The organism is Micromonospora sp. ATLC20, from assembly GCF_057196585.1.
On the sequence record NZ_JBXUOV010000008.1, the window covers coordinates 1 to 54,665 of the forward strand.

Annotated in this window: 57 protein-coding genes and 2 tRNA genes (1 of these 59 running past the window's edge); 22 read left to right on the forward strand and 37 right to left on the reverse strand. The window is 72.7% G+C overall.

Annotated features, from left to right (window positions below; all coding sequences use genetic code 11):
• The 9 genes from AC2CHG_RS03500 to AC2CHG_RS03540 all read right to left on the reverse strand — a co-directional run.
• Positions 1-728 (reverse strand): helix-turn-helix domain-containing protein (locus tag AC2CHG_RS03500; RefSeq protein ID WP_484524138.1); only part of this gene is annotated, 728 nt, incomplete at its 3' end.
• Positions 729-830: 102 nt separating this feature from the next.
• Positions 831-1,979 (reverse strand): acyl-CoA dehydrogenase family protein, encoded by a 1,149-nt coding sequence (locus AC2CHG_RS03505; RefSeq protein WP_013283288.1) that lies wholly within the window; start codon positions 1,977-1,979, stop codon positions 831-833.
• Positions 1,980-2,096: 117 nt separating this feature from the next.
• Positions 2,097-3,629, reverse strand: a complete 1,533-nt coding sequence (locus tag AC2CHG_RS03510) for an acyl-CoA carboxylase subunit beta (protein ID WP_269703242.1) — start codon at positions 3,627-3,629, stop codon at positions 2,097-2,099.
• Between the two features lie 110 nt (positions 3,630-3,739).
• Positions 3,740-4,660 (reverse strand): hydroxymethylglutaryl-CoA lyase, encoded by a 921-nt coding sequence (locus AC2CHG_RS03515; protein ID WP_262012865.1) that lies wholly within the window; start codon positions 4,658-4,660, stop codon positions 3,740-3,742.
• 25 nt (positions 4,661-4,685) lie between these two features.
• Positions 4,686-6,023 (reverse strand): acetyl-CoA carboxylase biotin carboxylase subunit, encoded by a 1,338-nt coding sequence (locus AC2CHG_RS03520; RefSeq protein ID WP_262013021.1) that lies wholly within the window; start codon positions 6,021-6,023, stop codon positions 4,686-4,688.
• Positions 6,024-6,100: 77 nt separating this feature from the next.
• Positions 6,101-6,715 carry a TetR/AcrR family transcriptional regulator gene (locus AC2CHG_RS03525; RefSeq protein ID WP_135242640.1) on the reverse strand — a complete coding sequence of 205 codons (615 nt, stop codon included), beginning with the start codon at positions 6,713-6,715 and terminating at the stop codon, positions 6,101-6,103.
• 71 nt (positions 6,716-6,786) lie between these two features.
• Positions 6,787-9,630, reverse strand: a complete 2,844-nt coding sequence (locus tag AC2CHG_RS03530) for a hypothetical protein (RefSeq protein ID WP_484524139.1) — start codon at positions 9,628-9,630, stop codon at positions 6,787-6,789.
• Complete coding sequence (locus AC2CHG_RS03535; RefSeq protein ID WP_366618851.1) at positions 9,623-11,416, reverse strand: HSP90 family protein; 1,794 nt, start codon at positions 11,414-11,416, stop codon at positions 9,623-9,625. The genes AC2CHG_RS03530 and AC2CHG_RS03535 overlap by 8 nt, the downstream gene beginning before the upstream one ends.
• Before the next feature lie 155 nt (positions 11,417-11,571).
• Positions 11,572-12,711 (reverse strand): FAD-dependent monooxygenase, encoded by a 1,140-nt coding sequence (locus AC2CHG_RS03540; protein WP_366618853.1) that lies wholly within the window; start codon positions 12,709-12,711, stop codon positions 11,572-11,574.
• Positions 12,712-12,802: 91 nt separating this feature from the next.
• Here AC2CHG_RS03540 and AC2CHG_RS03545 point away from each other — a divergent pair, with 91 nt between their 5' ends.
• Genes AC2CHG_RS03545 through AC2CHG_RS03555 form a run of 3 tightly spaced genes read left to right on the forward strand, consistent with a single transcriptional unit; the run spans position 12,803 to position 15,139 of the window.
• On the forward strand, positions 12,803-13,402 hold the full coding sequence (locus AC2CHG_RS03545; RefSeq protein ID WP_484524140.1) for a TetR/AcrR family transcriptional regulator: 600 nt from the start codon (positions 12,803-12,805) through the stop codon (positions 13,400-13,402).
• Positions 13,403-13,418: 16 nt separating this feature from the next.
• Complete coding sequence (locus tag AC2CHG_RS03550; RefSeq protein WP_484524141.1) at positions 13,419-13,949, forward strand: SigE family RNA polymerase sigma factor; 531 nt, start codon at positions 13,419-13,421, stop codon at positions 13,947-13,949.
• Positions 13,946-15,139 (forward strand): hypothetical protein, encoded by a 1,194-nt coding sequence (locus AC2CHG_RS03555; RefSeq protein WP_484524142.1) that lies wholly within the window; start codon positions 13,946-13,948, stop codon positions 15,137-15,139. The genes AC2CHG_RS03550 and AC2CHG_RS03555 overlap by 4 nt, the downstream gene beginning before the upstream one ends.
• Before the next feature lie 55 nt (positions 15,140-15,194).
• Here AC2CHG_RS03555 and AC2CHG_RS03560 read toward each other — a convergent pair whose 3' ends face one another.
• The 3 genes from AC2CHG_RS03560 to AC2CHG_RS03570 are packed head-to-tail and all read right to left on the reverse strand — an operon-like array spanning position 15,195 to position 17,357.
• Positions 15,195-16,097, reverse strand: coding sequence for a sulfurtransferase (locus tag AC2CHG_RS03560; RefSeq protein ID WP_194800252.1), 903 nt, complete (start codon positions 16,095-16,097; stop codon positions 15,195-15,197).
• A 40-nt stretch (positions 16,098-16,137) separates the two neighbouring features.
• Positions 16,138-16,584, reverse strand: a complete 447-nt coding sequence (locus tag AC2CHG_RS03565) for a hypothetical protein (RefSeq protein WP_366618861.1) — start codon at positions 16,582-16,584, stop codon at positions 16,138-16,140.
• Between the two features lie 2 nt (positions 16,585-16,586).
• Positions 16,587-17,357 (reverse strand): SGNH/GDSL hydrolase family protein, encoded by a 771-nt coding sequence (locus tag AC2CHG_RS03570; RefSeq protein WP_262012874.1) that lies wholly within the window; start codon positions 17,355-17,357, stop codon positions 16,587-16,589.
• Positions 17,358-17,611: 254 nt separating this feature from the next.
• On the opposite strand from AC2CHG_RS03570, the gene AC2CHG_RS03575 reads away from it, so the two are divergent.
• Positions 17,612-19,087, forward strand: a complete 1,476-nt coding sequence (locus AC2CHG_RS03575) for a hypothetical protein (RefSeq protein ID WP_484524143.1) — start codon at positions 17,612-17,614, stop codon at positions 19,085-19,087.
• An 18-nt stretch (positions 19,088-19,105) separates the two neighbouring features.
• A complete protein-coding gene (locus AC2CHG_RS03580; RefSeq protein ID WP_484524144.1) occupies positions 19,106-20,506 on the forward strand; it encodes a PQQ-binding-like beta-propeller repeat protein in 1,401 nt (466 codons plus the stop codon).
• Between the two features lie 14 nt (positions 20,507-20,520).
• Here AC2CHG_RS03580 and AC2CHG_RS03585 read toward each other — a convergent pair whose 3' ends face one another.
• From AC2CHG_RS03585 to AC2CHG_RS03595, 3 genes are read right to left on the reverse strand one after another with little or no spacing between them, the layout of a single operon-like run.
• Complete coding sequence (locus AC2CHG_RS03585; protein ID WP_484524145.1) at positions 20,521-21,036, reverse strand: putative immunity protein; 516 nt, start codon at positions 21,034-21,036, stop codon at positions 20,521-20,523.
• Positions 21,033-21,590, reverse strand: a complete 558-nt coding sequence (locus tag AC2CHG_RS03590) for a putative immunity protein (protein WP_484524146.1) — start codon at positions 21,588-21,590, stop codon at positions 21,033-21,035. Before AC2CHG_RS03590 ends, AC2CHG_RS03585 begins: the two co-directional genes overlap by 4 nt.
• A complete protein-coding gene (locus AC2CHG_RS03595; protein WP_484524147.1) occupies positions 21,587-21,922 on the reverse strand; it encodes a hypothetical protein in 336 nt (111 codons plus the stop codon). The genes AC2CHG_RS03590 and AC2CHG_RS03595 overlap by 4 nt, the downstream gene beginning before the upstream one ends.
• A 95-nt stretch (positions 21,923-22,017) precedes the next feature.
• Here AC2CHG_RS03595 and AC2CHG_RS03600 point away from each other — a divergent pair, with 95 nt between their 5' ends.
• Both AC2CHG_RS03600 and AC2CHG_RS03605 read left to right on the forward strand, forming a co-directional pair.
• Positions 22,018-22,821 (forward strand): helix-turn-helix domain-containing protein, encoded by an 804-nt coding sequence (locus AC2CHG_RS03600; protein WP_262012882.1) that lies wholly within the window; start codon positions 22,018-22,020, stop codon positions 22,819-22,821.
• Positions 22,812-23,006 (forward strand): DUF397 domain-containing protein, encoded by a 195-nt coding sequence (locus AC2CHG_RS03605; protein WP_262012883.1) that lies wholly within the window; start codon positions 22,812-22,814, stop codon positions 23,004-23,006. The genes AC2CHG_RS03600 and AC2CHG_RS03605 overlap by 10 nt, the downstream gene beginning before the upstream one ends.
• On the opposite strand, the gene AC2CHG_RS03610 is transcribed toward AC2CHG_RS03605, so the two are convergent.
• Positions 22,981-23,544 (reverse strand): class I SAM-dependent methyltransferase, encoded by a 564-nt coding sequence (locus AC2CHG_RS03610; RefSeq protein WP_484524148.1) that lies wholly within the window; start codon positions 23,542-23,544, stop codon positions 22,981-22,983. The genes AC2CHG_RS03605 and AC2CHG_RS03610 overlap by 26 nt on opposite strands.
• A gap of 123 nt (positions 23,545-23,667) precedes the next feature.
• On the opposite strand from AC2CHG_RS03610, the gene AC2CHG_RS03615 reads away from it, so the two are divergent.
• Genes AC2CHG_RS03615 through AC2CHG_RS03630 form a run of 4 tightly spaced genes read left to right on the forward strand, consistent with a single transcriptional unit; the run spans position 23,668 to position 25,965 of the window.
• Entirely contained in the window at positions 23,668-24,015 is a 348-nt protein-coding gene (locus AC2CHG_RS03615) for a PadR family transcriptional regulator (RefSeq protein ID WP_262012885.1), read from the forward strand.
• Positions 24,016-24,017: 2 nt separating this feature from the next.
• Positions 24,018-24,395, forward strand: a complete 378-nt coding sequence (locus tag AC2CHG_RS03620) for a DUF1048 domain-containing protein (RefSeq protein ID WP_013283261.1) — start codon at positions 24,018-24,020, stop codon at positions 24,393-24,395.
• Complete coding sequence (locus AC2CHG_RS03625; RefSeq protein ID WP_484524149.1) at positions 24,392-25,204, forward strand: ABC transporter ATP-binding protein; 813 nt, start codon at positions 24,392-24,394, stop codon at positions 25,202-25,204. Before AC2CHG_RS03620 ends, AC2CHG_RS03625 begins: the two co-directional genes overlap by 4 nt.
• Positions 25,201-25,965 carry an ABC transporter permease gene (locus AC2CHG_RS03630; RefSeq protein ID WP_013283259.1) on the forward strand — a complete coding sequence of 255 codons (765 nt, stop codon included), beginning with the start codon at positions 25,201-25,203 and terminating at the stop codon, positions 25,963-25,965. The genes AC2CHG_RS03625 and AC2CHG_RS03630 overlap by 4 nt, the downstream gene beginning before the upstream one ends.
• A gap of 24 nt (positions 25,966-25,989) precedes the next feature.
• Here the strand turns inward: AC2CHG_RS03630 and AC2CHG_RS03635 are convergent, their stop codons facing one another.
• Positions 25,990-26,364, reverse strand: coding sequence for a VOC family protein (locus AC2CHG_RS03635; RefSeq protein WP_484524150.1), 375 nt, complete (start codon positions 26,362-26,364; stop codon positions 25,990-25,992).
• A gap of 94 nt (positions 26,365-26,458) precedes the next feature.
• Between AC2CHG_RS03635 and AC2CHG_RS03640 the strand changes: the two genes are divergently transcribed.
• From AC2CHG_RS03640 to AC2CHG_RS03655, 4 genes are all read left to right on the forward strand, one after another.
• A complete protein-coding gene (locus AC2CHG_RS03640) occupies positions 26,459-28,228 on the forward strand; it encodes a proline--tRNA ligase (protein WP_484524151.1) in 1,770 nt (589 codons plus the stop codon).
• 54 nt (positions 28,229-28,282) lie between these two features.
• Positions 28,283-28,702 carry a CBS domain-containing protein gene (locus AC2CHG_RS03645; RefSeq protein WP_262012889.1) on the forward strand — a complete coding sequence of 140 codons (420 nt, stop codon included), beginning with the start codon at positions 28,283-28,285 and terminating at the stop codon, positions 28,700-28,702.
• Positions 28,703-28,783: 81 nt separating this feature from the next.
• Entirely contained in the window at positions 28,784-29,209 is a 426-nt protein-coding gene (locus tag AC2CHG_RS03650) for a SufE family protein (protein ID WP_013283255.1), read from the forward strand.
• A 20-nt stretch (positions 29,210-29,229) separates the two neighbouring features.
• The gene (locus tag AC2CHG_RS03655; protein ID WP_355509532.1) at positions 29,230-29,862 is read left to right on the forward strand and encodes a DsbA family oxidoreductase; all 633 of its coding nucleotides are present in this window, start codon (positions 29,230-29,232) and stop codon (positions 29,860-29,862) included.
• Between the two features lie 36 nt (positions 29,863-29,898).
• On the opposite strand, the gene AC2CHG_RS03660 is transcribed toward AC2CHG_RS03655, so the two are convergent.
• The 4 genes from AC2CHG_RS03660 to AC2CHG_RS03675 form a co-directional block, all read right to left on the reverse strand.
• Positions 29,899-30,447, reverse strand: coding sequence for a YbaK/EbsC family protein (locus AC2CHG_RS03660; protein ID WP_262013022.1), 549 nt, complete (start codon positions 30,445-30,447; stop codon positions 29,899-29,901).
• 59 nt (positions 30,448-30,506) lie between these two features.
• Positions 30,507-30,704 (reverse strand): hypothetical protein, encoded by a 198-nt coding sequence (locus tag AC2CHG_RS03665; RefSeq protein ID WP_013283252.1) that lies wholly within the window; start codon positions 30,702-30,704, stop codon positions 30,507-30,509.
• A gap of 36 nt (positions 30,705-30,740) precedes the next feature.
• On the reverse strand, positions 30,741-31,520 hold the full coding sequence (locus tag AC2CHG_RS03670) for an SDR family oxidoreductase (protein ID WP_357209549.1): 780 nt from the start codon (positions 31,518-31,520) through the stop codon (positions 30,741-30,743).
• 223 nt (positions 31,521-31,743) lie between these two features.
• Complete coding sequence (locus AC2CHG_RS03675) at positions 31,744-33,120, reverse strand: MFS transporter (protein ID WP_030269581.1); 1,377 nt, start codon at positions 33,118-33,120, stop codon at positions 31,744-31,746.
• A 160-nt stretch (positions 33,121-33,280) separates the two neighbouring features.
• On the opposite strand from AC2CHG_RS03675, the gene AC2CHG_RS03680 reads away from it, so the two are divergent.
• On the forward strand, positions 33,281-37,750 hold the full coding sequence (locus tag AC2CHG_RS03680; protein WP_484524152.1) for a cation-translocating P-type ATPase: 4,470 nt from the start codon (positions 33,281-33,283) through the stop codon (positions 37,748-37,750).
• On the opposite strand, the gene AC2CHG_RS03685 is transcribed toward AC2CHG_RS03680, so the two are convergent.
• On the reverse strand, positions 37,747-38,694 hold the full coding sequence (locus AC2CHG_RS03685; protein ID WP_262013023.1) for an L-threonylcarbamoyladenylate synthase: 948 nt from the start codon (positions 38,692-38,694) through the stop codon (positions 37,747-37,749). The genes AC2CHG_RS03680 and AC2CHG_RS03685 overlap by 4 nt on opposite strands.
• A gap of 89 nt (positions 38,695-38,783) precedes the next feature.
• A complete protein-coding gene (locus AC2CHG_RS03690; RefSeq protein ID WP_047893154.1) occupies positions 38,784-39,374 on the reverse strand; it encodes a winged helix-turn-helix domain-containing protein in 591 nt (196 codons plus the stop codon).
• Positions 39,375-39,439: 65 nt separating this feature from the next.
• On the opposite strand from AC2CHG_RS03690, the gene AC2CHG_RS03695 reads away from it, so the two are divergent.
• Positions 39,440-40,030 carry a dienelactone hydrolase family protein gene (locus AC2CHG_RS03695; protein WP_355509523.1) on the forward strand — a complete coding sequence of 197 codons (591 nt, stop codon included), beginning with the start codon at positions 39,440-39,442 and terminating at the stop codon, positions 40,028-40,030.
• Between the two features lie 3 nt (positions 40,031-40,033).
• On the opposite strand, the gene AC2CHG_RS03700 is transcribed toward AC2CHG_RS03695, so the two are convergent.
• The 3 genes from AC2CHG_RS03700 to AC2CHG_RS03710 are packed head-to-tail and all read right to left on the reverse strand — an operon-like array spanning position 40,034 to position 41,465.
• The gene (locus AC2CHG_RS03700; RefSeq protein WP_463840810.1) at positions 40,034-40,723 is read right to left on the reverse strand and encodes a PH domain-containing protein; all 690 of its coding nucleotides are present in this window, start codon (positions 40,721-40,723) and stop codon (positions 40,034-40,036) included.
• Positions 40,724-40,776: 53 nt separating this feature from the next.
• Positions 40,777-41,163, reverse strand: coding sequence for a VOC family protein (locus tag AC2CHG_RS03705; RefSeq protein WP_484524153.1), 387 nt, complete (start codon positions 41,161-41,163; stop codon positions 40,777-40,779).
• A complete protein-coding gene (locus tag AC2CHG_RS03710; protein ID WP_091413576.1) occupies positions 41,160-41,465 on the reverse strand; it encodes an ArsR/SmtB family transcription factor in 306 nt (101 codons plus the stop codon). The genes AC2CHG_RS03705 and AC2CHG_RS03710 overlap by 4 nt, the downstream gene beginning before the upstream one ends.
• Before the next feature lie 51 nt (positions 41,466-41,516).
• Here AC2CHG_RS03710 and AC2CHG_RS03715 point away from each other — a divergent pair, with 51 nt between their 5' ends.
• The 3 genes from AC2CHG_RS03715 (at position 41,517) to AC2CHG_RS03725 (ending at position 43,864) form a co-directional block, all read left to right on the forward strand.
• The gene (locus tag AC2CHG_RS03715; protein WP_262012897.1) at positions 41,517-42,068 is read left to right on the forward strand and encodes an AAA family ATPase; all 552 of its coding nucleotides are present in this window, start codon (positions 41,517-41,519) and stop codon (positions 42,066-42,068) included.
• A 124-nt stretch (positions 42,069-42,192) separates the two neighbouring features.
• Positions 42,193-43,185 carry a DMT family transporter gene (locus tag AC2CHG_RS03720; RefSeq protein ID WP_262012898.1) on the forward strand — a complete coding sequence of 331 codons (993 nt, stop codon included), beginning with the start codon at positions 42,193-42,195 and terminating at the stop codon, positions 43,183-43,185.
• 331 nt (positions 43,186-43,516) lie between these two features.
• The gene (locus AC2CHG_RS03725) at positions 43,517-43,864 is read left to right on the forward strand and encodes an ImmA/IrrE family metallo-endopeptidase (RefSeq protein WP_262012899.1); all 348 of its coding nucleotides are present in this window, start codon (positions 43,517-43,519) and stop codon (positions 43,862-43,864) included.
• A gap of 2 nt (positions 43,865-43,866) precedes the next feature.
• Here the strand turns inward: AC2CHG_RS03725 and AC2CHG_RS03730 are convergent.
• The 6 genes from AC2CHG_RS03730 to gyrB form a co-directional block, all read right to left on the reverse strand.
• Positions 43,867-43,942 (reverse strand) — tRNA-Ala (locus AC2CHG_RS03730).
• 9 nt (positions 43,943-43,951) lie between these two features.
• Positions 43,952-44,080, reverse strand: a complete 129-nt coding sequence (locus AC2CHG_RS03735; protein WP_013283222.1) for a DLW-39 family protein — start codon at positions 44,078-44,080, stop codon at positions 43,952-43,954.
• A 43-nt stretch (positions 44,081-44,123) separates the two neighbouring features.
• Positions 44,124-44,197, reverse strand: a tRNA-Ile gene (locus AC2CHG_RS03740).
• Positions 44,198-44,340: 143 nt separating this feature from the next.
• The gene (locus AC2CHG_RS03745) at positions 44,341-45,267 is read right to left on the reverse strand and encodes a DUF3566 domain-containing protein (protein ID WP_262012900.1); all 927 of its coding nucleotides are present in this window, start codon (positions 45,265-45,267) and stop codon (positions 44,341-44,343) included.
• 3 nt (positions 45,268-45,270) lie between these two features.
• The gene (gyrA, locus tag AC2CHG_RS03750) at positions 45,271-47,790 is read right to left on the reverse strand and encodes a DNA gyrase subunit A (protein WP_262012901.1); all 2,520 of its coding nucleotides are present in this window, start codon (positions 47,788-47,790) and stop codon (positions 45,271-45,273) included.
• Between the two features lie 131 nt (positions 47,791-47,921).
• Entirely contained in the window at positions 47,922-49,868 is a 1,947-nt protein-coding gene (gene gyrB / locus AC2CHG_RS03755; protein WP_135242602.1) for a DNA topoisomerase (ATP-hydrolyzing) subunit B, read from the reverse strand.
• 548 nt (positions 49,869-50,416) lie between these two features.
• On the opposite strand from gyrB, the gene AC2CHG_RS03760 reads away from it, so the two are divergent.
• Positions 50,417-50,971, forward strand: a complete 555-nt coding sequence (locus AC2CHG_RS03760; protein ID WP_484524154.1) for a hypothetical protein — start codon at positions 50,417-50,419, stop codon at positions 50,969-50,971.
• On the opposite strand, the gene AC2CHG_RS03765 is transcribed toward AC2CHG_RS03760, so the two are convergent.
• Entirely contained in the window at positions 50,956-51,444 is a 489-nt protein-coding gene (locus AC2CHG_RS03765; RefSeq protein ID WP_262012903.1) for a MarR family winged helix-turn-helix transcriptional regulator, read from the reverse strand. The two genes, AC2CHG_RS03760 and AC2CHG_RS03765, sit on opposite strands and share 16 nt — an antisense overlap.
• Positions 51,445-51,525: 81 nt before the next feature.
• Between AC2CHG_RS03765 and AC2CHG_RS03770 the strand changes: the two genes are divergently transcribed.
• Positions 51,526-51,765 (forward strand): hypothetical protein, encoded by a 240-nt coding sequence (locus tag AC2CHG_RS03770; protein ID WP_013283216.1) that lies wholly within the window; start codon positions 51,526-51,528, stop codon positions 51,763-51,765.
• Here the strand turns inward: AC2CHG_RS03770 and AC2CHG_RS03775 are convergent.
• The 4 genes in view from AC2CHG_RS03775 to dnaN are tightly spaced (at most 39 nt apart) and all read right to left on the reverse strand, a layout consistent with a single transcriptional unit that may run on beyond the window.
• The gene (locus AC2CHG_RS03775; RefSeq protein ID WP_484524155.1) at positions 51,756-52,361 is read right to left on the reverse strand and encodes a DciA family protein; all 606 of its coding nucleotides are present in this window, start codon (positions 52,359-52,361) and stop codon (positions 51,756-51,758) included. The genes AC2CHG_RS03770 and AC2CHG_RS03775 overlap by 10 nt on opposite strands.
• On the reverse strand, positions 52,354-53,484 hold the full coding sequence (gene recF / locus AC2CHG_RS03780) for a DNA replication/repair protein RecF (RefSeq protein WP_013473313.1): 1,131 nt from the start codon (positions 53,482-53,484) through the stop codon (positions 52,354-52,356). The genes AC2CHG_RS03775 and recF overlap by 8 nt, the downstream gene beginning before the upstream one ends.
• Positions 53,485-53,500: 16 nt before the next feature.
• On the reverse strand, positions 53,501-54,373 hold the full coding sequence (gnd, locus tag AC2CHG_RS03785; RefSeq protein ID WP_484524156.1) for a phosphogluconate dehydrogenase (NAD(+)-dependent, decarboxylating): 873 nt from the start codon (positions 54,371-54,373) through the stop codon (positions 53,501-53,503).
• Positions 54,374-54,412: 39 nt separating this feature from the next.
• Positions 54,413-54,665: the final stretch of a DNA polymerase III subunit beta gene (gene dnaN, locus AC2CHG_RS03790; RefSeq protein ID WP_262012905.1), read on the reverse strand. It continues 881 nt past the right edge of the window; 253 of the gene's 1,134 nt are visible here — the last part of the coding sequence; its start codon lies beyond the right edge, outside the window; it ends in the stop codon at positions 54,413-54,415.

Sequence of the window (54,665 nt, forward strand, 5' to 3'; positions counted from 1 at the left end):
GGCCGGACCAGTTCGCCGGGCAGGCCGACCGGCCGGCGGCCGGTGACAAGCACCCGCAGCGTCGGCACGGCGGCGGTCAGGACGCGCAGCGCCTCGGCCACCGCCTCCGGCGCCCGGTCGACGGCGTCGACGAGCAGCAGCGCCCGCCGATCGCCGATCCGGCAGGACAGGTCGGCCAGCCGGTTCACGCCGAACATCGACGCCGACGCGGCGAGCACGTCCGGGGTGTCCGAGCCCTCGCCCACGAGCACCCCGGCCACGCCCGCCGGGTGCCGGGCCGCCACCGCGTGCGCGACGGTGACGGCGAGCGCGGTCTTCCCCACGCCCGCGAGTCCCACCAGGCTGACCACCGGGTACGCGTCGAGCAGGCCGGACACCTCCGCCACGTCCCGCTCGCGGCCGAGCAGCGGTACGGGCTGCGGCAGCGCCACCGGCGGATCGTCGGTGCCGGGGCCGGAAGGGCGGTACGCCGCCGGCCGGGCGGTGTCGACGAACTCCCGCCGCTCGTCCCCGCTCAGGCCGAGCGCGTCGGCCAGCAGGTCGACAGTGGTGCGCTGGGGCCGTACGGCCCGTCCTCGTTCCAGATCGCGGACCGTCCGTACGCCAACGCCGGCCCGGCCCGCCAGCTCGGCCTGGGTCAGACCGACGGCGAGCCGGTGCCCGCGCAGCAGATCGGACAGACCGGTACGACCGTCTGTGCCCCGCGCACGGTCATGATCCGGAGTCATGGGCACGAAGATTACGGATGGACTCCGACGCTCCACAGCCCATCGTCAACCACCCGACCGTCCACTGCCGATATCCGACAGGGCACGGTGTGGGTGCCGTCCTCACATGCCGAGGTCGCGCGCGATGATCATGCGCTGCACCTCGCTGGTGCCCTCGCCGATCTCCAGGATCTTGGAGTCCCGCCAGAAGCGGGCCACCGGGTACTCGTTCATGAAGCCGTACCCGCCGTGGATCTGCGTCGCCTCGCGGGCGTTGTCCACGGCGACGGTGGAGGCGTGCAGCTTGGCGATCGCCGCCTGACGCTTGAACGGCTCACCGGCGAGCATCCGGGCGGCCGCGTCGTAGTAGGCCAGGCGGGCCGTGTGCGCCTTCATCTCCATGTCCGCGATCTTGAACTGGATGGCCTGGTAGTTGCCGATCGGCTGACCGAACGCCTGGCGCTCCTTGGCGTACTTGATCGACTCGTCCACGCAGCCCTGGGCCAGGCCGACGGCGAGCGCCGCGATGGCGATCCGGCCCTCGTCCAGGATGCGCAGGAACTGGGCGAAGCCCCGGCCGCGCTCGCCGAGCAGGTTGGCCGCCGGCACCCGGCAGTCGTCGAACGTCAGCTCGTGGGTGTCCGAGGCGTTCCAGCCCACCTTCGAGTAGCCGGGCGCCACGGTGAAGCCGGGCGTACCCGACGGCACAATGATCGTGGACAGCTCCTTGCCGCCGTCCGGCCGCGTACCGGTGACGGCGGTGACGGTGACCAGCGCGGTGATGTCGGTGCCGGAGTTGGTGATGAACGCCTTCGAGCCGTTTATGACCCACTCGTCGCCGTCCAGGACCGCGCGCGTCCGGGTGCCGCCCGCGTCCGAGCCGGTGCCCGGCTCGGTGAGCCCGAACCCGGCCAGAGCCTCACCGCTGAGCAGCTTCGGCAGCCACTGCGCCTTCTGCTCCTCGGTGCCGAACCGGTAGATCGGCATCGCGCCGAGCGACACCGCCGCCTCCAGCGTGATGGCCACGCTGGAGTCCACCCGGGCCAGTTCCTCCAACGCGAGGCAGAGCGCGAAGTAGTCGCCGCCCATTCCGCCGTGCTCCTCCGCGAACGGCAGCCCGAACAGGCCCATCTTGCCCATCTGACGGACGATCTCGTACGGGAAGGTGTGCTGCTCGTAGTGCTCGGCGATGGTGGGCGCCACCACCTCGCGGGCGAATTCCCGGACGCTCTCCCGCAGCGCCTGCTGTTCCTCGTCGAGCCGGAAGTCCATGTCGATCCTCCTGGAAAGGGCGGGCCGCCGGGCGCTCGTGACGCCGAGAGCGGCTGAAGCGTTAGGAGGGGCCCCTTTACATGCACCAGGCGTTAAGAGGGGGCCCTTCCTTACCGGTCAGACCGGGGTGACGCCGTGCCGGCGCCGGGAGAAGTGCCGCTCCTTGCCGCGCGCGGCGGCGAACCGGCGGACCAGCTCGGCACGCAGCTCGTGCGGCTCGACGATCGCGTCCACCACCAGCTCGCTGGCGAGCCGGACGACGTCGATGTCGCGCTCGTACTCCTCGCGCTTCGCGGCCACGAACGCGGCCCGCTCGGCCTCGTCGGAGATGGCGGCGATCTTGTTCGCGTAGACCGCGTTGACGGCGGCCTCCGCGCCCATCACCGCGATCTTCGCGGTGGGCAGCGCGATCGTGGCGTCCGGCTCGAAGCCGGGACCGGCCATCGCGTAGAGACCCGCGCCGTACGCCTTGCGGACCACCACACAGATCTTGGGTACGGTCGCCTCGGAGATCGCCGTGATCATTTTGGCGCCGTGCCTAATGATCCCCTGCCTTTCCACCGCGCTGCCGACCATGAACCCGGGCACGTCACTGAGGAACAGCAGCGGCACGTTGAACGCGTCGCAGAGCTGCACGAACCGGGTCGCCTTGTCGGCCGAGTCGACGAAGAGCACGCCGCCCTTGAACATCGAGTTGTTGCCGACCACGCCGACGACCTCGCCGTTGAGCCGGCCGAACCCGATGGTCAACTCCTTGGCCCACAGCGCCTGGATCTCGAAGAAGCTGCCGGAGTCGAGCAGGCCCTTGACGTACCGGCGCATGTCGAACGCCTGCCGCTCACTGGCCGGGACCAGCGCGGCCAGGTCGGCCTTCTCCGGCGCGGCCACCGCCTCGGCGGCGGGCGGGTCCTGCTTCCAGTTCGACGGCAGGTACGACAGGTACGTCCGCACCACGTCGAGCGCGTCGTTCTCGGTCTTGCAGAGGAAGTGCCCCACGCCGGACTCGGCGCAGTGCACCTTGGCGCCGCCCATCGCCTCCAGCGTGGTCTTCTCGCCGGTGACCATCTCGACCATGCGGTCGGAGCCGAGGTACATGCTGGCGTTGCCGTCCACCATGGCGACCACGTCGCAGAACGCCGGGATGTACGCCCCGCCCGCCGCGCTCGGCCCGAACAGCGCGCAGACCTGCGGGATCGAGCCGGAGGCGCGGACCTGGTTCCAGAAGATCTTGCCGGCGCCGCGCCGGCCCGGGAACAGGTCGACCTGGTCGGTGATCCGGGCGCCGGCCGAGTCGACCAAATAGACCATCGGGACGCCGGTCGCGTACGCCCGCTCGATGATCCGGATGATCTTCTCGACGGTACGCGCACCCCAGCTGCCGGCCTTGACCGTGGAGTCGTTCGCCATCAGGCAGACCTGGCGGCCGTCGATGGTGGCGGTGCCGGTGACCACGCCGTCGGCGGGCAGCCCGTCGGCCATGGCGTTGGCGTAGAGCCCGTCCTCGACGAAGGAGCCCTCGTCGACCAGGTAGGCCACGCGCTCGCGGGCGAACAGCTTCCCCTTCGCGGCGTTCGCCGCGTGGTACTTGTCCGCACCGCCGGCGCGGGCGCGCTTGCGTAGCTGCTCCAGAGCCTCACCGTCGAGCGTCACGCCGACTCCCGTTGCCACGGCCCCCGCACAGGGCGCCCACCGACCTGAACGATCGTTAGGCTACCCCACCCGCACCGTCCCCGGCACCCCACCACGCCCACTCCCGCCGGTCAGGCGGGGCGGGGGGTCAGGCGGGTTCGAGGGCCGGCCCGGAGGACTCCGGACGGGAGCTTCTTGCCCACCAGGGATTCGGCCAGTTCGGCGGCAGCGATCAGGGCGTCCAGGTCGATGCCGGTGTCGATGCCCATGTCGTGCAACATGTGCACCGCCTCCTCGGTGGCCAGGTTGCCGCTGGCACCCGGCGCGTACGGGCAGCCACCGAGGCCGCCGACGCTCGCGTCGAACTCGGTGATGCCCAGTTCCATCGCGGTGAGCATGTTCGCCAGCGCGGTACCCCGGGTGTTGTGGAAGTGCAGCAGCACCGGCAGCTGGGCGTTACGGTCCCGGACCGCCGTGACCAGTTCGCGGACGCGCCGGGGCGTACCCATGCCTGTGGTGTCGCCGAAGGCGACGCGGTCCGCGCCGTCACGGGCGACGCGGTCGACGATCGCGGCGACCCGGCGGGGGTCCACGTCGCCCTCGTAGGGGCAGCCGAAGCTGGTCGCCACGATCACCTCGGCGGTCGCGCCCGCGCCGTGCAGCAGGTCGATCAGCTCGGCGATGTCGTCCAGCGACTCGTCGGTGGAGCGGTTGACGTTGCGGCGGTTGTGCGTGTCGCTGGCCGAGACCACCACCTCGATCTCGGTGAAGCCCGCAGCCAGCGCCCGCTGCGCGCCACGGGTGTTCGGCACCAGGGCGGAGTAGCGCACGCCGTCGACCTTCTCCGCCCGCTGCCACACCTCGTCGGCGTCGGCCATCTGCGGGATCGCCTTCGGGTGGACGAAGGAGACGGCCTCGATGCGCCGTACCCCGGTGCGGGACAACGCGTCGAGCAGCCGCACCTTCGCGTCGGTGGGGATGGGCTCCTCGTTCTGGAGGCCGTCGCGGGGACCGACCTCACGGATGCTCACGGAGCCTGGAAGTTCTGCCATCAGATTCACCTCACTGGGTCGAAGGTCAGCGCATCCGGGAGACGATGCCGGTGTCGTAGTCGCCGGAGAGGAACTCCGGGTTCTCCAGCAGCTCGGCGAAGAACGGCAGGTTGCACTTCGGGCCGACGATCTCGAACTGGGCGACCGCCGCCCGCGCCCGCTCGACCGCCTCCTCGCGGGTCGCCCCGGTGAGGATCAGCTTGGCCATCAGACTGTCGTAGAACGGCGTGACGGTGTTGCCGGCGACGTAGCCGGAGTCGACCCGGACGCCGGTGCCGGACGGCTCGTTCCAGGTGGTGATCGCGCCCGGCCCGGGCATGAAGCGCTTCGGGTCCTCGGCGTTGATCCGCAGCTCGATGGCGTGACCGCGCGGGGTGAGCGCGTCCGGGTCGAACGTCGGCGCCAGGCCGGACGCCACCCGCAACTGCTCCTCGACCAGGTCGACGCCGTAGACGTACTCGGTGACCGGGTGCTCGACCTGCAGCCGCGTGTTCATCTCCAGGAAGAAGAACTCCTGCGTCGAAGGATCGAGCAGACATTCCACGGTGCCCGCGTTGCGGTAGTTCACCGCCTCGCCGGCCCGTACCGCGGCGGCCAGGAACCGCTCGCGCAGCTCGGGCGACACCGCCGGGGACGGCGACTCCTCGACCAGCTTCTGGTTGCGCCGCTGCACCGAGCACTCCCGCTCGCCGAGCGCCACCACCCGGCCGTCGGCCAGGCCGAGGATCTGCACCTCGACGTGGCGCACCCGGGGGAAGTACCGCTCGATCAGCACCGACCCGTCGCCGAACATCCGCTCGGCGAACGCACGGACCTTGTCGTACTCGGTGCGCAGCGCCGCCTCGTCGGCGGCGACGCCCATGCCCATGCCGCCGCCACCGGCCGCGGCCTTGACCATCACCGGGTAGCCGATCTCCGCGGCGGCGGCGACCGCAGCGTCCAGGTCGCTCGCCGGTTCGGTGGTGCCGGGAGCGACCGGCACCCCAGCGGCCGCCATCAGGTTCCGGGCGTTGATCTTGTCGCCCATCGCGCTGATCGCGTCGGCGCCGGGCCCGACCCAGATCAGGCCGGCCCCTTCGACGGTACGGGCGAAGTCCGCGTTCTCGGACAGGAAGCCGTAGCCGGGGTGGATCGCCTGCGCGCCGGTGCTCCGGGCGGCGTCGAGGATCGCCTCGACGTTCCGGTAGCTCTGGGCCGGGTTCGCCGGGCCGACGCAGACCGCCTCGTCGGCCTCGGTCACGAACGGCAGCGCGGCGTCGGCCTCCGAGTGCACCGCGATCGTCCGGATCCCGAGCCGCCTACCGGTGCGGATGATCCGCCGCGCGATCTCCCCCCGATTCGCGACCAACAACGATTCGATCATCTTCTGCACGGACGTGACCCCTTCTCGACGCAAAGCCGGGGTCTCTTCTTAACACGCGTTAAGGTGCGCGCGGCGTGTCAGGTCGGGTCGGTGGGCGCGAGCAGGGCCGCGAGGGTCGCGCCGCGCAGCAGTTCGGCACGGCGCCGGCGGTCCACCTCGCCGCCGAGGAACGGCGTCGAGTTCATCAGGCCGAACGCCGCGTGGGCGAGCACCCGGGCCGCGCCGTCGGGCAGGCCGGGGTGCAGGGCGGTCAGCACGGTGACCCATTCCTCGACGTACATCCGCTGGAGCCGGCGGATCCGGCGGCGCGGCTCGTCCGGAAGGCGGTCCAGCTCGTGCAGGTGCAACGCGATCACCGCCGGATTGGCGAGCGCGAAGTCGACGTGGAAGTCGATCAGCGACTCCAGCGCCGCACGCGGGTCACCCGGATGGCCGGCGGCGCGGTCCCGCCCGCCCGCGAGCAAACCCTCGCTCACCGGGATCAATGCGGCGGCGAGCATCGCCTCCTTGCCGGCGAAGTGGTGGTAGAGCGCCGGACCGGTGACACCGGCCGCCGCGCCGATGTCATCCATCGACACACCGTGGTAGCCGCGCGCCGCGAAGAGGCCGACCGCGATCTCCAGGATCTCGTCCCGCCGGGACCGGCGCCGGGCCGCACCCGCCGCACCCCGTGCCTGCTGTTCCACCGCCACCGGACCAGCCTAGACCTCGCGTTCGAGCTGGGGCAGCCGCGGTTACCCAACGGTTGCCCCAGCCCGTCGTGTCAGTCCTCCTCGATGCCGTGGTCGGCGCGCACCTTCGCCGCCTCGGCCTCCCGGCCCTGCTCGTCGAGCGCGCGGGCCAGCAGCCAGGCGGCCTGCGTGGCCGGGCGGGAACCGGTGGGCAGCCCGGCGAGAACCGGCCGCAGCAGCCCTTCGGCCTGCTCCGGCCGCCCGTCGCGCAGCAGCAGCTCGCCGGTCAGCACCTCGACCTGCGCCGCCTCGCCGAACGCCTCGATCGACCGCAGGCGCTCCGGTACGCCGTCCACCCGGTCCAGCGCGGCGGTCAGCCGGTCCTCGCCGATCAGCACCCGGGCCACCGCGTCGGCGGCCATCGCCCGCTCGTACGTCACCACCGGCGCCTCGTCTGCCTCGGCCGGGAGCACGGCTGCCGCCTCGTCCACCCGCTCGATCGCCGCGACCGCGGCCGGCAGGTCGCCGGACCAGTGCAGGGCGAGCAGTTCCCGCCGCCGGGCCCGCAGCTCGTCCACCTGGAAACCGGCCAGCCGCCAGGCGGTCGCCGCCGCCGCGAACCGCTGCGCGGCCAGGGCGTCCCGGTCGGCGTCGTAGAGCAGGCCACCGGACTCCTCCAGCACCTGCGCCCGGTGCGGGAGGTTGTCCGGCCCGTCCAGGTTCTCGGCCAGCGTGTCGAGCACCGTGAGCGCCAGATCCGTCTCGCCGAGACCGGCGTAGATGCCCGCCAGCATGTGCCGGCAGCGGTCCGCCTCGGCCTGCGCGCCCGCCCGGTCGAGCCCGAGCACCGCCTCCTCGGCCACCTCGGCGGCCTCGGCCAGCCGCCCGGCCACCCGGTACGCCTCGGCCAGCTCCCAGCGCAGCAGCGCGTCGCCGTCCAGCCCCTGTTCGACGCAGAGGGTGACCGCCTCGGCCAGATCCTCCACCGCCTCGCCGGCCCGGTCGGCGGCCATCAGCGCCCGGCCCCGGGTCACCCGCAGCGGCAGGTACGCGCCCGCCGGTGCGACAGACAGCGCCTCGTCGCAGGCGGCCACCGCGTCGGCCGGGTCGTCGGTGGAGCGGGCGTACGCCAGGCAGGCGCCGGTGAGCATCTCGGCGTCGCCCAGCTCACTCGCCAGCCGACGGGACCGCACCGCCGCGTCCCGGAACTCCTCGGCCCGCTCCAACTGCTCCAGCACGTGCGTGCGGTGCAGCGCGACCCGTCCGGCCAGCCACGGATCGGCGTCCGCCTCCGCCTCGGCCCGGTCGAGCGCGTCGAGCGCCTCCGCCCACTGCTCGCGGTGCACGTGGGCCAGGGCGAGCCGGTCCCAGCCGGCGGCCCGGTCACGCGGCTCACCGTGCTCGGTCAGGTACCCGGCCGACTCGCGGGCCAGGGTCATCCCCTCGTCCGCGCTCTCCTCGACCATGCTGAGCAGCACACCGAGCCGCCCGGCCACGACCTGGGCGCGCAGCGGATCCGGCACCTCCCGCCAGGCGGCCAGCGCCTCCCGGTTGACAGCGATCGCCGCCGGTACGCCGTCGTCGTCCTGGGACAGCTCACCGGCCCGCAGCTCCAGCCGCCAGGCCCGGGTGGTCGCCGGCACGTCGGCGTCGCCGAACCGCTCGTCGTACGCGCGCAACGTGGCGACCAGGCCGTCCCGGCGGTTGGTGCGCCAGCACTCCTCGGCCAGCGCGAGCAGCTCGTCGGCACCGGCGTCGGCGGGCACCGTCACCGGCTGCGGAGAGGCCACCGGCGCGTCCGAGCCGGTACGCGGCGCGGGCACCGCCGGGCGGCGCAGGCTCGCCGACAGCGGCAGGTGCTCACCGACCGGCCCGGCCGCCAGCTTGCGGGCGATCAACCCGGACTGGTGCGTGGTGCCGTTGCGCGCGTCGAAGCGCTCGGCCAGCGCGGTCGCCGTACCGGCCAGCTCGTCGGCGAGCGCGCCCACCGGTACGTCGGCGGCCGGCCGCTCGCCGGAGGCGCGGCGGTGCACAGTCAGCTCGGCCGGCACCTGGCGCAGCGCCGCCGAGGCGGCGGCCGCGAAGTGCATCGCGGCTGCCGGGGTGGGTGCCCGGTCCAGCCAGTCCAGGTGCCGCTCGACCAGTTCCAGCGCCCGCGCCTCGTTGCCGGTCACGGTGCAGAACTCGACGTGGTCGGCGATGTCCCACAGGTCGGCGAGGTGTCCGCGCACCCGCCGGTAGGCCTCCCGGTGCGCGTCCCGCGCCGCGTCGGTCCGGCCGGTCTCGCGGTAGGGCGTGAGCAGCGCGGTGAGGATCCCCTGCGGCTGCTCGCTACAGGTCAGCCGACCGGCGAGCACCGGCTCGGCGAGTGCCACCGCCTCCTCGTGCCGGCCGTGCCGCACCAGGTGCGCGACCTGCGTGGTCGGGTCGCAGCCGGCGCAGTCGGAGAGCGTGTCGCGCGGGGTGGTCATCCACTTGCGGTACCACTGCTCGGCCGCCTCCTCGTCGCCCAGGTGCGCGGCCACCAGGTAGCGGTGCTTGTAGACGGCCTGGAGCGAGTGCCCGGAGTCGCGGTAGCGCCGTTCCATGTCGTCGAGGACCGCGTACGTCCGGTCCAGCGGCAGCTCCGGGAACTTCACCATCGCGTTGACCATGTACTTGAAGAACCAGAGCAGCTGGTGCGTGTAGCGCTGGTGGTAGGGCTGCGGGTCCTTGTCGTACTCGGCCAGGCACCAGGAGAACGTGACGAAGGACTTCGCCGGTTCGCCGCCGTAGACGTACGCGGTGGTGCCGGTGACCCGGGCGGCGAAGGCGAGGTGCCTGTCGTCGCCCGCGTCGGCGCGGCGCAGCAGTTGTTCCAGCGCGGCGATCTGCCCCGGGCCGTACGGCATGGATTCGATCTCGTGGTGCATCCGCCAGAGGTCGTCGTCAGTCACGGATCTCTCCCGGTACGGCCCGGCCGAGCAGGCCGAGGAAGGAACTGTTCAGCAGTGCGGCGTCGGCCGCCCGGATCGGGTGGTGCCCGAGCAGCAGGGCCTGCCCGTAGAGCGCCTCGACCGCCAGCCCGACCAGCTCCGGGTCGGCGAGCGTGGTGACCCGACGGACCAGCGGGTTGCGGTGGTTGAGCACGAGTTGCGGGCGGTCCGGCGGGGCGGAGGCGGCGAGCGCGTCGAGCACGCCGCCCCACAGCTCGTCGGCCTTGTCCCGGCTGGCGGCGAGCTGGTCGTGGAACGCGGCCGACCGGGACACCAGATAGAGCGCCGGCAGCGAGACCGGGTCGTACGCGCGGATCACGACCTCGCAGCCGAGCCGTTCCAGGGCCCGCTGCGCGGCGGTGAGGAACGGCCGCAGGGCCAGTTCGGTCGCCGGGTCGAGGATCTCGAACCGGGTGGTCAGGTCGCTCGGCTCCAGCCGCTCGATCAGCACCGACCGATCCACTGTGGGCAGCCGCTCGATCAGCTCGGTGTCGTACGTGTAGCCGCCGTTCACCACTGCCAGTTCCTGCGCGGCGGCCACGGCGGCGAGCTGACGGAACTCGTCCAGGCTGGCGGCGTACCGGAGCACGCCGTGCCGCTGCCGGAACTCGGCGAGCGTCATCGTGCCGACGTTGGTGTCCATCGGCCACCACTGGTCGACCAGCCGCAGCATCTCGTCGTCGTGCATCGCGAGCGCCTTGACGCCGAGGTGGTGCACCTGGAGGAACTCGCCGAGCCGGCGCGGATCGTGCTTGGCGAGCCGGACCAGCCAGCCGCGGATCTGGTCGCCGAGCGCGTCCCGGACGGAGGTGAGAAGCGCGTCCTCGTAGAGCGCCTCGCGGCTGGCGGTCGGGCGCAGCTCACTGGCGTCGACCACGCAGTGGGCGAAGAAGGCCCACTCGGGCAGCAGCCCGTCGGCGTGCTCGCTGAGCAGCATCCGCTTGAGGTAGACCCGGTGCCCGGCCCGGGCCGCCGGGTTCACCGCGGCGGGCAGGATGAACGCCACGCCGGTCAGGCCGGCCTCGGGCACCGACAGCGGCACCACGTCGAACGGGGCGAAGCCGAGCAGTTCCTGCGCGTACCGCTGGAGGGCGGCCCGGTCGACCGGCGCCCCGGGCGTGGTCGGCCACGGCGGCGGGCCGGACGTGGTCGGCGTGTCACCGACCCGGACGTCGACCGGCAGCAGGCTGCCGTAGAGGCGGGCCAGTTCGGTGACAGTGGGTACGCCGAGCCACTGGTCGGCGTCGCGCCGGGGCACCAGCGTGACTGTGGTGCCGGGCTCGTCGCGGGCCTGGTCCGGCTCGGCGAGCCGGACCGCGTACCGCCCGTCGGACCAGCCCGTCCAGAGCACTGTGGGCTCGTCGGCGTGCCGGGTGACCACCCGGATCTCGTCCGCGACCAGGAAGCAGGAGAGCAGGCCGATGCCGAACTGGCCGAGGAACTCGTGCCGGGAGAAGCCCAGCTCGTCGCGCTTGGAGCTGCGGCCGATGGTGGCGAGCAGCTCGTGCACCTGCGCCTCGGTCAGGCCGATGCCGGTGTCGTGTACGCGGAGCGTCCCGTCGCCGGTCAGCTCCGGCGGCTCGATGCGGACCCGCGCCGGGGCCTTCGGGTCGGCGGACCGCCGCGCGGTGATCGCGTCGACGGCGTTCTGGAGCAGCTCGCGCACGTAGACCCGCGGGCTGCCGTAGAGGTGATGACTGAGCAGGTCGACCACGCCACGGAGGTCCACCTGGAAGGTGCGGTCCAATCGCGCTCCCGGTTCGGATTTTCGGCGCTCACCGTACCGGTCAGCGCCGACAGTGTCCGTCCCGTTTCACCCTCGCCCCCACTCCCCGCGATCTTGCACTTTCCGCCCGGACGAAGACGTCCAAACGGGACTGACAAGGGGCTCTAACTGCAAGATCAGCGGGGTGGGGGTTCGAAGCCGGCCAGGCGAACGGCGATCCGGTGGCGGACCGGCGGGAGCGTGGAGACCGCCCGGAGCAGCAGATTCCGCAGCGGTCGCACGGCCGGCGGTGCGGCGGCCAGGCGGGTCAGGCCGGCGGCGAACCCGAGCACCTCCTCGGCGCGGGGGCGGCGGTCGGCGGCGTACCCGTCGAGGGCCTGCGGACCGGCGGCGAGCGCGTCGCCGAGCGCGACCGCGTCCCGCAGGCCGAGGTTCATCCCCTGCCCACCGGCCGGGCTGTGCACGTGCGCGGCGTCCCCGGCGAGCAGCACCGGCCCGGAACGGTAGGTGCTCGCGATCCGGTGGTGGATCCGGAACCGGGACGACCACGCCATGCCGGTGACCCGGTCCGGCCGGCGCGCCGGGCCGCGCTCGTCGAGCAGCGCCTGGAAGTGGTGCGCCTGCGGGTCGCGCGGCGCGTCGTCCACGGTGGCGACCAGCCGGACCGTGCCGTCGGGCAGCGGTGCCCAGACCAGCGGGCCCCGGCGGGACAGGAAGAGGCTCACCTGGTCGCGCGGGAGCGCGCTGTCCACGCGGACGTCGGCGAGCAGGAACGACTCACCGGGGTCGGCCGGGCCGCCGAAGCCGATGCCGGCCAGCTCGCGGACCCGGCTGTGCATCCCGTCCGCGCCGACGACCCAGCGCGCCCGGACCGCGCGGCCGCCGTCGAAGCGGGCGACGGCGCCGTCGCCGTCGAGGTCCAGGCCGGTCATCTCGTACGGCCGCAGCACGCGCCCGCCGAGCGCGGCGAGCCGGTCGGTGAGCACCGCCTCGGTGTCGGCCTGGGAGATCAGCAGCGCGTACGGATAGCGCGACGGCAACCTGTCGAAGGGGACGGTGACCAGCACCCGGTCTCGGTCGCGGACGCTGAACCGGGCCGAGTGCAGCCCCCGGGCGACCAGCGGCGCGGCGACCCCGATCCGGTCGAGCACCTCCAGGGTGCCGGCGTGCACGACTGCGGCGCGCGAGGTGACGGGCGGCTCGGCGAGCCGGTCGACGACTGTCGCGGTCACCCCGTGCCCGGCGAGCGTGACCGCCACGGCCAGGCCGGTCGGCCCGGCTCCCACCACGAGGACGTCGGTGCGTTCGGGCAGCATCGCTTCCACCTCCAGGCTCGGTCAACAACTGTTTGCCAACACGTGTTGACTTCACTGTAGAGCGGATGTCAACACGTGTTGGCCTACAGTCGTGGACGTGACCGAACCCGCCATCCGCACCCGCCGCTCGGACGCCACCCGGGCGGCCATCCTGCGCGCCGCCCGGGAACGCTTCGCCGCCGACGGCTACGACCGGGCCACCATCCGGGCCATCGCCGCCGACGCCCGCATCGACCCGTCGATGGTGATGCGCTACTACGGCAGCAAGGAGGGGCTGTTCGCCGCGGCGGCCGAGTTCGACCTGCGCCTGCCCGACCTGGCCGAGGTGCCGCCGGACCGGCTCGGCGAGACCCTGACCCGGCACTTCGTACGCCGCTGGGAGGCGGACGGGACACTCGTCGCCCTGCTCCGGGCGGCCGCCACCAACCCCGGCGCGGCCGAACGGATGCGCGGGATCTTCGCCGGCCAGCTCGCCGTCGCGGTGGCCCGGTCCGGTGCCGACCCGGCGACCGCCGACCGCCGGGCCGGTCTGGTGGCCAGTCAGATCCTCGGGCTCGCGCTCACCCGGTACGTCGTCCGGCTGCCACCCGTGGCAGACCTCGACCCCGAGGAACTGGCCGACTGGGTCGGCCCGACGATTCAGCGCTACCTGACCCAACCTTTACCCCCGTCCCGCGCGTCTGGCCGGTAACGGGAGGAGGAGCCGGATGGGGCGTGACGCGGACGACGGGCGGGCGGACTACCTCGCCTTCGTCGAGTCGCACCAGCACCGGCTGCTGCGCGCCGCGTACCTGATCTGCGGGAACCGGCACCAGGCCGAGGATCTGCTCCAGGACGCGCTGCTCAAGCTGGCGCTGCGCTGGTCGTCGGTGCGCGACGGCGACCCGGCCGCGTACGTGCGCGCCATCCTCTACCGCGACGCCGTCTCCTGGTGGCGGCGCCGGCGGCGGGAGTGGCTCAGCGCGTACCCGCCGGACCGGCCGGGCAGTGACGCCGACGCCGCGCTGCGGCTCACCGTGCGCGCGGCGCTGGACCGGCTGCCGCCACGCCAGCGGGCCGTGGTGGTGCTGCGCTACTTCGAGGACCTCACCGAGGTCGCCACCGCCGAGGCGCTCGGCGTCACAGTCGGCACCGTCAAGAGCCAGTGCCACGACGCGCTGCGCAAGCTGCGCGACGTCGTACCCGCCCCCGGCACGTCCGGAGACGGCCTGGTGACCGGGATGGAGGCGAACCCGTGAGCGAGCCCGAGCTGACCCGGCTGCTGACCCGGGCCGCCGAGGAGATCCGGCCGGCCCGGCCGGCCGAGGCCAGTTGGGACCGGGCCGGACGGGTCCGCCGCGCCCGCCGGGCCGCCGGTGCGGCGGCCATCGCAGTGGTCCTGCTCGGCGGCGGTACGACCGCACTCCTGCACCGCTCCGGCCCGCCACCTGCGGCACCGCCCCGCCCGACTGTGACAGCGGCACCGAGCGCGCCGGTGGTGCAGCGGCCCCCGGACCGGCTCGGCGAGGCGGGCGACCCGCTGGGCCGGCTCGGCGACCGGGTGGCCTACCGCCTCTCCGACCGGCCGGTGAACCGGGCGCTGGCGCTGTACCAGCCGGTCGACCCGGAGACCGGCGACGCCGGCCCGGTCCGGGTGCTGGGTGACGACGGCATGGTCCGGGAACTCGACGTGGTGACGCTCGCGCCCACCCGCGACGCCGAGGGCAACGAGGCCACTCCGCTCAAGCCGGGCAGCCTGTCGCCGGACGGCCGGACCGCCGCCTTCGCGCAGACAGGCGAGGTGGTCGTGGTGGGCCTGACCGACGGCGCGGTCCGCCGCTATCCGCTCACCGGCTATCTGGAACACGTGCTCTGGGCCGGGGACCGGCTGCTGGTCGGGGACAACGACACCACGTACGAGCTGGACCGGCGCACCGGTTCGGCGCGGAAGCTCCCGGTCGACCCGTGGATGCTCGTCGTGCCCGAGCCGGCCCGGTCCGGTGACCTGTTCACACTGGGCGGCTGGTCCGGGGACGGCGGTCTGGCCGTACGCCGGTTCCCCGCCTCCGGTGGCGCGCCGGAGCGGCGGCCGGTGACCGCCGGGGCGCTTCCCTCCGGTTACCAGGTGAACGAGGTCTACGGGCGGGGCTGGCAGCGCGGCGACCGGATCGGCCAGGCCGGGTGGACCACCACCGCGGGCGCCGCCGGCACGATGATCGGCGCCGAGGGCGTGGCGGTGCTGGACGCCCGCACCGGGGCGGTGACCCGCCTGCTCGACCTGGGCCGCGAGGGCCGGGCCAAGGGGTGCTGCGAGGTGTACGGCTGGACCGCCGACGGCGCGGTGCTGTTCCGCTACGACGCCGGGCTGGCCCGGTGGCGGCCGGAGACCGGCGCCGTCGACTGGGTGGCGAGCAACGTCCCCGGCCGGCTGTCGATAGCCGCCCGCTGACCGGCCTGGAACGCGGCCGGCCCCGCCGCGGTGACGGCGGGACCGGCCGGGACGTTCAGCGGGTCAGGCCGCCGGGCTGGTCGCCCTTCACGACGGGAGCCCGGACCAGGTTGCCCCACTCGGTCCACGAGCCGTCGTAGTTGCGCACCTGCGGGAACCCGAGCAGGTGGTGCAGCACGAACCAGGTGTGGCTGGACCGCTCGCCGATCCGGCAGTACGCCACCACGTCGTCGGACGGGCTCAGCCCGAGCTGGTCGGCGTAGATGGCGCGCAGCTCGTCGGCGGACTTGAACGTGCCGTCGTCGTTCGCGGCGGACTTCCACGGCTTGCTCACCGCGCCCGGGATGTGCCCGCCGCGCAGCGCGCCCTCCTGCGGGTAGTCCGGCATGTGCAGCATCTCGCCGGTGTACTCACCCGGCGACCGCACGTCCACCAGCGGACGGCCGGCCGCCACGTGCGCCATGACCTGCTCCCGGTACGCCCGGATCGGCGCGTCGTTGCGCTCCGGCACCGGGTACGAGGCGCGGGGCCGGCTCACCTTGTCCCGGGTCAGCTCCCGCCCCTCGGCGATCCACTTCTGCCGGCCGCCGTCGAGCAGCCGTACGTCCTGGTGACCGAAGAGGGAGAAGACCCAGAGGGCGTACGCGGCCCACCAGTTGAAGTTGTCGCCGTAGAAGACGACCGTGTCGTCCCGCCCGATGCCCTTGGCCGCGCACAGCTCGGCGAAGCTCGCGGCGTCCAGGTAGTCGCGGGTGACCTGGTCGTTGAGCTCGGTGTGCCAGTCGACCTTGACGGCGCCGGGGATGTGGCCGGTGTCGTAGAGGAGCACGTCCTCGTCGGACTCGACCACCACGAGCCCTTCGTCGCCCAGGTGCTCGGCCAGCCACTCGGTGGTGACCAGGCGCTGCGGGTCGGCGTACGACTGGAGGCGGGGATGCGGATCGCTCGGCACAGGCATGATCCCCAAGGTACGCCGGATCCGCGGAGCGCGGTGCCGGTCAGGCGCGGCGGTGCACCAGGCGGCCGGCGACCACTGTCGCAAGGCACGAGCCGTCCGCGTCGAACACGGCGAGGTCGGCGCGCCCGCCGGTCACCAGCGCGGGCGGCCGGGCGGCGGGCAGCACCGCCACCTCGTTGCGGGCCGCTGCGGAGCGCAGCGCCGGGTCGGTCACGTGTTCGTCGAGCACGGCGGCCACGCCGAGCCGGAACAGCGCGTGCACCCGCTCGCGCGGCGTGGGCGCCGCAGGTAGCGGTCCGTCGTGCACGAGTGCCGGCCCGAGCGTGCCGGCCCACCGCCGCACCCGCACCCCGGGGTACGCGCCGGGCAGCTCGGCCGCCGGCACGATCGCCTCGACCCGGTCACCGGCGATGACGACGGCGAGCCCGGCGCGGGGTGGGTCGTCGGGTGTCAGCCGCAGCAGGTCGGCGGTGTGGACGGTACGCACGCTCAGTCGCGCTCGACCGGCCCGAGCACCGGCCGTTTCGCCGTGACGAAGTCGCCGGAGGACCGCCCGGTCAGCCGGCGCCTGATCCACGGCGCCAGGTGCTTGCCGGCCCAGCGCAGGTCGGCGGCGCGCGCGGCGAGCCACGGGCTGGGTGCCGGGTGCGGCGGCACCAGCAGCCACTCCTCGTCGCAGCCGACACCGAGCGCGGTGAGCACCTGCGCGGCGACCCGGCGGTGTCCCTCCGCCGACAGGTGGATCCGGTCGGTGCTCCAGAGCAGCGGGTTGAGGTAGGTGTCGTCGGCGTACAGGTCGACCAGGATCGCGCCGTGCCGCTCGGCCACCTCGCCGACGACCCGGTTGAGCAGCGTCACGCGCGGGGCCATCAGCCGCTGGCCGGGCAGCCGGGACATCACGTCGGCGAACCGGAACAGGATCACGTCGCTGCCGCCGGACCGCAGCCGTTGCACGACCGAGTCGAAGCGGGGGACGAACGCGTCCGGGTCGAAGCTGCGGCGCAGCACGTCGTTGCCACCGGCCGCGAAGCTGATCAGGTCGGGCTTCATGGCCAGCGCGGACGGCACCTGCTCGGCCACCACGTTGGGGAACAGCCGGCCGCGGATCGCCAGGTTGGCGTAGCCGAAGTCGGGCCCGGCCTCGACGGCGAGCCGGGTGGCGACCAGATCGGCCCAGCCCCGGTAGCTGCCGTCCGGATACGCGTCGTCCATGCCCTCGGTGAAGCTGTCGCCCACCGCCACGTAGCTGCGCCAGCGCACGGCGCCTCCCTCAGACGTTCCGGCAGAAGTGCGTCGCACAGTCTGTCACCGTGCGGACCGGTCCCGCTGGCCCTGAACCCCGGACGTGGCGGATGTCTCGACGTCCTGTTCACGACAGCCACCCGAGGGGACAAATCCGCCGGACACGACCGGCGGGGCAGAATCCGTCGCCCGGACCGGGGATGATGTCTGCCGTCATCCGGCCGGGGCGAACCGTCCGGCCGGTCCCGCACACGGCACGAGCGAGGAACCACATGACGCATGGGCACCCACCGCCCGGCCACGCCGACCCCCGGTACGGCGTGGCGCCGCCCGCGCAGCCGGTGCCGTGGGCGCCACCGCCACCGCCACCGCCCCCGGCGCCGAAGTCCCGCCGTGGGCTCTGGATCGGGCTCGCGGCGGGGGCGCTCGCGCTGGCGGTCTGCGCCGGCACGGCGGTCGGCGTCGGGCTGGGCCTGCGCGGCGACGACGAGGACGGCCCCGCGCCGAAGGCGGCAGCCGGCGCGAACGGCGTCACCGTCACGAACGCCGAGCTGACCGCCCTGCTCGACCGGCACAGCAAGGCGCTCGCGGCCAAGGACCTGGACGGCTACCTGGCCGCGTTCGACCCGGCCCGCAAGGAGCTGGTCACCGGGCAGACCCAGCTGTTCCGCAACCTGGCGAAGCTGCCGCTGTCGGTGGCCCGCTACGAGACGGTCGAGAAGCAGGGCCGCGTGAGCGACGCCTTCGGGCAGGGCGTCACGTTCCAGCTCGACGTCTCCTTCGTGCACCAGTTGGACGGCTTCGACCGGGCGCCGGTCGCCGAGTGGTACCGCTGGACGATCGTCCGCGCCGGAAAGGACGCGCCGATCCGGGTCACCGCTGTGACCGGCGCGCCGGCCGGCGGCAACGGCGACTCGAAGACCGTCTACTACCCCGGGCCGTGGGACAAGTGGCGGGACATCCACGTCGAGCGGACCCCGTTCGCCCTGATCATCACCGACGCGGCCCGGGCCGGCCTGGCGAGGCGGCACGCCCCGGCCGTCGACAAGGCGGTGACGAGCAACCTGGCCGTGTGGCGGGCCGGCGCGCCGCCCGGCCCGGTGTCGGACAGGTTCGTCGTCACGCTCGCCGACGGCAAGGACGAGATGACCTCGCTCTACCGGATCGGCACCGAGAAGGCCACCGAGGCGGGCATCTCGCTGGGCATGGTCGCGGCCGAGCGGAAGGACGGCAAGGCCACGATCGGCGGCACCCGCATCGTGGTGGACACCAGCGACAGTTACTTCACCCGCTCCGGCGGCGACAACGACGCCCGCATGGTGTTGCGGCACGAGATCGCGCACTCGATGATGACGCCCCGCACCGACCTGGCCGCTGTGGACGAGTTCAGCAAGCTCGACGAGTGGGTGGTCGAGGGCTTCGCCGAGTACCTCGCCTTCCACGGCCGCCCGCTCGGTGCCAGCGAACGCACCGCGCAGGCCCGGAAGCTGGTCCGCGACGGGTGGAACGGCACGCTGCCCGGCAACGGCGACTGGGACGACCCAGGCCGGCTTAGCTTCCACTACTGGCTCGGGCACACCGCGATGAACCACCTCGCCGAGAAGCACGGTGAGCCGAAGCTGTTCCGCTTCGTCGAGGCCGTCTACGCCGGCACCCCGACCGACCGCGCCGCCCGGGACGTGCTGGGCGTGTCGCTCGACGAGTTCCAGGCCGGCTGGGCCGACTACGTCCGCGCGCAGGCGCGCTGACGGGAACGGAGACGACCGATGACGTACCAGCATCAGCACCAGCAGCCGCCCGCGTACCCACCGGCGGGCCGGCCGGGTGCGGCCGGTGCGCCGCCGGCGGCGCCGAAGCGGCGCGGACGCGTGGCGTTGCTCGTTGCCGGTGGCCTGGTGGCGGTGCTCGCGGTCGCGGCCGGCACCGCCTACGGCGTGTCCCGGCTGGTCGGCGGCGGTGACGACGGGAAGAAGCTACGCACCGCGTGGGTGCTCGACTTCCCGGAACTCCAGCGCAACGGGCTGAAGACGTACGACGGGCAGGACATGTTCGGCGCCTGGCTGATCGGCGACGCGGTGGTGCGGGCCCAGCCGGACGGCGTCATCGCCTACCGGCTCGACGACGGCGCCCAGGCGTGGGGCGTGCCCGCGCCGCAGGCGACCTCGCTGTGCACGGCCGCGCAGACGATGGCCGAGGGACGCGGCGTGGTGGCGCTCGGCTCCGCCGACTCCTGCGACACGCTCGTCGGGTTCGACGCGGCCGCCGGCACGCAGACGTGGCGGGCGACGTTCCCCGTCGAACGCCGGACGGGCCGCTCCGAGATCGTCGCCCCGGACCTGTCGGTGACCGCCGGGCAGGTGGTCGTCCGCAGTGGCGAGAGCGTGCTCGGCTACGCGCTGGCCGACGGCAAGCGGCTGTGGCAGACCGACGCGGACCGCCTGCTGCCCGGCCGGGACTGCCGTCTGACCCAGGCGCAGGCCGCCGGGGGCCAGGCGGTGCTCACCGCGCGTTGCGACGGCGACCAGGGCGCGCTGCTCGGCCTGGACCCGTCCACCGGCAAGCCGCGCTGGCAGCAGAAACTGCCCGCCGCGCAGCAGAGCGCCGGGGTGCTGAGCGTCGACCCGCTGGTCAGCCTGCCCGGCCTCGTCAGCGAGACGTTCGTCGCGCGCGACGCCGCCGGCAAGGCGCGGGCCACGTTCGGCAACCCCGTCGACGGTACGCGGTTCAGCGACCTTCCGATCAACCGCTCCAACACGGTCAGCGGGCCGGAGATCCGGCCGTACCTGGCCGACGCGGACACGCTCTACCTGCCGACCGAGGCGACGAACGTCGGCGGCAAGATGCGCCAGGCCAACCAGGTGGTGGCGATCGACCTGGCCACCGGCAAGCGGCGCTGGGTGTCGGCCGGGCACACCGACAGCGAGGTGGAACTCGTCCGCCTCGACGAGCAGGGCCTGCTGGCATGGGAGGTGGGCGACCGGCGTGACCTCGCCCCGCGGCTGGTCCGGATCGATTCGGCCACCGGCGAGGTCACAGTGGTGGCCGAGGCGCCGCTGTCGGCCGGCACCGAGGGCAGCGACGCGAAGGTGCTGGAACGCGACGGCACTGTGGTGCTGGTGCCGTGGAAGCAGGTAACGGCGGACGCGGCGATCACCGTGCTGCGCTGACCGGCGCAGCGGCGTCAGCAGTCGAAGACCGACCAGCAGATGTCGTTGCGCAGCCGCTGGTCGTCCAGGACCAGCTCGCGGATCTCGGCCGGGAGCTGGTCGCGCTGCCACCGGCACTCGTCCCGCCCGGCCGCCTCGGCGAGACCGGCGGGCGCCGCCGCGCGTACCGCCTTGATCGCGTACGCGGCGGCACCGAGTTCGTGGGCGGCGACGTGGGCCACGACGGCGGCCTGACCAGCTGCGTACGCGGCGTTGCGGGCCGCACCGTGAAGATCCCGGGCCGCGCCCATGGCGTGCCCGCCGGCCGCACGCGCCTCCATCATCCTGACCTCGCCCCGCACCCAGGCGCGGGCGTGCTCGATGGCCTCACGTGGGCGGCTGTCGTCCGGCCGGACCGCCTCGAAGAGGCCGAGGACGTGCTCCGCGCAGGTGGCGGCCCAGAGCGCCAGCAGGTGGTGATGCTCGTCGGTGAGCGTGCCGCCCCGGCGGATCGTGGTGAACCGGGGATCGCGGACCTTCGGCAGGATCACGACGCGGCCTCCGGCCCGGCGGCGCCCTGGCGCAGGTCGTGGTCCAGTGTGCTCATCAGCCGGGCGACCCGGCTGCCGCCGCCGGTCAGCGGCGGATAGCGGCGCAGCACGTCGACCAGTACGGGCGTGGCGAGCCGCCGGTACCCGTCCAGCACCGCCGTGCCCACGGTCTCGTCGCCGCCGGCCTCAAGTTCGGCGACGCGCGCGGCGTTGGCGGCGGCCCGCAGGATGTGGCCGACCTGGGTGGCCTTCGCGATCGGGTGCAGGTACGCGGCAGCGGCGGCGTCACCGGCGGCCCGGGCGGCCAGGCGCGCGGCCTCGGTGGGCGCTGACCGGGCGGCCCGGTGCGCGTCGAGGGACGTGACCCGCTGGAGTCTCGTCCGGGCGGCTCCGCGCACGAACGTCCGGGCCGCCTCGACAGCCGCACGGGGACGTGGGTCACCGGGAACCGCCCGCTCGTAGACCGGGAGGACGTCCTCCGCGTGGCGGACCGCGTACCGCGCCACCTCGCGCAGCTCGTCCATGGTCAGCTCGAAGTCCCCGGTCGCTGTCATGTCGCGGGCATCGTATCGGTGATGCCCCGCCGGTACGGGCCCCAGCCGACGAACCGCTCGAACAGCTCGCGCGGGGTCGGCCCGTCCTGCGGGTTGAGGCGGAACAGGTCGTGGGTGGCCTCGTGGTACAGCCCGGACAGGTAGACGGCCAGGTCGACGGGGTGGTCCGCGTACTCGGCCTTGAGCAGCAGGCGGGCCTGCGCACAGGGCCACGGTCCGCCGCAGGCGCGGCAGAGCCAGAGCGGCCGGATCGGCAGGTGGGCCGGGTGGTCCGGCGGGTAGGGGCGGGGCCGATCGGGGTACGGCCCGAGCCGCGGTACGGGAAGGTTCATGCGTGACAGTCTGCTGAGCCGACCACTACTCTCGGAAGTCGTCGTGGCCGGTCCGGGGAGAGGCCGGGAGACCGGCGGCCGACTGGGGAGGGCGTGTGGAGAACGAGCCGACCGCCGAGCTGATCCGCGCGCAACTGCGGCGGCTGCGGGTGCGGGCCGAGCTGAGCCAGGAGGAGTTCGGGAGGCTCGTGCACTTCTCCGGCTCCCAGGTGTCGGCGGTCGAGCTGGGCCACCGGCCGCTCGACCGGTTCTTCCTCGCCCGGGCCGACGAGGTGCTCGGCACCGGCGGGCTGTTGATGTCGCTGCTCAAGCTCGCCGAGCGCGACGGCCAGCCGAGCTGGTTCCGCCCCTGGCTCGAAGCCGAACGCCAGGCGCAGCAGTTGCGCACCTACCAGCCGACCCTGGTGCCCGGACTGCTCCAGACCGAGAACTACGCCCGCGCGATGATCCGCACGGATGACCTGATCACCGATGACGAGGTGGAACGGCGCCTCGGAGTGCGGCTGGACCGGCAGTCGATCCTCTCCGACCCGGGCCGCCCGAAGTACATCGCCGTCATCGAGGAGTCCGTCCTGCGGCGCGCCGACGAGGGCTACCGCGGACTCATGGCCGAGCAGATCGCGCACCTCGTCGAGTGCGCCGAGCGCCCGCACGTCGACATCCACATCGTGCCGACCTCGGTCACCGTGCACGTCGGCCTGGTCGGACCGTTCGCGCTGGCCCGGGGCACAGACGGCGGCTGGGTCGGTCATCTGGAGAACCAACTCGGCGGCGTCGTGGTCGACAAGGACGAGGACGTGGCTATCCTGCTGTCCAGATGGGAGAGTGTCCGCAGCGAGGCACTACCGCGCCGGCAGTCGGTCGAGCTGATGAAGGACGTGATGACCTCGTGGAGCTGACCGGAGCGATCTGGCGGAAGTCCACACGCAGCGGCACCCAGGGCGACTGTGTCGAGGTGGCGGACAACCTGGCCGCTGTGGTCGGGGTGCGGGACAGCAAGGACCCGGCCGGGCCGGTACTCACCTTCACGCCCGACGCCTGGCGTGCCTTCGTCCGGGTCAGCGGGAGCCGCGCGCCGCGCTGATCAGCACCGTGTGCTTGCGGACCCGGAAGGCGCCTTCGGCGTCGATGCGGGCCTGGATCGCGGCGCGGGCGGCCGCCTCCTGCGCGGCGGTGAGCGGCCCGATCATGCTGGCGACGTAGGCGAGGATCGGCTCTGCGGCGGGCACGACCAGCTCGTCCGGGTAGCGCTCGACCGTCACGTCGTCGAGGTGGGCGGCGACCCGTGCCGGTGTCGCCTCGGCGGTGACGTCGTTCCCGTCGTGGAACCGGACGGCCAGGTCGGGACGCCCGATCACCGGGCCGAACTCGCGCAGCCGCGCGCACATGGCGGGTGAGAAGTCGGTGAGGGTGAGCCGGCCGCGACGGCCGACCCGGCGCCACAGCTCGCCGGTGCCGGCGCCGACCTCCAGCACGTCCCCGGTCAGCGGCAGCCGCCCGCCCAGCCAGGCGAACCAGTCCTGCGGGTTCGTGCCGTACGAGTGCAGGGCCATGCGGGCGGTCAGGTTGCCGGTGGTCGTCGCGTACTGGCTCGCGGCACGAGCCGACGGAATGGTGGTCATCCGCCGAACGTAGAGGAAGCGGTTCTCCCTCCGAGACCCCGGTATTAAGCGTTGCTAGCTACCGGTACCTAGTGTTACTTTCTACTGGTATTCAGCGACGCTTAATAGCAAGGGAACGAGGACATGGCCAACCAGATGACGGAGATGCTGAAGGGCACTCTCGAAGGCATCGTCCTGGCGATCCTGGCCCGCCGATCCGCGTACGGCTACGAGATCACCGCCTGGCTGCGCGACCGCGGATTCTCGGACATCGCGGAAGGCACCATCTACGCGCTGCTCGTCCGCGTCGAGCAACGCGGTTTCGTGGACGTGGAGAAGGTTCCCTCCGAGAAGGGGCCCCCGCGAAAGGTGTATTCGATCAATGCAAAGGGGCGGGAGCAGCTCGCCGAGTTCTGGCGGACGTGGAGCGTCCTCGCGGAACGCATCGACCACCTCCGTGACAACGACGACCGGCACGACGAAGGAGCATGAGCATGGCCGCGAAGTGGATCGAGACGCTCGTCGGATCGCTCGACCAGAAGAAGCAGTACAAGCGGCACATGGCCCGCATGGAGGCCCTGCCGGAACCCCATCGCAGCGCGGCCAAGGCGCTCCAGCGGTACTTCATGTACCAGGGAGGGATCGTCGACGGGAACACACTCGTCGCGATGCTCGGCGACTCCGTGGACCTCTGGGAGCGCGCGGTCGCCGACAACACGCCCGTCCGCGCGATCGTCGGCGACGACCCGGTCGAGTTCGCCGAGACGTTCGTGTCTGCGTACTCCGGGAGGCAGTGGATGGACAAGGAGCGCGAGCGCCTCCGGAAGGCGATCGACGCCGCCGCCGGCAACAGCGGGGAGGAACACTCATGACCACCGCGACGCGCGAACCCGCCGTCCGGGTGCGCGGCATCACCAAGTCCTACAAGGACCTGCACGTGCTGCGGGGCGTCGACTTCGAAGTGACGGCCGGGAGCATCTTCGCTCTGCTCGGCTCGAACGGCGCCGGAAAGACCACGCTCGTGCGGATCCTGTCGACGCTGCTGAAGGCGGACACCGGCACCGCGACCGTCCACGGCTTCGACGTCGCTTCGGCTCCCGCCGAGGTACGCGAGTCGATCAGCCTGACCGGTCAGTTCGCCGCCGTCGACGAAGTGCTCACCGGCCGGGAGAACCTGGTCCTGGTCGCGAAGCTCCGCCACCTGAAGAGTCCGGGTGCGATCGCCGACGACATGCTGGCCCGGTTCTCGCTCACCGACGCGGGGAACCGCCGGGCGGGGACGTACTCGGGCGGCATGCGCCGGCGGCTGGACATCGCGATGAGTCTCGTCGGCAACCCGCCGGTCGTGTTCCTCGACGAGCCGACCACCGGCCTCGACCCGCAGGCCCGCATCGAGGTCTGGCGGACCGTGCGGCAGCTCGCCGAGGACGGCACCACCATCCTGCTCACCACCCAGTACCTCGACGAGGCCGAGCAACTCGCCGACCGGATCGCGATCCTGCACCAGGGAACGATCATCCAGAACGGCACTCTCGCCGAGCTGAAGCAGCTTCTCCCGACCGCGAAGGTCGAGTACGTCGAGAAGCAGCCGACCCTTGAGGACGTCTTCCTCGCCCTCGTGGGCCGCACCGCCAGTACCGCCGACAAGGCAGCCGTGCCCGCAGGGGAGGAATCCCGATGACCATCCACGTCCTCAGCGACACCGGAACCCTAACCGGCCGCTCCCTGCGGCACATCCTCCGCAGCCCGGACACCATCATCACCACGGCGGTCACCCCCGTCGCGCTGATGCTGCTCTTCGTGTACGTGCTCGGTGGAGCCATCAACACCGGATCCGGCGAGTCGTACATCAACTACATGCTCCCGGGCATCCTCCTCATCACGATCGCGTCCGGCATCGCCTACACGGCGTACCGCCTGTTCCTCGACATGCAGGGCGGCATCTTCGAGCGCTTCCAGTCGATGCCGATCCCGCGGCCCTCGGTGCTCTGGGCGCATGTCCTGACCTCACTCGTCGCCAACCTGGCCTCGCTCGTGATCGTCACGGGCGTCGCCCTGATCATGGGATTCCGGACGGGCGCATCGGTGGTCGGCTGGCTCGCCGCCGCCGGCATCCTGATCCTGTTCACCCTCGCCCTGACCTGGGTCGCCGTGATCGCGGGCCTGTCCGCCAAGACCGTCGACGGCGCGAGCGCCTTCAGTTACCCGCTGATCTTCCTGCCCTTCATCAGCTCGGCGTTCGTCCCCACCGACTCGATGCCCGGCCCGGTCGCCTGGTTCGCCGACAACCAGCCGGTGACGTCGATCGTGAACACCCTCCGCGCGCTCTTCGCTCAGCAACCCGTCGGCAACGACGTCTGGATCGCGCTCGCCTGGTGCGCCGGCCTGCTTCTGGCCGCCTACGCCGCCGCGACGGCGATCTACCGCACCAAGGTCAGCTGACCGGTCGTGGGAGCCGGTCACCCGTCACAGGTAGAGGCAGAACGGGTGACCGGCCGGGTCGAGGTGCACCCGGACGTCGTCCTGCGGCTGGAAGTCGGCCACCGTCGCGCCCACCGACACCGCGTACGCCGAGGCGGCCTCCAGGTCGTCGACCTTGATGTCCAGGTGGGTCATCATCGGCGGGTCGCCGGGACCGGCGGGCCACACCGGGCGCACGTAGGCCGGCTCGTCCTGGAAGGCCAGCCAGGTGCCGCCGTCCGGCGGAGCCAGCACCACCCAGTCCGGCTCGTCCTCCCGCCGGTGCCAGCCGAGCAGCCGCTCGTAGAACGCGGCGAGATCCTGTGCGGACGGTGCGTCGAGCACGAAACTGCTCAGCTCCAACGTCGGTCGATCCACCATGCCACCCTTCCTACCCCGCCCCCGCGACAACCTCACCCGACACGGGCGCGGAAAGGGATCGCCCCGTCGTCCGCTCGCGCCATAAGCTGCGGCAATGCTGCTGCGCATGTCGACCCTGCTGCTCCGGACCCTGCGTGAGGACCCGGCGGACGCGGAGGTGCCGAGCCACCGGCTGCTGCTCCGCGCCGGTTACGTCCGCCGGGCCGCTCCGGGCGGCTACACCTGGCTACCGCTGGGCAAGCTCGTGCTGGACCGGATCACCGCGATCGTGCGGGACGAGATGACCGCGATCGGCGACCAGGAGGTGCACTTCCCGGCGCTGCTCCCGGCCGAGCCGTACCGGACCAGCGGGCGGTGGACCGAGTACGGGGACGACATCTTCACGCTCGCCGACCGCAAGGGCGCCGACCACCTGCTCGCGCCGACCCACGAGGAACTGGCCGCGCTGCTGGTGAAGGACCTGTTCACCTCGTACCGGGACTTCCCGGTGACGCTGTTCCAGATCCAGACCAAGTTCCGCGACGAGGCCCGGCCCCGGGCCGGTCTGCTGCGCGGGCGCGAGTTCCTGATGAAGGACGCCTACTCGTTCGACCTGGACGAGGCCGGGCTCCAGGCGGCGTACGACCGGCACCGGGCCGCCTACGAGCGCGTCTTCACCCGGCTCGGGCTTGACTTCGCCACCGTCCACGCGATGTCCGGCGCGATGGGCGGGTCCGCGTCGGAGGAGTTCCTGGCCGCCACGCCCGTCGGCGAGGACACGTTCGTCGGCTGCACCGCCTGCGACTACGCGGCGAACACCGAGGCGGTGGTCACCCGCGCCCCGGCCGCCGGTGACCCCGACGCGCACCCGCCCACCGAGGTGCACGACACCCCGGAGACGCCGACCATCGCGGCCCTGGTCGAGCTGGCCGAGGCCCGGAAGCTGGGCGGGCGGACCGGCTGGACCGCCGCCGACACGTTGAAGAACTTGGTCCTCACCGTCCGCCGGCCCGGCGCCGAACAGGCCGAGCCGCTGGTGATCGGCCTGCCCGGCGACCGCGAGGTGGACCTCAAGCGGGTGGAGGCGGTGCTCGCCCCGGCCACAGTGGCGGTCTTCGAGGACTGGGACGCCCACCCCGAGCTGGTCCGCGGCTACATCGGGCCGCAGATCCTCGCCAAGCACGGCATCCGCTACCTGGTCGACCCCCGCGTGGTGCCCGGCACCACGTGGCTGACCGGCGCGAACGAGCCGGGCCGGCACGCCACCGACGTGGTGTGCGGGCGCGACTTCGTACCGGACGGCACGATCGAGGCGGCCGAGGTGCGGCCCGGCGACAGCTGCCCGGCCTGCGCCGACGGCGAGGTGACAATCCGGCGGGGCATCGAGGTCGGGCACATCTTCCAGCTCGGACGCCGGTACACCGACGCGTTCGCGGTCGACGTGCTCGGCCCCCAGGGCAAGCCGGTCCGGCCCACGATGGGCTGCTACGGCATCGGCGTGTCCCGGGCGGTCGCCGCGGTGGCCGAACAGCACCACGACGACCGAGGGCTGGTCTGGCCCGCGGCGGTCGCGCCGTGCGACGTACACCTGATCGCCGCCGGGAAGGGGCCGCAGCTCGACGCGGCGCTCGACCTCGGCGGGCGTCTCGCCGCCGCCGGCCTGCGGGTGCTTGTCGACGACCGCACGCACGTGTCCGCCGGGGTGAAGTTCACCGACGCCGAGCTGATCGGCATCCCGCGCGCCGTCGTGGTCGGCCGCCGCCTGGCCGACGGGTACGTGGAACTGCGCGACCGGGCCACCGGCGAGCGCACCGAACTGCCGGTGGAGGCCATCGTGGAGCGCCTGCGCGACGAGGTGGGCGCGACGCGCCGCGACGGGGTGTAGCGATCGCGCCACCGGGTACCGCAGACGGATCGACCGAAGCGTTCGGAGGCTCTCATGTTCCGCGTCAGTGACGTGATGACCAGGCAGGTGGTCTACCTCCCGGCGGAGACCCCGTTGGACGAGGCGGCCCGGGTGATGAAGGAGTCGGACATCGGCGACGTGGTGGTGACCGACGGCGCCACGCTCGCCGGCATGCTGACCGACCGCGACATCGTGGTCCGGGCGGTGGCCGAGCGCGCCGACCCCGGCGCCACCACCATCGGTTCGATCATCACCCGCGAGGTGGTGATGATCGAGCAGCACTGCACGGCCAACGAGGCGGCGGCGCTGATGCGCGAACGCAACATCCGCCGGGTGCTCGTGTGCGACAACGAGCGCAAGCTCGTCGGCATCGTCTCCCTCGGTGACCTCGCCATGCAGCTCGACCCCCAGTCGGCGCTCAGCGACATCAGCGAGGCCGCACCGAACGTGTGACGGGCGGGCCCCGCTCGCGTGACGCGGGGCCCCGCCCGGCACCGCCGGGTGGCGGTGCTCGGCGGCGGATAGCCTCGACCCATGCCCGAGATGCCGACCAAGCTGGCCGAGATCGTCGACGAGTTCGCCGCCGCGCCCCGCGACGTCGTCCTGGAGATGCTGCTGGAGTTCGCCGACGTGATCCCGCCCCTGCCCGAGGGTGTCAACCGGGAGGAGCTGGAGCAGGTCCCCGAGTGCCAGACCGCGTTCTTCCTGCGCGCCGAGGTGAACGCCGACAAGACGGTGAGCACTGTCTTCGACTGCCCGCCGGAGGCGCCCACGACCCGGGCGTTCGCCGGCATCCTCGCCGAAGGGCTGGCCGGGGCGAGCGCCGAGGAGGTGCTCGCCGTACCGGACGACCTCTACCAGCGGATGGGCCTGGCGCAGGCGATCAGCCCGCTGCGCGTTCGCGGCGGCACCGCCATCCTGGCCCGGCTCAAGCGCCAGGTCCGGGAACAGATCTCCTGACCCGCGGGTTGTCGCTGGTCATGGACATCGAGATCTACGCCGACGTGGTCTGCCCCTGGTGCTGGATCGGCAAGCGCCGGCTGGAACAGGCTCTGGAGTCGTACGACGGCGAGGTGAACGTCCGGTTCCGGCCGTTCCAGCTGGACCCGACGCCGGTCACCGAGCCGAAGCCGCTGCTGGAGGCGCTCGGCGACAAGTTCGGCGGGCGGGACAAGGCCGAGGGCATGGCCGCGCACGTCACCGGCGTCGCCGCGGGCGCGGGCCTCGAACTGCGGTTCGACCGGGCGGTGGCCGCGAACACGTTCGACGCGCACCGCCTGGTGCGCTTCGCCACCGAGCACGGGCGTTCCGCCGAGATGGTCGAGCGGCTCTACCGGGCGCACTTCCACGACGGCGTCGACGTCGGCTCGATCGACGCGCTCGTCACGCTGGCCGGCGAGGCCGGGCTGGACGAGACCGAGGCGCGGCAGTACCTGGAGTCGAACCTGGGACGCCGGGAGGTCGCCGCCGACCTGAGCACCGCCCACCAGCTCGGCGTCTCCAGCGTGCCGACGTTCGTGCTGGCCGGGAAGTACGCGGTCACCGGCGCGCAGGAGCCGGAGACGCTGCTCGCCGCGCTGCGCGAGGTGGCGCAGCGCGAAGCGGCAGCCTGATGTTTCACGTGGAACAAGATCGATGCGGATGAGGACCTAGGCCGGCCGGGCCAGGTCCTCCACCACCCTCGCCCCGGGCAGCGCGCCGAGCGCCGGCCCGGGCAGGGCGATCTTGCTGTGCCGTACACCCGACCCGATGATGACGTGCGGCGTGGCGATCACCCGAGAGTCGACGAGGATCGGCCAGTCCGCCGGCAGGCCGATCGGCGTGATGCCGCCGTATTCCATGCCGCTCAGCTCGACCGCCTCGGCCATCGGCGCGAAGCTCGCCTTGCGCACGTCGAGCAGCTTGCGGACCACGCCGTTCACGTCGGCGCGGGTGGTGGCGAGCACGACACAGGCCGCGTACCGGGTCTCGCCGCCGCGCTTGCCGGCGACCACCACGCAGTTCGCCGACTCCTCCAGCCCCACCTCGTACGCCTCGCAGAAGGCAGCGGTGTCGGCCAGGTCGGCGTCGATCGGGGCGACCAGCACGTCGTCCACGTCCACCGGGGCCTCGGCCGGCCACACCTGCACCGCGGCGGCGACCGGCGGGGCGAGCAGGTCGAGCCGCGTCCGGGCCGGCTCCGTCTTCAGCGTCCCCATCATGGCGCGATCCTCGCACCCGCCCGGCGGATCGACCCGCCGGACCCCGCCCGCGCCCTTCAGTTGGGATTGGTGAGGAACGCGTTCTCCTGCGCGAAGTCCCGGCTCTCGGTCGTGGTGAGCTGCCGGCGGCGCAGCACCTCGGGACGGTTCGCCTCGGCGTCCTCGATGCCGTGCCGGACGCCGACCCGGATCACGCCGTAGAGAAAGACGAAACCGAAGACGTACAGGACCACTGTGGCGACGAAGACCAGCATGCGGTCACCGTAGGCCGGTGCGGACCCGACCGTTTCTCATCTTCCGCCGGTTCCCCCGTACGTGTCAGCGAGGTGGTCGGCCCAGGTCCGGACGCCGGTCGGCGTGGCGGTCGTGGTGAGGCCACCCGCCCGCAACTCCCGCCCGAGCCGGCCGGGGATCCTGACCGGCAGCAGCGGACGGCGTACCCGGCGGGCCGCCAGCCAGGCGCGGGCCGCGTCGTCGTAGCGCAGCACCTCCGGTCCGCCGAAGTCCTCCACCCGGTTCGACGGTCCGGCCAGCAGCAGGACCGCGAGCCGGTCCGCCACCTCACCCGGGTCGACCGGCTGGGCGAGCACCGCCCGGTCCCCGATCACCGGGCCGAGGCGGCTCGCGCCGCGCAGCAACCCGTCCAGGAACTCGGGGAACTGGGTCGCCCGCAACACGCTCCACGGCACCGGCCCGGCCGCCACCACCTGCTCGGCCGCGAGCTTGTGCCGGTAGTAGCCCAACGGCACCCGGTCGACGCCGACGATCGAGACGAAGACCAGGTGACGCACCCCGGCGTGACCTGCGGCCACCGCGAGCCGGCGGGTGCCGAGCACGTCGATGTCGTGGGTGCGCCGCTGCGGCGACGAGGCCAGGTGCAGCACCGCGTCCACCCCGGCGACCGCCTCCGCCAGCCCGGCACCGGTGGCCAGGTCGGCGGTCACCCACTCGACCCCGTCCCCGGTACGCGGCCCGCGGCTCATCGCGCGCAGCGTGAAACCCTCGTCCCGAAGCCTCGGCACCGCCACCCGCCCGAGCCGCCCGGTCGCCCCGGTCACCAGCACCCGCATCGCCACTCCTCCCACACCCGCGCAGCCGCCACACCGCGGCTCCACGATGGGACGGGACGCCGACCCGGATCGTGACAGCCACCCGCTCCCGCCCTTCCACCCCGATCCTGCGCCCCCGAGCGCCGCCCCGACCCCACTGATCGTTGTTGACCAAGGAGTTCGTGTCGGATGGAGGCTCGAAACCTGACCCGAACTCCTTGATCAACGGGGTGGGGGGCGGAGGTCAAGGGGTGGGGCGGAGGACCACCCGGCCGGCCAGCAGCAGGCCCAGCAGGCCGCAGGCGGCTGCGACGGCCAGCGTGGTCGCGAAGCCGGCCGGGCCGGGAGACGCGCCGGCGGCCAGGACCGCGCCGGTGAGCGCCAGCACGGTGGCGGCGGCGAGCGAGTCGCCCAGTTGCAGCGCGGAGCTGTTGCGGCCCTGCTCGGCCGGGGCGGACTGCTCCAGGGTGAGCACCGACAGCGACGGATAGAGCAGGCCCATGCCCAGCCCGGCCACCGACCAGCTCAGCACGGCCGGCAGCACCGGCAGTCCGGGCACCAGCGCCGACGCCACGCCCGCCGTACCGATCGTGATGCAGGCCAGCCCGGCCCGGGGCAGCGTCGCCGCCGAACGGGGTGAGCCGATCCGCCCCTGGATCCACGAGCCCACCGACCAGGACAGCGCCCCGACGGTCAGCACCAGGCCGGCGCCGGTGGGCGAGAAACCGCGCTCCCGGGACAGCATCAGCGGGATCACCACCTCGGCGGCCACGAACGCCGCCGACGCCAGCGCGCGCAGCCCGATCACCGTCGGCAGTCCCCGCGCCGCGCGCAGGAACCCGGCCGGCAGCAGGTGCGGCACGCAGACGAACAGCCCGGCCAGCGCCCCGGCGATCAGGGCGGCGGCGAGCACGCCGCGCTGCTGCCCCCCGTAGTGCAGCAGCGCGGCGCTCGCCCCCGCCCCGCAGGCCCAGCCGATCCGGGCCAGCGCGCCCGCCGGCGGGCGGGTCGCCACGGTGGCGGTCAGCGCCCGCAGGCCCGGCTGGACCAGCAGCGCCGCCGGGATCGCCACCGCCGGCACCGCGAGGAACACCCACCGCCAGCCCAGATGTTCCACGATCAGCCCGGCCAGCGCCGGGCCGACCAGCGACGGCACCACCCAGGCGGCGGCGAACGCGGCGAAGATCCGCCGCCGCAACTGCTCCGGGTACGCCTGACCGACGACCACGTACAGCGCCACCGAGACCAGTCCGGACCCGAAGCCCTGGACCACCCGCCCGACGACCAGCACCTCCATGGTCGTGGCGGCGCCGGCCACCACCAGCCCGGCGACGAACCAGACGACCCCGTGCCACATGGCCGGGCGCGGCCCGCGCGCGTCGCACCAGATGCCGGAGGCGACCATCGCCACCACGCCGGAGGCGAACGAACCGCCGAACGCCAGCGCGTACAGGCCGAGCCCGTCGAGGCTGCGCGCCACCGTCGGCATGGCGGTGCCCACCGCCAGCGCCTCGAACGCGAGCAGGGACACCAGGGCGACACTGCCCACGGTCATCGCCCGCAGGCGCGGCGACCAGAGGTCGACGGGTGGGTCAGCCGGTACGGCGGTGGTGCTGGTCATGGCGTTCAGCCTCGGACCTCACCCCCGGTTGAGGTCAACTGTGGCGCGCGTCTCGTCCGGCGGGAACAGCGGGGTGATGCCCGGAAACTTCTGCCGTCGGGGTGGCATGACGGACGCCGCGCCGGGAAGTCGGGCCGCCGGGACGAGACCGGGAGGCGAGATGGCGCTGGGACGGTTCGCCGGCCTCCTGCTGTCTCCTACGGTCGTACCGGAGACCGCCGCGCGTGTCGCGCGTACCGTCGGTTCGGTGCTGCCCACGGACGCCGTGCCGGCCCGGGTCAGCGAGGTGGCGGGCAGCGTCGGTACGGCGGCGGCCCGGCTGGCCCGCCTCACCGGGCTGACCAGCCGCCGCGTGTGGTCGCAGGACGGCCGCCACCACATCGAGGTGCACGGCGTCTGCCAGGACGGCGGCGACCGGCTGGCCCGCCAGGTCGAGGCGGCGCTGGAGTCGATGCCGGGCGTCACCTGGGCGCGGGTCAACGCGCCGTCCGGCCGGGTGGTGGTGGCGACCGGGGATCCGGCACCGAAGCTGCGCGACCTGATCGCCACTGTGGCGCGCGTGGAGCAGACCTGCCCGTACGAGCCGGACCCGGAGATCGAGCCGCCGCAGCCGCCCGAGGACGGACCGCGTACCGCGCGGACGTTCGGCGCGCTGCTGTCCGACGTGCTCGGGTTGAGCATCTCCGCTGCCACCCGTGTCCTGCCGCTCACTCCCATCCCCGCCGAGGTGGCCGGGCTGCTCGGCGCCGTCGACCTGCACCCGAAGCTGCACGCGCTGGCCGGCCTGGGCATCCGCGCCGACCCGCGCGCCGAGGTGCTGTTCCCGCTGGCCGAGGCCGTGGTGCAGGGCCTCACCGGCGGCTGGGCCGGCATCGTGCTGGACGGCGCGCAGCGCGTGGTGCAGTGGGGCGAAAGCGCCGCGCAACTGGCCGCGTGGCGGCGGGCCGAACCGCACCTGACCGGTGACCCGGAGCGGGCTGTGGCGCGGGTGCCGGACGGCGAGCGGCCCTGCCCGGTGCCGGACGGTCAGCCCGAGCGGTACGCCAAGCGCGTGCTCCCGGCCGGCGCGGTCGCCGGGGCGGCGGCGCTGCCGGTGCTGGGACCGAAGCGGGCCGCCGCGCTGGCGCTGTCCTCGCTGCCGAAGGCGCCCGGCTCCGGCCGCGAGGGGTACGGCGCCCAGCTCGGCCGGATGCTCGCCCGGCGCGGCGTGATCGCGATGGACCGCAGTGTGCTGCGGGAGCTGGACCGGATCGACACGGTGGTGCTCGACGCGGCGGTGCTCGGCTCGGACCGGGGTGTCCTGGCCGACCTCGCGCCGCTGGCCGACGCCGACACCGGGCAGGTCGCCGCCCGGGCGTTCGCGTTGTTCGACCCGGCCGCGCCGGACGCGGTACGCGCCGCCGACGGCTGGCGGATCGGCCCGCTGGACCGCCTCGGCGCCGACGATCCCGGGGACACCCCGGACAGCGCCCGGCTGCGCGCCGACGGTGGACGGCTGCTCGGGCTCGCCGAGAACGGCCGGCTCGCCGCCGTCCTGCGGGTCGAGCCGGAGCCCGCGCCGGGCGTGGACGCGCTGGCGTCGGCCGCCCGCCAGGCGGGCCTGCGGCTCGTGGTGGGCGGCGCGGACGACGGCCGGTACGACTTCGCGGATCTGCTCGTACCCGGTGGTGCCCGGCTCGCCGACGCGGTGCACGACCTGCAACGCGAGGGCGCGGTGGTGATGGTGGTCTCCGGTGAGCGGTCGGCACTAGCCGCCTCGGACTGCGGCCTCGGCGTGTACGGCCCGGACGACCTGCCGCCGTGGGGCGCGCACCTGCTGGTCGGTGACGACCTGCGGGTACCGGCGCTGCTCGTCGACGCCGCCGGGGTGGCCCGCCGGATGACCGCGCAGAACGTCCGGATCGCGATGGCCGGCAGCGGGCTCGGCGCGCTCGCCGCGTTCACCGCCGACCGGCGACGGCTGCCCCGCCCGACCCTGGCGGCGGTGAACGGCGCGGCGGCGCTCGCGTTCGCGCACGGCGTGGTCCGGGCGCACCGGCTGCCGGACCGGACCGGCGCACCGATGCCCGCGCTCACCGCCTGGCACCTGATGCCGGCGCAGACCGTCCTGGAACAGCTCGCCACCGACCCGTCCGGGCTGACCGAGGAGGAGGCGGCCCGCCGGCGGCGCGTCGAGGTCGGTGACGAGCACGGCCCGGCCGGGCTGCTTCGCTCGTTCGTCGAGGAGCTGTCCAACCCGCTCACCCCGGTGCTGGCCGCCGGTGCGGTGCTGTCCGCCGCGTTCGGCTCGCTGGTCGACGCCGCACTGGTCGGCGGTGTGGTGGGCGGGTCCGCGCTGGTCGGCGCCGTGCACCAGCGCAACACCGAACGCTCCCTGGCCGAGCTGCTGTCCCGCTCGGCGGTCACCGCCCGGGTGCTGCGCGACGGCGCCGAGCGGGTGGTCCCCGCCGAGGAGTTGGTACGCGGCGACGTGATCACGGTCAGTTCCGGGGACGCCGTACCGGCCGACTGCCGGGTGCTGACGAGCGACGGGCTGGAGGCGGACGAGTCGTCGTTGACCGGCGAGTCGCTGCCGGTGGCGAAGAGTCCGGAACCGGTGGTGGCGGCGGCCGTCGCCGAACGGCACTCGATGGTGTTCGAGGGCACCACTGTGGCCGCCGGGCACGGCACCGCGGTGGTGGTGGCGACCGGCGCGGAGACCGAGGCCGGGCGGAGTCTCGCGATGGCCCGGCAGGCCCCGCCGGCCAGTGGCGTGGAGGCGCGACTGGGCAAGTTGACGAGCAGCGCCGTACCCCTGGCGGCTGCCTCGGCGATCGCTGTCGCCGGGGCGGGGCTGCTTCGGGGCGTACCCCTTGCCGAGACGGCGGCGACCGCCGCGAACCTGGCCGTGGCGTCGGTGCCGGAGGGGTTGCCGTTCCTGGTCAGTGCCGCGCAGCTGGCGGCGGCGCGGCGGCTGGCCGAGCACGGCGCCCTGGTCCGCAACCCCCGGACCATCGAGGCGCTGGGCCGGGTCGACGTGCTCTGCTTCGACAAGACCGGCACGCTCACCGAGGGGAAGTTGCTGCTGGCCGGGGTGGGTACCGGTGACGGCCGGTACGCCGTGCTGGACGAACTGGACGAGCCGCTCCGGTCGACGCTGGCCGCCGCCGTGCGGGCCACCCCGGCCGCTGACGACCCGGACGAGTTGCCGCAGCAGACCGACCGGGCGGTGCGCCACGGCGCGGACGCCGCCGGGGTGGACGAGCGGACCGCTGCGGCGGGCTGGACCGCCACGGCCGGGATGCCGTTCGAGCCGTCCCGGGGCTACAGCGCCTTCGTCGGGCGCGCCGCCGACGGGCTGCTGCTGAGCGTGAAGGGCGCCCCCGAGTCGGTGCTGCCGCGCTGCGCGTCCCGGCGCACCGCCCAGGGTGACCGTCCGTTGGACGCGGCCGGTCGCGAGGAGGTGCAGGCCATGCTGGCCGGGCGGGCCGGTGCCGGGCACCGCATCCTCGCCGTGGCCGAGTGCCGGGTCTCCACCGAGCAGATCAGCGACGAGCAGGTGAACGGGCTGGTCTTCGTGGGTTTCCTGACGCTCGCCGACGGGGTGCGGGACAGCGCCCGGCCGGCGGTGGCCCGGATCCGGGCCGCGGGCGTGCACACCGTCATGATCACCGGCGACCACCCGGCCACGGCCGAGGCGATCGCCGCCACGATCAGCCCGGACGACGGCGGCCAGCGCGTCGTCACCGCCACGGACCTGGACCGGCTGGACGACGCCGCGCTCGCCGAGCGCCTGATGGCCACCGACGTGGTGGCGCGCTGCACGCCCGCGCACAAGGTACGGATAATCCAGGCGTTGCAGCGCCAGGACCGCACCGTCGCGATGACCGGTGACGGCGCCAACGACGCGCCGGCGATCCGGCTGGCAGACGTCGGCATCGCGCTCGGTCAGCGGGGCACTCCCGCCGCCCGCGCCGCCGCCGACCTGGTGGTCACCGACGACCGGCTGGAGACGATCATCGCCACGCTGGTCGAGGGACGCGCCATGTGGTCGTCCGTCCGGCACGCGCTGAGCATCCTGGTCGGCGGCAACCTCGGTGAGATCGCGTTCAGCGTGCTCAGCGCCGCCGCGACCGGCCGGTCCGCCCTGGGCGGCCGGCAACTCCTCCTGGTCAACCTGCTCACCGACCTGGCGCCGGCGCTCGCCATCGCGGTCCGCCCGCCGGCCGACGACAGCGCCGACCACCTGCTGCGGGAAGGCCCGGACTCCTCGCTCGGCGTCACCATGACCCGGGAGATCGGGCTGCGCGCGGCGGCGACCACGCTGGGCGCGACCGCCGGCTGGACGATCGCCAGGTGGACCGGCACCCAGCGACGCGCCAGCACCGTCGCGCTCGCCTCGCTGATCGGCACCCAGCTCGGGCAGACCGTGCTGGCCGGCGGCACCAGCCCCAGCGTGCTCGCCGCCACCGCCGCGTCGGTGGGCGTGCTCGTGGCGGTGGTGCAGACGCCTGGTGTCAGCCACTTCTTCGGCTGCACCCCGCTCGGCCCGGTGGGCTGGACCATCGCCACCGGCTCGGCGCTCGGCGCGACGTTCGCCAACGGTGCGCTGACCAAGCTGGTCGACCGCCTGCCGCAGCCCGCTTCTTAGTGCCAGGTGGCGGCGGCCCGGCGCAGCCTGTCGTTTATCGCGCGGCCCACGCCGGTCTCCGGCACCGGCTCGGCGACGATCTCGGTCACCCCTGCTGCGTCGAGCCGGTGCAGCGCGTCGAACAGGCGCGCCGCCGCCGCCGTCACGTCACCGTCCGGCGACAGCACCTCCACCGCCGCCCAGTCGCCGTCCGCCGGTGGCTCCCGGAAGGCCAGGAAGCCCCGCCGGCCACCGCCGGGCTCGGTCGCCGCGCCCAACCGCAAGGGGGTACGCGGGGCGTAGTGCGCGGCGAGCGTCCCGGGCGCGACCGGCTGACCGGAGCTGCCCTGGCGCACCTCGACCGGGCCGACCGCCTCGACGATCGCCTCGACCGGCAGCGCGCCCAGCCGCAGCACCACCGGCCGGTCGCCGCGCGCGTCCACGATCGTCGACTCGATGCCGCACCGGGTGGGCCCGCCGTCGAGCACCAGGTCCACCGCGCCACCCAGCCCGGCCACCACGTGCTCGGCCCGGGTGGGGCTGAGCTGGCCGAACCGGTTCGCGCTCGGCGCCGCCACCGGCACGCCGGCCGCCGCGATCAGCGCCCGCGCCGACGGTTCGTCCGGTACGCGTACCGCCATCGTGTCCAGGCCGGAGGTGACGATCGGCGGGATGATCTCCGGCCGGTCCACGATCAGGGTGAGCGGGCCCGGCCAGAACCGCTTCGCCAGCTCGGCCACCGCCGCGGGCACCTCGCCCACGAGCGCGGCCAGGTCGGCGGCGTCGGCCAGGTGGCTGATCAGCGGGTCGAAGCTGGGCCGGGCCTTCGCCTCGAAGATCCGGGCGGCGGCCCGGGCGTCGAGCGCGTTGGCGCCCAGCCCGTAGACCGTCTCGGTGGGGAAGGCGACCAGCCCGCCGGCGCGCAGGACGGCGGCTGCCTCGTCGATGCCGCGCTCGGCCGGCAGGACGCGCGGGGATCCGGTGCTCACGCTTCCGACGCTAGCCTGCCCGGTTCGCCGCACCGGCAAGACCCTGCCGTCGCGTGGCGGGGCCGTCAGTCGCGTGGGTCGGTGGCGGGGTCCGTGTCCGGCAGCGTGGGCGCGTCGGTGGGGTAGAGGCCGGCGGCGAAGCCGTACACCTGGTCGCCGGCGCGGGGGATCTGCGCGAACCGCCGGGCCAGCGCCTGCACCTCCGCCCAGAACTCGCGGACGTCCTCGATCGGGATGCGCGCGTGCACGAGGGTGCACCGCAGCTCGTCGGCGGCGTGTGCGGCAGCCGCTTCGGCTGCCGCCTCGGCGAGCCCGTTGATCCGGGACACCACCTGCTTGTCCTCGGCCCGGCTGAGCGCGCCGACGTAGTAGGTGCGGGCCACCCGCCCGTAGAACCGCTCCTCGATGGCGCGTACGCGGCGGGTCCGCACCACGCGCAGCAGACCGGCGTCCACCAGCTGGTTCACGTGGTACGCCACGCTGCTCTTCGGCCGGTCGACCGCGCGGGCCATCTCGTTCACGGTGGCGGCACGCTCCAGGAGCAGTTCGAGCAGCGTGCTCCGCAGCGGGTCGGCGAGCGCACGCAACTGCTCCGGAGCGGTGACCACGAGTAGGTCGTCGAGGTCGTAGTCCGGGATTCGCTCATTGACCGACATTTCTCGACCGTTCTAAGATTCTGGTTCGTTCGATAACTCTGGTCTGACAACTCAGGAGTGTAGTGATGGCCGAGATCGTGCTCTTCCACCACATTCAAGGGCTCACGGACGGCGTCCGCGCGCTCGCCGACTCCCTCCGGTCCGGCGGGCACACCGTCCACGTCCCCGACTTCTTCGACGGCGAACGGCCGGCCACCATCTCCGACGGCGCCGCGCTGATCAAGCGGATCGGCGGCGACGTCCTCGACCAGCGCGCCGACGCGTACGTCGCCGGCCTGCCCGCCGGCCTCGTCTACGCGGGCGTCTCCTGGGGCGCCGCCATCGCCCAGCGGCTCGCCCAGACCCGGGCCGGCGCCCGGGCCGCCCTGCTCTACGAGGCCTGCCTGCCGGTGACCGGCGAATGGGCGATCGGCCCCTGGCCCGACGGGGTGGCGGTGCAGGTGCACGGCATGGAACAGGACCCGTTCTTCGGGCTCGAAGGCGACGTGGACGCCGCGCGCGAGCTGGTGTCGATCGTCGGTCCCGAACGCGGCGAGCTGTACGTCTACCCCGGCGACCGGCACCTGTTCACCGACAGTTCGCTGCCCTCGTACGACGCCGAGGCCACAGCGCTGGTGGTGAGCCGCAGCCGCGAGCTGCTCGACCGGCTCGGCTGACGCCTACTCGTCACCGCGCAGCCGCGCCAACGCCGCCGCGTACTCGGCGTCGGTCAGCACTCCACGCTCGTACTGCCTGGTCAACGCGTGGATGTCACGCCGCTTCGCGGCGCTCGGAGCGGGTCGCCGAATCTGCTCCGGCGGATCCGGACGGTCGGCGCGGACCGGATCCGGCGCCGGGCTCGCCGGCGCGCGCTGCTCCGCCGGCCGGGCGTCGCGGTGGCACTCCCGCAGGGTCGCGAGGATCTCGTCGTAGTGCTCCGGCCAGGTGACCAGCCGGGTCAGCTCCAGGCGGAACGGCCGGACGATGGCGCCGGACTGGATCGGCGTCTGCACCGGCTCGCCGTCGATCCGCTCGATGACGATCGCGTCGCGTCCCATGTCCAGACCCGCTATCGAAGCCGTACCGCTGTGGATCTCCACGACCGACGCCCACGGCACTGTGGTCGTGCGGAGCAGCGAGCGCGAGCGTACGCCGACGGGGCTCACCCAAACGCCGAGCATCGCGCGGCGGACCGCGACGGCGAGGACGCCGGCGTTCCACACTCCGAGGAACACCGCCTCCCGTTCCAGGAAACTGCCGCTGCGGATCCCGAACACGATGAGCACGAAGAAGCCGACCGCCAGCCCCGCCACGACCATGGAGTCGGAGGTGGCCAGGTCCAGCGAGTACGGGCGCCGCCACACCGTCATGCCGCCAGGGTGACCGATCGTGTCCAGCGGTTCCGCGCGGAGTCAACGCCCGGCTACCGGTACTGTGCGATCTGGATCAGGTTGCCGCAGGTGTCGTCGAACACCGCTGTGATCACCGGGCCCATGTCGACCGGCTCCTGGGTGAACAGCACGCCGAGGCCCCGCAGCCGGTCGTGCTCGGCGGCCACGTCGTCCACCGCGAACTGCGTCAGCGGGATCCCGTCGGCCGCGAGCGCCTCCTTGAACGCCTTGGCGGCCGGGTGCGCGTCGGGTTCCAGCAGCAGCTCGACACCGTCCGGGGCGTCCGGCGAGACCACTGTCAGCCAGCGGTACTCCCCGGTCGGCACGTCGGTCTTCTTCACGAAGCCGAGCACCTCGGTGTAGAAGCGCAACGCTTTGGCCTGGTCGTCGACGTACACGCTGGTGAGGTTGATTCTCATGGGTTCTCCTGGGTGGGTTCGGCGGACCTGAGCCATCGCTCGGTGATGGACCGCAGCGGCCGGGTGTCGAGGTGGTGGAACTTGTAGCGACCCTGCCGCCGCGTGACGATCAGGCCGGCGGCCTCCAGGACGTCGAGGTGCTGGGAGATCGCCTGCCGGGACGAACCGACCTGGTGCTTCGTGGCCAGCCGGCCGCAGATCTCGAACAGGGTCTGACCGTCGCGCTCGGTCAGCTCGTCGAGGATCAGGCGGCGGGTGGGATCGGCCAGCGCCTGGTAAAGATCGCCCACGTCACCCACCATAGGCAAGTAACGGCTTGCCTATCAAGGGGTTGCCCGCTATCGGAGGACGTCATGCCCGGATACATCCTCACCGGCGCTCCCGGCTCCGGTAAGACAGCGATCCTGCGCCACCTGGAGATCGACGGCCATCCCGTCGTGGAAGAGGCCGCGACCGACGTGATCGCGCTGCGTCAGGCGCTCGGGCGACCCGAGCCGTGGCGTGAACCGGACTTCGCCGAGCGGGTGCTGGATCTCCAGCGGAGGCGTCGGCGCCGAGCCGAGACGTTCGGCGGCGACGTGGTGTTCCACGACCGCTCACCGGTCTGCACGCTCGCGTTGTGCCGCCACCTGGGGTTGACGCCGCCGTCCGCCCTGCTCGACGAGATCGCGGGCATGACCGCGGAACGGACCGTCTTCTTCGTCCGGAATCAGGGCTTCGTCGAGGCGACCGCGGCCCGGCGGATCAGCTTCGAGGAGTCGCTCGTCTTCGAGCGGGTCCACGAACTGACGTACCGCGAGGCGGGGTTCGACCTCGTCGACGTGCCGGCGGGACCGCTCGCGACCCGGGTGGCGGCGATAAAGCAGACGGTCGATCGACTGCGCGCGGCTAGGGTGCGGACATGACCTTCCGCGTTGTCTCGCCGCCACCGGTCACCCGGTAACGACGCCGTTCACCGAACCCGGCTCCCGCACCCAGAGCCCGGGTCCGTTCGCGGTGCCCGGGCGGCGACGACAACGGAGAAATCACGTGCGCACGATTGTGCCCCCGACCGTGGGGCGAGGAACCCTGTACATCCTCATGGCGGCGATCGCCTGGGGCACCGGCGGCGCCGCGGCAGCCGTCCTCTACGACACCAGCGGATTGGGCCCGGTCGCCGTCTCGTTCTGGCGGTTCGCCGGCGGCGTCCTGCTGCTCGCCGCCGGCCACCTGACACTGCGGCGACCGTCCGGCTTCGTCCACGCTCCGTCGCGCCACCGGTGGCGGCAGGTCGTGACGACGGGCGTGGGTCTGGCCGTCTACCAGACGGCGTACTTCGCCGCAGTGGGGTACGCCGGCCTGGCCGTCGCCACCATGGTCACCCTCGGCGCCGGGCCGATCCTCATCGCCCTCGGCTCCCGCCTGACCCTCGGCGAGCGACTCGGCCGGGCGGGCGGAGTCGCCGTCGCGACAGCACTCGTCGGTCTGGTCCTGCTGCTGGGCGGTGGTAGCGCCGGCAGCGCCCCGGCACCGGCGCTGGGCCTGGCCTGCGCGCTGCTGTCCGCGGGCGGGTACGCAGCCGTCACCGTGCTCAACCGGAAGCTCGGCCGGGACGGCGGCGGGCAGACGTCGCTCCTGGGCGGATTCGCCGTCGGGATGATCTGCCTGCTGCCCCTGGCCCTGCTCGAAGGGATCCTGTCCACATCCGGTGACACCCGCCGGACGGTGGGCCTGCTCGCCTTCCTCGCCGTGGCGCCCACCGCCGTGGCGTACACCCTGTTCTTCGCCGGTCTGGCCTCGGTCCGGGCGACCACCGCGTCGGTCATCGCGCTCGTCGAGCCGGTGACCGCGGCGCTCATCGCGGTGCTGCTGCTGGACGAACGGCTCACCGTGACCGCCGTTCTCGGGTCGGCCGTGCTGCTCGCCGCGGTTGTCGCGCTGATGCTCGGCGAACCCGGACCGGCGCCGTCATCGACTGCGGTGCGCAGGGACCGTGACGCCGACGCGCGGAACCGCCGCCGGCCTCGACGAGCGGGTCCATAATCCGGATCACGTTCTGTACCGATCGGTAAGTCACCCCCGGACCCCGACAACCGACCAGTCCCTCTACGAGCGGGGCGCCATCGGCGAGATACGCGACGACGCCGGCAGTCCGCTCTACCCCGCCGGTCTCACCGAGTTGCTCCACGAAGAAATCCGTTGTCGTCGGTCGTGCCGTACGCCGACCATGGCCGCTGTGAGCCGAAGCCTCCGAACGGACCCCGGATCCCGCCAGGCGCTTCGGCGCGCGCCCCGGCTCGACCGGGTGCGGATCCACGTTCACGCACCGCGACCCGGATTCGCGCACCCGGCAGGCGGACGAGACGTTCGCGACGTGCTGGAAGCCATCGGACCCTGGGCGTGGTACGGGTTGCGCGCCGTCGAGCTGCGGCAGACCGAGGACTTCCGGCCCGGATTCGTCGTCTACGGCAGGACCCGGGTGCCAGGCGAGATCTTCCTGTACGAGCAACCGCTATCGGAAGCCGTATCGTTGCGCGACTTCATGCGATTCGACGTGCTGCTGCACGAGCTCGGACATCACGTGCTCCAACACCGCAGCCGAAAGGTCGGACGCATACAACGCCGATCAGATCATGAACGGTTCGCCGAAGCCTTCGCCGAGCGATGGAAGCCGAGTGTCCAGGCTGTACTCGAAACAGTCGCTGATGATCAGGCGACGTGATGTGGTGGAGCCCAGGGGACTCGAACCCCTAACCCCTGCCTTGCAAAGGCAGTGCTCTGCCAGTTGAGCTAGGGCCCCGTGACGGCGTCAGCGCAGGTCGGGCGCCGTGGTCGCCTCGTGCCACAGGGCGCGCTCGTCGTTCGAGGCCTTGACCTTCTTGGCCACGACGGCGGCCACACCGACGATGCCGGCCAGGATCAGGAGCTTCTTGAACATGTGCTTGACCCCTCGCGCTCGACTGTCGTCGGACGATGTGCGGTGGGGCTAGCTGGAATCGAACCAGCGACCTCAGAGTTATCAGCTCTGCGCTCTAACCGACTGAGCTATAGCCCCGCGTAGCGACGAGCTAGGTTAACCCATCGCCTCCACCGCGCCCAAATCGGGGGTACGTAGTGGAAGCGCCCGCGCCATCTCGAACCTACCCGGACGTACGACGCCGGGGCGACCGCTTTACGCGGTGCCCCGGCGCCGGTCGATCAGTCCCGCTCGGCGAGCGTCAGCTCGATGCCGCCGACCAGGTCGGCGCAGACGTTGTAGACGAACGCGCTGAGCGTCGCCAGCGCGGTGAACAGCACGACGTTCACCAGGCCGATCAGCGACGACGTCAGGATCACGCCCTTGGCGGTGATCCGGAAGCCACCGCCGCCCTGGCCGCCACCGGCGTTCACCAGGTCGGTCAGGCTGTCGTTGACGCTCTTGAACACACCCATCGCGTCGAGCGCCAGGTAGAGCACCGACGTCGCCACAACGACCACGATGAAGAGCACCACGGACACCGCGAAGGCGAACTTCATCACCGACCACGGGTCGATCCGCTTCAGGTTCAGCCGGGCCCGTCGCGGTCCGCGCGACGCGGCCGAGCTGACCGAGGTACGCGCGGCGCGTACCGCCTCACCCACGCGCGCGGCGCCGACTGCCGCCGCGCCGCTGATGCCCGGCGGCAGGCCGCCGCCGTTCGCGGGCCGGGACTGGGCGTTCGCGGCGCCGCCCGGGCGCGAGCCGTCGGGCGACGCCTTCGGGGCGGTACCCAGGCCGGCGCCGATCCGCGGCTGCGTGCCGGTCGTACCGGTGGAAGCCCGGCCGGCGGCCGACGGCGCCTTGATCGGCTGGGTGCTCGTGGCGTTCGTGGGCTTGCCGGCCGGGGCGGCCAGACCGTCGGCCGACGTCGGCGCGTCGACCTTGGTCTCGGCCGAGTCCCGGGAACCGGAGTCCTCGGCCGGCTTGTCCGGAGGCGGGGTCATGCCGGGAGCCCGGGTGAACTTCGGGGCAGGCGCGTCGGCGGGAACCGTGGCCCGGCCCACAGCCGCGCGGCCGGTCGCTGGTGTGCCGCCCTGCGCGGCCTCCTCGTCGACCGGAGTGGCCGAGGTCCCCTTGTTCCCCGACTTCGCCTGTGTCTCCGTCATCAACTAGTCCTGTTCGTCAGGCTCGTCGGCATTGCGAGCAATCGCCACGATAGTCACGCCGTCCGGGAGGTCCATCAGCTTGACCCCCATTGTGTTCCGGTCACGCGTACGGCGTACAGGCTTCACCGGAGTCCGGATGACGCCGCCGTTGCTCGTGATGGCGAACAGCTCGTCCTCCGGATCGATCACGACCGCGCCGACCAGGCCACCGCGTCGCTCGGTGATCTTCGCGGTCAGCACGCCCTTACCTCCCCGGCCCTGGACCGGGTATTCCTCGATCGGGGTACGTTTCGCGTAACCCCCGTTCGTCGCGACCAGAACGTCCAGACCCTCTCGCACCACCTCGACCGCGAGCAACTCGTCCTCGCCGCTGAAGCGCATGCCGATTACCCCGGAAGTGGCGCGGCCCATCGGGCGCAGCGCCTCGTCGGTGGCGTTGAAGCGGATCGCCTGGGCGTTCTTCGACACGAGCAGCAGGTCGTCCTCCGGAGCGACCAGGACCGCACCGACCAGTTCGTCCTCATCGCGCAGGTTGACCGCGATGATGCCGCCGGAACGGTTGGAGTCGAACTCCTCGAGCCGCGTCTTCTTCACCAGGCCGTTCTTCGTGGCCAGTACCAGGTAGGGGGCCACCTGGTAGTTCGGGATTTCAATAATCTGCGCGATCTGCTCGTCGGGCTGGAACGCGAGCAGGTTGGCCACGTGCTGGCCCTTGGCCACCCTACTGGCCTCGGGAAGCTCGTACGCCTTCGCCCGGTAGACCCGACCCTTGTTCGTGAAGAACAGGATCCAGTCGTGGGTAGAGCATACGAAGAAGTGGCTGACAATGTCGTCCTGGCGGAGCGTCGCCCCGCTGACGCCCTTCCCGCCGCGCCGCTGCGACCGGTAGAGATCGACCTTGGTCCGCTTCGCGTACCCGGTGCGCGTGATCGTCACCACCACGTCCTCGCGGGCGATGAGGTCCTCCATCGAGACCTCGCCGTCGAACGGGACGATCTTCGTACGCCGGTCGTCGCCCCACTTCGCGACGATCTCGCCCAGCTCCTCCGAGACGATCCGCCGCTGCCGCTCCGGCTTGGCCAGGATGTCCTTGAGGTCGGCGATCTCCACTTCGAGCTTCGCCAGGTCGTCCAGGATGCGCTGCCGCTCCAGGGCGGCCAGCCGGCGCAGCTGCATGTCCAGGATCGCGGTCGCCTGGACCTCGTCGATGTCCAGCAGCCGGATCAGGCCCTGCCGGGCGTCCTCGACGGTGGGCGAGCGCCGGATCAGGGCGATCACCTCGTCCAGCGCGTCCAGCGCCTTGGACAGACCGCGCAGGATGTGTGCCCGCTCCTCGGCCTTGCGCAGCCGGAACGCGGTCCGCCGCCGGATCACCTCGATCTGGTGCTCGACGTAGTAGCGGATGAACTGGGCCAGGTTGAGCGTGCGCGGCACGCCGTCGACGAGCGCCAGCATGTTGGCGCCGAACGTCTCCTGGAGCTGGGTGTGCTTGTAGAGGTTGTTCAGCACCACCTTGGCGACCGCGTCGCGCTTGAGCACGAGCACGATCCGCATGCCGGTACGCCCGGAGGACTCGTCGCGGATGTCGGCGATGCCGGCGAGCTTGCCCTCCTTGATCAGCTCGGCGATGCGCTCGGCGAGGTTGTCCGGGTTGACCTGGTACGGCAGCTCGCTGACCACGAGCGCCGGCCGGCCCCGCTTGTCCTCCTCGACCTCGACCACGGCGCGCATCCGGATCGAGCCGCGCCCGGTCCGGTACGCGTCCTGGATGCCCGCCTGGCCGACGATCAGGCCGTGGGTCGGGAAGTCCGGGCCCTTGACGATCTCCAGCAGGGCTTCCAGCGTGGTGGCCTCGTCGGCCTCCGGGTGCTCCAGGCACCACTGCACCGCCGCGCCGATCTCGCGCAGGTTGTGCGGCGGGATCTTGGTGGCCATGCCGACCGCGATGCCCTCGGAGCCGTTGATCAGCAGGTTCGGGATACGCGACGGCAGGATGGTGGGCTCCTTGGCCCGGCCGTCGTAGTTGTCCTGCAGGTCGACGGTGTCCTCGTCGATGTCCCGCAGCATCTCCATCGCCAGCGGGTCGAGCTTGCATTCTGTATATCTCATGGCCGCAGCCGGATCATTACCCGGCGAACCGAAGTTGCCGTTGCCGTCGACCAGCGGGTAGCGCAGCGACCACGGCTGCGCCATCCGGACCAGCGCGTCGTAGATGGCCGAGTCGCCGTGCGGGTGGAACTGGCCCATCACGTCACCGACGACGCGGGAGCACTTCACGTACCCGCGGTCCGGCCGGTAGCCGGAATCGAACATGGCGTAGAGGATCTTGCGGTGGACCGGCTTGAGCCCGTCCCGGACGTCCGGCAGGGCCCGCCCGACGATGACGCTCATCGCGTAGTCGAGGTACGAGCGCTGCATCTCGACCTCGAGGCCGACCGGCTCGATCCGGTCGTGCTGGACGACCGCGGCCAGTGTCTCCGGGGTCTCCGGCTCGTTCGGGGTGGACTCGGGAGTATCGGTCACTGTTAACCCTTATCAGACTCTTCAGTCGTGGTCTCGCTGTGGATAACGGCTGTGGAAAGCGTTCAGGCTGTGGATAACTCTGTGGACTCCCGGGCCGGCCGGTGGATGTCCGGCCGGCCCGGGTGGGTCCGTCAGATGTCCAGGAACCGCACGTCCTTGGCGTTGCGCTGGATGAACGACCGGCGGGCCTCGACGTCCTCGCCCATCAGGACGCTGAACAGCTCGTCCGCGGTTGCGGCGTCGTCGAGCGTGACCTGGCGCAGCGTACGCGTGGCCGGGTTCATCGTGGTCTCCCACAGCTCGGGGTAGTTCATCTCGCCGAGACCCTTGAACCGCTGGATGTCGTCCGGGCGGGCGTTGGGCTTCTTCTGCTGGCGCAGGGCGATCAGCCCGTCGCGCTCGCGGTCCGAGTACGCGTACTGGGCGTCGTCGCCCTTCTTGTTCCACTTGATCTTGTAGAGCGGCGGCGCGGCCAGGTAGACGTGGCCCAGCTCGACCAGCGGCCGCATGAAGCGGAACAGCAGGGTGAGCAGCAGCGTCTGGATGTGCTGGCCGTCGACGTCGGCGTCGGCCATCAGCACGATCTTGTGGTAGCGCAGCTTCTCGATGTCGAAGTCGTCGTGGATGCCGGTGCCGAGCGCGGTGATCAGCGCCTGCACCTCGTTGTTCTTCAGCACCCGGTCGATCCGGGCCTTCTCCACGTTGAGGATCTTGCCGCGGATCGGCAGGATCGCCTGGACGCGCGGGTCGCGGCCCTGCTTGGCCGAGCCGCCGGCCGAGTCGCCCTCGACGATGAAGACCTCGGACTCGCGCGGGTCGGTGGACTGGCAGTCGGCCAGCTTGCCGGGCATCGAGCCGGACTCCAGCAGCGACTTGCGCCGGGCGAGCTTGCGCGCCTGCTGGGCGGCGATCCGGGCCCGCGCCGCCTGGGACGCCTTCTGGATGATGATCTTCGCCTCGGCCGGGTTGCGGTCGAACCAGTCGACGAGCGACTCGTTGCAGACCCGCTGCACGAAGCCCTTGACCGGGGTGTTGCCCAGCTTGGTCTTGGTCTGACCCTCGAACTGCGGGTCGGTGAGCTTGACCGAGATGATCGCGGCCAGACCCTCGCGGATGTCCTCACCCGAGAGGCGCTCGTCGCCCTTGAGCAGCTTCTTCTCGGCGCCGTAGCGGTTGACGACGCTCGTCAGCGCGGCCCGGAAGCCCTCCTCGTGGGTGCCGCCCTCGTGGGTGTTGATGTTGTTGGCGAAAGTGTAGACCGACTCGCCGTACGACTCGTTCCACTGCATGGCGATCTCGACCGACATGCCCGTCTCCTCGGCCCCGAACTCGACCACCGTCTTGTGGATCGGGCTCTTGGAGGCGTTGAGGTGCCGGACGAAGTCGGCGATGCCGCCCTCGTAGTGGAAGGTGACCTCGCGGGTCTTACCGTCCTCGTCCTCCGGGACCCGCTCGTCGAGCAGGTGGATGGTGAGACCCCGGGTCAGGAAGGCCATCTCCTGGAGGCGCCGGTAGATGGTGTGGAAGTCGAAGTCGACTGTCTCGAAGACGTCCGGGTCGGGCCAGAAGGAGACGGCCGAGCCGGTGCGGTCGGTCTCCTCACCCTTCTCCAGCGGCGTCGGCTTGGAGTGGTGGTACTGCTGACGCCAGACGAAGCCGTCCTTGTGGATCTCCACGGCCATCCGGGTGGACAGCGCGTTCACCACGGAGACGCCGACGCCGTGCAGGCCGCCGGAGACGGCGTACGCCTTGCCGTCGAACTTGCCGCCCGCGTGCAGCACGGTCAGGGCGACCTCGACACCCGGCTTCTTCAGCTTGGGGTGCAGGTCGACCGGGAAGCCACGGCCGTTGTCGGTCACCCGGACACCGCCGTCGGCCAGCAGCACCACGTCGATGGTGTCGCAGTGCCCGGCCAGCGCCTCGTCCACCGCGTTGTCGACGACCTCCCACACCAGGTGGTGCAGACCGCGCTCGCCGGTGGACCCGATGTACATACCGGGCCGCTTCCGGACCGCTTCCAGGCCCTCGAGCACGGTGATCGACTCGGCACCGTACTTCTTGTTGTCCTCCGCTGCCACGCTCGGCCACTTTCTCGCACCGGCCGCGCGTGGGCGCGGGGGCGCGGGTTCGGCGGACAGGACGCGACGTCGGCGCGCATGGTCCGCCCCTGGGGTCGCCAGGCTCGGATCATGTGCGCCGGGCGCCGCGGTTGCCCGCGGATCGCGATCGGCTCGGACCTGATACGGGACTATGATCGAGGGCTCATGCGGGCCCCTGTCCGTCGCTCCGTCTCGGGTCTTTCGTCTCGCCCTCAATCTTACTGTGCGGAGCCGACCAAACCGCCACTCGGCACCCTCTCCGGGGCGGCTGAGAATGCCGTAGCCGGACGAACCGCGCCGCCCACGACTCCCCCTACACGCCAACGGGCCGGTACCGCGCCACCGGCCACCGTGAGCCGTGACGATCATCCGACCGGTGATCGGCGGGTGCCCCGACCGGGGGTCGCGGCCGGGCCCGGCGTGCCGTAGCTTTTGCGGCGCCGCCGTTGCGGTCTTGATCTTTTGCGCCCGGAACCGGGACGATCGTCGGAGATGGTCCGAAAACGCTTGGTGAGAGGTGACGCCAGATGGGGCTGGACAACGTCGCGGTGCACTGGCCGCGGACCGGCCGCTTCTACGACCCGGTCGCGCCGGCTGAGTTCGTGGACTTCGGCGAGATCGTGGAAATGCCCCGGATCTCCGCGCCGACCGCGGCGCTCGCCGAGCTGATCGCGAAGACCGGCACGGTACGCGCGACCGCGTACACCGAATTGGTCGACCTGATCCTCGGGCTGGAGAATGTGCTCTACGCCACGGAGAACGCGGTCGAGGACGAGGACCCGGTGATCGACCCGGACGGCTGCTCCTGGATCGCCGAGGGCGTGGAGAAGTTCGTCGCCCGGCACCGGCCGTACGGCGAGCCGGTCACGTTCGAGTCGGTGAGCGAGGTGCTGCGCGCGCTACTCGGTGACGGCCGGCTGGCCGAGCAGCAGCTCCGCTGGCTGGACAGCCGCCTCGACCGGCTGCGGGACGACAGCGGCGACCCGCCGCAGTGGAACTTCACCTGCGCCGAGCTGAGCGTGCTGGCGGCCTTCTACCGGCGCTGCGCGGAGCGGGGTTTCGCGGTCTACGCCGACGCCTGACCGGGCGCCGCAGCGCCGGGAGAAGACGTGGCCCGGTTGGCGGCCGCGATCACCTCGGTCAGCGCTGTGTGCAGGTGCCGCAGGTCGGCCAGCGGCAGGCCGAGGCGCTGCACGATGGCCGGCGGGATCCGCTCGGCCTGCGCCCGCAGCGCCTGCCCTTCGGCGGTGAGCGAGACGGCCAGGCTGCGCTCGTCGGCGGCGTCCCGTTCCCGCCTGATGTAGCCGGCCGCCTCCAGCCGCTTGAGCAGCGGTGACAGCGTGCCCGGGTCGAGCTGGAGCAGCCGGCTCAGATCCCGCCCGGACAGCGGCGCGTGCTGCCAGAGCGCCAGCATGACCAGGTATTGCGGGTGGGTGAGCCCCATCGGCTCCAGCAGTGGCCGGTAGACCGCGACGACACTCCGGGCGGCGACGGAGAGTGCGAAGCAGACCTGCTGCTCCAGCGCCAGGGGGTCCTCCTCGATGCCGTCGGTCACCGGCGTCCTCCTCGTCGTCGTTGCGATCGTAGCAATGATTGGTGTACCAATGGTTTGCACACAAAACAGGGAGGCGGCGGAATGAGCGACGACGAGCAGGTGGGCGACGCCTCCGGCAAGGGTGGCCGCCTGTTGGGCTGGGTGTTCCGCAACCTCGCCGGCCCGTCCCAGGTGCAGGGCGCGGTGCAGGGCGGCTCGAAGCTGGCCCGCGACGCGTGGAAGGAAGACCTGGAGCGCCGCAAGCAGTGGAGCCGTGAGCAGCGCGAACTCAAGCGCGCCAGGCGTGAGGCGCGGCGCTCGGGGGGCGTCGGTCAGCCGTAGGTGTCGCGGGGGCCGCGCCCGCGTACCCGTCGGGGGCCGCGCGACCACGACGGCGCCGCCGGCCCGTGGATGTGCAGCTTGCGCACCACGTTGTGGCCCACCTCGCGGGCGATCTGCTGCAACAGCGAGCTCGCCAGCAGGCGCAACTGGGTCGCCCACGCCGTCGAACGCGCCTCCACCGTCAGCTCGCCGTCCTCCAGCTTGACCGGGCGGCTGTGCTGCGCGACCTCCGGGCCGACCACCTTCTCCCACGCGCCGAACACCGTCGCCTCGGCCGCCGGCTTCTGCCAGCCCCGCGCCTTCATCAGCTTGTCCAGCACCGCGCCGAGCGGCTGCGGGTCGCGCGGGTCCGGACCCGGGCCGGAGTAGCCGCGCAGCCGCTTCTCGCCGTCGCCGCGGACCGCGCCGCGCCGTCGCGGAGCCGCCGCCTGCCGCCGGGCCTTCGCCGCGTCGAGCACCGCCCGGGCCAGTTCCGGCCCGGTCGAGCCCTCCGGCAGGTTCGCGGCCGGCTCACCGCCCGCGGGCTTTTCCGGGGTACGCGCGTCGCGTCCCGGCCCGAGCCGTGCGGGCGGGAGCTGCACCTCGTCATCAGGCACGCCGCACCGTCCCCTCGCCCACCGCGTACCGGGTGCCGCGCAGCGTCGCCGGCACGTCGTCGTCCACCGCGCAGGTGACCAGAAGCTGACTGGCGCCGCCGACCAGCTCGGCCAGCCGCTCCCGCCGGCCGGTGTCCAGCTCGGCGAAGACGTCGTCGAGCACCAGCACCGGTTCGATCCCGTCGGCGCGCAGCAGGTCGTACCCGGCCAGCCGCAACGCCAGCGCGTACGACCAGGACTCGCCGTGGCTCGCGTACCCCTTGGCGGGCAGCGGGCCGAGCGTCAGCGCCAGGTCGTCGCGGTGCGGGCCGACGAGCGTGGTGCCGCGCTCGATCTCGGCGGCCCGGTTCGCGGTGAGCGCGGCGGCGAGCGCCTCCGCCAGCGCCGCGCGGTCCGCGCCGGGTTCGGGCAGTTCCACCGAGGGCCGGTACGCGATGCCCGCCGCGCCGCGGCCGGCCGCCACCGCGTCGTACGCCTTCGCCACGTGCGGGGTCAGCGCGGCCACCAGTTCCAGGCGGCCGGCGAGCAGGTCCGCGCCGTGCTGCGCCAGATGCGCGTCCCACACGGCCAGCGTCGACAGGTCACCGCCGCGCGTGCCACCGGTCTTCCGAGCGAGGTACGACGTACGCAGCAGCGCGTTGCGTTGCTTGACCACCCGCTCGTAGTCGGCGCGGACCCCGGCGTAGCGGGGCTGGCGGGTGACCAGCAGGTCGTCCAGGTAGCGGCGGCGTTCGGCCGGATCGCCGCGGACCAGTTCCAGGTCCTCCGGCGCGAACAACACCAGGCGCAGCGCGCCGAGCACGTCCCGGGCACGTCGGGCCGGAGACCGGCCGAGCCGGGCCCGGTTGGCCTTGCCCGGCACGATCTCCAGCTCGACCAGCAGCTCCCGGCCCTCATGCACCACGGCGCAGCGGATCACCGCCGACGCGGCGCCCATCCGCACCAGCGGGGCGTCGGTGGCGACCCGGTGCGAGTCCAGGGTCGCCACGTAGCCCAGCGCCTCGACCAGGTTGGTCTTGCCGACGCCGTTCGCGCCGACGAGCACGTTCGGCCCCGGCTCCAGGTCGACGCCGACGCGCTCGTACGAGCGGAAGTCGACCAGTTCGAGCCGGCGGACGTACACAGCCTGTGGATACCGGTCAGCGCTTGTGGACGGCGTGGCCGCCGAACTGCTGGCGCAGCGCGGCGACGGCCTTCATCGCGGGCGAGTCGTCCTGCCGGGAGGCGAACCGGGCGAACAGCGACGCGGTGATGACGTTGAGCGGTACGGCGAGCCGGACCGCCTCGTCCACGGTCCAGCGGCCCTCGCCGGTGTCCTCGGTGTAGCCGCTCAGCTCGGCCAGCCCCGGGTCCTCGTCGAGTGCCCGGTCCAGCAGGTCGAGCAGCCAGGAGCGCACGACGGTGCCCTCGCGCCACGACTTGAACACGCCGGGCACGTTCGTCACCAGCTCCGAGGCCGCCAGCAGCTCGTAGCCCTCGGCGTACGCGTGCATCAGGCCGTACTCGATGCCGTTGTGCACCATCTTGGCGTAGTGACCGGCGCCGACCGGGCCGGCGTGCACGAAGCCGAACTCGCCCTCGGGCTTGAGCGACTCGAAGATCGGCATCAGCCGCTCGACGTGCTCCTGCGCGCCGCCGACCATCAGCGCGTACCCGTTCTGCCGGCCCCAGACGCCGCCGGACACGCCGACGTCGATGTAGCCGATGCCCTGCTCGTTCAGCCGCTCGGCGCGCGGGGCGTCGTCGCTGAACCGGGAGTTGCCGCCGTCGATGATGATGTCGCCCTCGCCGAGCACACCGGCGAGCTCGTCGATCGTGGCGTCGGTGACGCCGGCGGGGACCATGACCCACACCGCGCGGGGCGACTGGAGCTTCTCGGCAAGCTCGGCCAGGCTCGCGGCGTCGCTGATCTCCGGGTTGTGGTCGTAGCCGACCACCTCGTGCCCGGCGGCGCGCAACCGCTCCCGCATGTTGCCGCCCATGCGGCCGAGTCCTACCAGGCCGAGCTGCATCTGCTCCTACCTCCGTACGTCAGGGTCGTGCTGCTGCGATCAGCGGGACACGCGGATCGGCATGATGAGGTACCGGTACCCCGGGATGACCTCGCCGTCCTCGCCTGCCGGGGAGATGACCGCGGGCTTGAACGCGTCGACGAACCGGAGCAGGGCGTGCTGCGCGCCCAGGTTGGCCAGACCGTCGATGAGGTACTGCGGGTTGAACCCGATGGTCAGCGGCTCGCCGCTGAAGGTGGCATCCATGGCCTCGCTGGCCCGGGCCTCCTCGGTGCCGCCCGCCTCGACCACG

Excerpts from the sequence above, each read along its gene's own strand:
- AC2CHG_RS03670 (WP_357209549.1), bottom strand. The coding sequence starts at position 31,520 with ATGCGGGTGCTGGTGACCGGGGCGACCGGGCGGCTCGGGCGGGTGGCG.
- AC2CHG_RS03665 (WP_013283252.1), bottom strand. The coding sequence starts at position 30,704 with ATGCTGGTCTTCGTCGCCACAGTGGTCCTGTACGTCTTCGGTTTCGTC.
- AC2CHG_RS03615 (WP_262012885.1), top strand. The coding sequence starts at position 23,668 with ATGGCCAACCAGATGACGGAGATGCTGAAGGGCACTCTCGAAGGCATC.
- AC2CHG_RS03610 (WP_484524148.1), bottom strand. The coding sequence starts at position 23,544 with ATGACCACCATTCCGTCGGCTCGTGCCGCGAGCCAGTACGCGACGACC.
- AC2CHG_RS03690 (WP_047893154.1), bottom strand. The coding sequence starts at position 39,374 with ATGTCGGTCAATGAGCGAATCCCGGACTACGACCTCGACGACCTACTC.
- AC2CHG_RS03735 (WP_013283222.1), bottom strand. The coding sequence starts at position 44,080 with ATGTTCAAGAAGCTCCTGATCCTGGCCGGCATCGTCGGTGTGGCCGCC.
- AC2CHG_RS03520 (WP_262013021.1), bottom strand. The coding sequence starts at position 6,023 with ATGATCGAATCGTTGTTGGTCGCGAATCGGGGGGAGATCGCGCGGCGG.
- AC2CHG_RS03560 (WP_194800252.1), bottom strand. The coding sequence starts at position 16,097 with ATGCCTGTGCCGAGCGATCCGCATCCCCGCCTCCAGTCGTACGCCGAC.
- AC2CHG_RS03760 (WP_484524154.1), top strand. The coding sequence starts at position 50,417 with ATGGGGCTGGACAACGTCGCGGTGCACTGGCCGCGGACCGGCCGCTTC.
- AC2CHG_RS03515 (WP_262012865.1), bottom strand. The coding sequence starts at position 4,660 with ATGGCAGAACTTCCAGGCTCCGTGAGCATCCGTGAGGTCGGTCCCCGC.
- AC2CHG_RS03710 (WP_091413576.1), bottom strand. The coding sequence starts at position 41,465 with ATGGTGGGTGACGTGGGCGATCTTTACCAGGCGCTGGCCGATCCCACC.
- AC2CHG_RS03550 (WP_484524141.1), top strand. The coding sequence starts at position 13,419 with ATGGGGCGTGACGCGGACGACGGGCGGGCGGACTACCTCGCCTTCGTC.
- AC2CHG_RS03695 (WP_355509523.1), top strand. The coding sequence starts at position 39,440 with ATGGCCGAGATCGTGCTCTTCCACCACATTCAAGGGCTCACGGACGGC.
- AC2CHG_RS03640 (WP_484524151.1), top strand. The coding sequence starts at position 26,459 with ATGCTGCTGCGCATGTCGACCCTGCTGCTCCGGACCCTGCGTGAGGAC.
- AC2CHG_RS03575 (WP_484524143.1), top strand. The coding sequence starts at position 17,612 with ATGACGCATGGGCACCCACCGCCCGGCCACGCCGACCCCCGGTACGGC.
- AC2CHG_RS03540 (WP_366618853.1), bottom strand. The coding sequence starts at position 12,711 with ATGCTGCCCGAACGCACCGACGTCCTCGTGGTGGGAGCCGGGCCGACC.
- AC2CHG_RS03590 (WP_484524146.1), bottom strand. The coding sequence starts at position 21,590 with ATGACAGCGACCGGGGACTTCGAGCTGACCATGGACGAGCTGCGCGAG.
- AC2CHG_RS03700 (WP_463840810.1), bottom strand. The coding sequence starts at position 40,723 with ATGACGGTGTGGCGGCGCCCGTACTCGCTGGACCTGGCCACCTCCGAC.
- AC2CHG_RS03620 (WP_013283261.1), top strand. The coding sequence starts at position 24,018 with ATGGCCGCGAAGTGGATCGAGACGCTCGTCGGATCGCTCGACCAGAAG.
- AC2CHG_RS03705 (WP_484524153.1), bottom strand. The coding sequence starts at position 41,163 with ATGAGAATCAACCTCACCAGCGTGTACGTCGACGACCAGGCCAAAGCG.
- AC2CHG_RS03630 (WP_013283259.1), top strand. The coding sequence starts at position 25,201 with ATGACCATCCACGTCCTCAGCGACACCGGAACCCTAACCGGCCGCTCC.
- AC2CHG_RS03715 (WP_262012897.1), top strand. The coding sequence starts at position 41,517 with ATGCCCGGATACATCCTCACCGGCGCTCCCGGCTCCGGTAAGACAGCG.
- AC2CHG_RS03645 (WP_262012889.1), top strand. The coding sequence starts at position 28,283 with ATGTTCCGCGTCAGTGACGTGATGACCAGGCAGGTGGTCTACCTCCCG.
- AC2CHG_RS03770 (WP_013283216.1), top strand. The coding sequence starts at position 51,526 with ATGAGCGACGACGAGCAGGTGGGCGACGCCTCCGGCAAGGGTGGCCGC.
- AC2CHG_RS03625 (WP_484524149.1), top strand. The coding sequence starts at position 24,392 with ATGACCACCGCGACGCGCGAACCCGCCGTCCGGGTGCGCGGCATCACC.
- AC2CHG_RS03595 (WP_484524147.1), bottom strand. The coding sequence starts at position 21,922 with ATGAACCTTCCCGTACCGCGGCTCGGGCCGTACCCCGATCGGCCCCGC.
- AC2CHG_RS03650 (WP_013283255.1), top strand. The coding sequence starts at position 28,784 with ATGCCCGAGATGCCGACCAAGCTGGCCGAGATCGTCGACGAGTTCGCC.
- AC2CHG_RS03505 (WP_013283288.1), bottom strand. The coding sequence starts at position 1,979 with ATGGACTTCCGGCTCGACGAGGAACAGCAGGCGCTGCGGGAGAGCGTC.
- AC2CHG_RS03660 (WP_262013022.1), bottom strand. The coding sequence starts at position 30,447 with ATGGGGACGCTGAAGACGGAGCCGGCCCGGACGCGGCTCGACCTGCTC.
- AC2CHG_RS03635 (WP_484524150.1), bottom strand. The coding sequence starts at position 26,364 with ATGGTGGATCGACCGACGTTGGAGCTGAGCAGTTTCGTGCTCGACGCA.
- gnd (WP_484524156.1), bottom strand. The coding sequence starts at position 54,373 with ATGCAGCTCGGCCTGGTAGGACTCGGCCGCATGGGCGGCAACATGCGG.
- AC2CHG_RS03680 (WP_484524152.1), top strand. The coding sequence starts at position 33,281 with ATGGCGCTGGGACGGTTCGCCGGCCTCCTGCTGTCTCCTACGGTCGTA.
- AC2CHG_RS03745 (WP_262012900.1), bottom strand. The coding sequence starts at position 45,267 with ATGACGGAGACACAGGCGAAGTCGGGGAACAAGGGGACCTCGGCCACT.
- AC2CHG_RS03580 (WP_484524144.1), top strand. The coding sequence starts at position 19,106 with ATGACGTACCAGCATCAGCACCAGCAGCCGCCCGCGTACCCACCGGCG.
- AC2CHG_RS03655 (WP_355509532.1), top strand. The coding sequence starts at position 29,230 with ATGGACATCGAGATCTACGCCGACGTGGTCTGCCCCTGGTGCTGGATC.
- AC2CHG_RS03675 (WP_030269581.1), bottom strand. The coding sequence starts at position 33,120 with ATGACCAGCACCACCGCCGTACCGGCTGACCCACCCGTCGACCTCTGG.